This window comes from Butyrivibrio sp. MC2021, assembly GCF_000621605.1.
Taxonomy (GTDB): domain Bacteria; phylum Bacillota; class Clostridia; order Lachnospirales; family Lachnospiraceae; genus Butyrivibrio.
Genome location: NZ_JHXX01000015.1, coordinates 1 through 56,555 on the forward strand (window position 1 = coordinate 1; position 56,555 = coordinate 56,555).

62 protein-coding genes, 1 tRNA gene, 1 pseudogene and 1 other annotated feature (1 of these 65 running past the window's edge) are annotated in these 56,555 nt (G+C 43.7%); of the genes and pseudogenes, 11 read left to right on the forward strand and 53 right to left on the reverse strand.

Going from position 1 to position 56,555, the window contains the following annotated elements; translation table 11 throughout:
* The 4 genes and pseudogenes from T359_RS0114990 to T359_RS0115005 form a co-directional block, all read right to left on the reverse strand.
* Window positions 1-200 (reverse strand): annotated as a pseudogene (locus tag T359_RS0114990) (IS5/IS1182 family transposase); the annotation flags it as partial.
* A 712-nt stretch (window positions 201-912) separates the two neighbouring features.
* Window positions 913-1,149, reverse strand: coding sequence for a GlsB/YeaQ/YmgE family stress response membrane protein (locus tag T359_RS0114995; RefSeq protein WP_026518176.1), 237 nt, complete (start codon window positions 1,147-1,149; stop codon window positions 913-915).
* A 27-nt stretch (window positions 1,150-1,176) separates the two neighbouring features.
* On the reverse strand, window positions 1,177-1,359 hold the full coding sequence (locus tag T359_RS0115000; RefSeq protein WP_026518177.1) for a DUF6440 family protein: 183 nt from the start codon (window positions 1,357-1,359) through the stop codon (window positions 1,177-1,179).
* Window positions 1,360-1,377: 18 nt separating this feature from the next.
* Window positions 1,378-1,542 carry a hypothetical protein gene (locus tag T359_RS0115005; protein WP_242826472.1) on the reverse strand — a complete coding sequence of 55 codons (165 nt, stop codon included), beginning with the start codon at window positions 1,540-1,542 and terminating at the stop codon, window positions 1,378-1,380.
* A gap of 285 nt (window positions 1,543-1,827) precedes the next feature.
* Between T359_RS0115005 and T359_RS20630 the strand changes: the two genes are divergently transcribed.
* Window positions 1,828-2,112: a DUF6465 family protein gene (locus tag T359_RS20630; RefSeq protein WP_051545494.1), complete on the forward strand. Its 285-nt coding sequence runs from the start codon at window positions 1,828-1,830 to the stop codon at window positions 2,110-2,112.
* Window positions 2,113-2,180: 68 nt separating this feature from the next.
* Here the strand turns inward: T359_RS20630 and T359_RS21805 are convergent, their stop codons facing one another.
* From T359_RS21805 to T359_RS0115030, 4 genes are all read right to left on the reverse strand, one after another.
* On the reverse strand, window positions 2,181-3,554 hold the full coding sequence (locus T359_RS21805) for a sensor domain-containing diguanylate cyclase (protein WP_026518179.1): 1,374 nt from the start codon (window positions 3,552-3,554) through the stop codon (window positions 2,181-2,183).
* 39 nt (window positions 3,555-3,593) lie between these two features.
* The gene (locus tag T359_RS0115020; RefSeq protein WP_026518180.1) at window positions 3,594-5,510 is read right to left on the reverse strand and encodes an EAL domain-containing protein; all 1,917 of its coding nucleotides are present in this window, start codon (window positions 5,508-5,510) and stop codon (window positions 3,594-3,596) included.
* Window positions 5,511-5,826: 316 nt separating this feature from the next.
* Window positions 5,827-6,819, reverse strand: a complete 993-nt coding sequence (locus T359_RS0115025; RefSeq protein ID WP_155840140.1) for a hypothetical protein — start codon at window positions 6,817-6,819, stop codon at window positions 5,827-5,829.
* 189 nt (window positions 6,820-7,008) lie between these two features.
* A tRNA-Leu gene (locus T359_RS0115030) sits at window positions 7,009-7,090 on the reverse strand.
* Between the two features lie 145 nt (window positions 7,091-7,235).
* Here T359_RS0115030 and T359_RS0115035 point away from each other — a divergent pair.
* From T359_RS0115035 to T359_RS0115045, 3 genes are read left to right on the forward strand one after another with little or no spacing between them, the layout of a single operon-like run.
* Complete coding sequence (locus T359_RS0115035; RefSeq protein WP_035784656.1) at window positions 7,236-7,772, forward strand: DUF7010 family protein; 537 nt, start codon at window positions 7,236-7,238, stop codon at window positions 7,770-7,772.
* Window positions 7,769-8,212, forward strand: a complete 444-nt coding sequence (locus T359_RS0115040) for a LytTR family DNA-binding domain-containing protein (RefSeq protein ID WP_026518183.1) — start codon at window positions 7,769-7,771, stop codon at window positions 8,210-8,212. The genes T359_RS0115035 and T359_RS0115040 overlap by 4 nt, the downstream gene beginning before the upstream one ends.
* A 1-nt stretch (window position 8,213) precedes the next feature.
* Window positions 8,214-8,648 (forward strand): hypothetical protein, encoded by a 435-nt coding sequence (locus tag T359_RS0115045; protein WP_026518184.1) that lies wholly within the window; start codon window positions 8,214-8,216, stop codon window positions 8,646-8,648.
* A 22-nt stretch (window positions 8,649-8,670) separates the two neighbouring features.
* Here the strand turns inward: T359_RS0115045 and T359_RS0115050 are convergent, their stop codons facing one another.
* The 17 genes from T359_RS0115050 to T359_RS0115130 all read right to left on the reverse strand — a co-directional run bounded on the left by T359_RS0115050 (window position 8,671) and on the right by T359_RS0115130 (window position 21,838).
* Window positions 8,671-8,859 (reverse strand): glycerate kinase, encoded by a 189-nt coding sequence (locus T359_RS0115050; RefSeq protein WP_026518185.1) that lies wholly within the window; start codon window positions 8,857-8,859, stop codon window positions 8,671-8,673.
* Window positions 8,860-8,913: 54 nt separating this feature from the next.
* Window positions 8,914-9,462, reverse strand: coding sequence for a hypothetical protein (locus T359_RS0115055; RefSeq protein WP_035784657.1), 549 nt, complete (start codon window positions 9,460-9,462; stop codon window positions 8,914-8,916).
* Between the two features lie 49 nt (window positions 9,463-9,511).
* Window positions 9,512-9,778, reverse strand: coding sequence for an RtcB family protein (locus T359_RS0115060; protein WP_026518187.1), 267 nt, complete (start codon window positions 9,776-9,778; stop codon window positions 9,512-9,514).
* Between the two features lie 295 nt (window positions 9,779-10,073).
* Window positions 10,074-10,295 carry a hypothetical protein gene (locus tag T359_RS20640; protein ID WP_026518188.1) on the reverse strand — a complete coding sequence of 74 codons (222 nt, stop codon included), beginning with the start codon at window positions 10,293-10,295 and terminating at the stop codon, window positions 10,074-10,076.
* A 170-nt stretch (window positions 10,296-10,465) separates the two neighbouring features.
* On the reverse strand, window positions 10,466-10,915 hold the full coding sequence (locus T359_RS0115070) for an Hsp20/alpha crystallin family protein (protein ID WP_026518189.1): 450 nt from the start codon (window positions 10,913-10,915) through the stop codon (window positions 10,466-10,468).
* Between the two features lie 301 nt (window positions 10,916-11,216).
* Window positions 11,217-11,945: an AlkZ-related protein gene (locus T359_RS0115075; protein WP_026518190.1), complete on the reverse strand. Its 729-nt coding sequence runs from the start codon at window positions 11,943-11,945 to the stop codon at window positions 11,217-11,219.
* Window positions 11,946-12,068: 123 nt separating this feature from the next.
* The gene (locus T359_RS0115080; RefSeq protein ID WP_035784658.1) at window positions 12,069-12,278 is read right to left on the reverse strand and encodes a hypothetical protein; all 210 of its coding nucleotides are present in this window, start codon (window positions 12,276-12,278) and stop codon (window positions 12,069-12,071) included.
* Between the two features lie 128 nt (window positions 12,279-12,406).
* Window positions 12,407-12,646 carry a hypothetical protein gene (locus T359_RS0115085; protein ID WP_026518192.1) on the reverse strand — a complete coding sequence of 80 codons (240 nt, stop codon included), beginning with the start codon at window positions 12,644-12,646 and terminating at the stop codon, window positions 12,407-12,409.
* Between the two features lie 39 nt (window positions 12,647-12,685).
* On the reverse strand, window positions 12,686-13,165 hold the full coding sequence (locus T359_RS0115090) for a hypothetical protein (RefSeq protein ID WP_026518193.1): 480 nt from the start codon (window positions 13,163-13,165) through the stop codon (window positions 12,686-12,688).
* A gap of 118 nt (window positions 13,166-13,283) precedes the next feature.
* Window positions 13,284-13,829, reverse strand: coding sequence for a QueT transporter family protein (locus T359_RS0115095; protein WP_026518194.1), 546 nt, complete (start codon window positions 13,827-13,829; stop codon window positions 13,284-13,286).
* A gap of 145 nt (window positions 13,830-13,974) precedes the next feature.
* On the reverse strand, window positions 13,975-15,978 hold the full coding sequence (locus T359_RS0115100) for a methionine--tRNA ligase (RefSeq protein ID WP_026518195.1): 2,004 nt from the start codon (window positions 15,976-15,978) through the stop codon (window positions 13,975-13,977).
* Window positions 15,979-16,357: 379 nt separating this feature from the next.
* A complete protein-coding gene (gene larA / locus T359_RS0115105; protein ID WP_026518196.1) occupies window positions 16,358-17,629 on the reverse strand; it encodes a nickel-dependent lactate racemase in 1,272 nt (423 codons plus the stop codon).
* A 10-nt stretch (window positions 17,630-17,639) separates the two neighbouring features.
* The gene (locus T359_RS0115110; protein WP_026518197.1) at window positions 17,640-18,410 is read right to left on the reverse strand and encodes an energy-coupling factor transporter transmembrane component T family protein; all 771 of its coding nucleotides are present in this window, start codon (window positions 18,408-18,410) and stop codon (window positions 17,640-17,642) included.
* Complete coding sequence (locus tag T359_RS0115115; protein ID WP_026518198.1) at window positions 18,407-19,225, reverse strand: energy-coupling factor ABC transporter ATP-binding protein; 819 nt, start codon at window positions 19,223-19,225, stop codon at window positions 18,407-18,409. The genes T359_RS0115110 and T359_RS0115115 overlap by 4 nt, the downstream gene beginning before the upstream one ends.
* Window positions 19,222-20,061 carry an energy-coupling factor ABC transporter ATP-binding protein gene (locus T359_RS0115120; RefSeq protein WP_026518199.1) on the reverse strand — a complete coding sequence of 280 codons (840 nt, stop codon included), beginning with the start codon at window positions 20,059-20,061 and terminating at the stop codon, window positions 19,222-19,224. Before T359_RS0115120 ends, T359_RS0115115 begins: the two co-directional genes overlap by 4 nt.
* Entirely contained in the window at window positions 20,058-20,618 is a 561-nt protein-coding gene (locus tag T359_RS0115125; protein ID WP_026518200.1) for a hypothetical protein, read from the reverse strand. Before T359_RS0115125 ends, T359_RS0115120 begins: the two co-directional genes overlap by 4 nt.
* Window positions 20,619-20,717: 99 nt before the next feature.
* Window positions 20,718-20,963 (reverse strand) — a binding site (T-box leader).
* 23 nt (window positions 20,964-20,986) lie between these two features.
* The gene (locus T359_RS0115130; RefSeq protein ID WP_026518201.1) at window positions 20,987-21,838 is read right to left on the reverse strand and encodes an MBL fold metallo-hydrolase; all 852 of its coding nucleotides are present in this window, start codon (window positions 21,836-21,838) and stop codon (window positions 20,987-20,989) included.
* Between the two features lie 149 nt (window positions 21,839-21,987).
* Here T359_RS0115130 and T359_RS0115135 point away from each other — a divergent pair, with 149 nt between their 5' ends.
* Window positions 21,988-23,052: a response regulator transcription factor gene (locus T359_RS0115135; RefSeq protein ID WP_026518202.1), complete on the forward strand. Its 1,065-nt coding sequence runs from the start codon at window positions 21,988-21,990 to the stop codon at window positions 23,050-23,052.
* Here the strand turns inward: T359_RS0115135 and T359_RS0115140 are convergent.
* From T359_RS0115140 to T359_RS0115170, 7 genes are all read right to left on the reverse strand, one after another.
* On the reverse strand, window positions 23,028-23,855 hold the full coding sequence (locus tag T359_RS0115140; RefSeq protein ID WP_197027104.1) for a helix-turn-helix domain-containing protein: 828 nt from the start codon (window positions 23,853-23,855) through the stop codon (window positions 23,028-23,030). The two genes, T359_RS0115135 and T359_RS0115140, sit on opposite strands and share 25 nt — an antisense overlap.
* A 68-nt stretch (window positions 23,856-23,923) precedes the next feature.
* Window positions 23,924-25,261, reverse strand: a complete 1,338-nt coding sequence (gene glnA, locus T359_RS0115145) for a type I glutamate--ammonia ligase (protein ID WP_026518204.1) — start codon at window positions 25,259-25,261, stop codon at window positions 23,924-23,926.
* Window positions 25,262-25,273: 12 nt separating this feature from the next.
* On the reverse strand, window positions 25,274-25,975 hold the full coding sequence (locus tag T359_RS0115150) for an ABC transporter ATP-binding protein (protein WP_026518205.1): 702 nt from the start codon (window positions 25,973-25,975) through the stop codon (window positions 25,274-25,276).
* A gap of 16 nt (window positions 25,976-25,991) precedes the next feature.
* Window positions 25,992-26,729, reverse strand: a complete 738-nt coding sequence (locus tag T359_RS0115155) for an ABC transporter ATP-binding protein (protein ID WP_035784659.1) — start codon at window positions 26,727-26,729, stop codon at window positions 25,992-25,994.
* Window positions 26,730-26,757: 28 nt separating this feature from the next.
* Window positions 26,758-27,759, reverse strand: a complete 1,002-nt coding sequence (locus tag T359_RS0115160) for an ABC transporter permease subunit (RefSeq protein ID WP_026518207.1) — start codon at window positions 27,757-27,759, stop codon at window positions 26,758-26,760.
* Window positions 27,756-28,655, reverse strand: a complete 900-nt coding sequence (locus T359_RS20645; RefSeq protein ID WP_081795610.1) for an ABC transporter permease subunit — start codon at window positions 28,653-28,655, stop codon at window positions 27,756-27,758. Before T359_RS20645 ends, T359_RS0115160 begins: the two co-directional genes overlap by 4 nt.
* Window positions 28,656-28,685: 30 nt before the next feature.
* Window positions 28,686-29,957 (reverse strand): transporter substrate-binding protein, encoded by a 1,272-nt coding sequence (locus tag T359_RS0115170; RefSeq protein ID WP_197027105.1) that lies wholly within the window; start codon window positions 29,955-29,957, stop codon window positions 28,686-28,688.
* Between the two features lie 322 nt (window positions 29,958-30,279).
* Here T359_RS0115170 and T359_RS0115175 point away from each other — a divergent pair, with 322 nt between their 5' ends.
* Both T359_RS0115175 and T359_RS0115180 read left to right on the forward strand, forming a co-directional pair.
* Window positions 30,280-31,212 (forward strand): carbon-nitrogen hydrolase family protein, encoded by a 933-nt coding sequence (locus tag T359_RS0115175; RefSeq protein ID WP_026518209.1) that lies wholly within the window; start codon window positions 30,280-30,282, stop codon window positions 31,210-31,212.
* 123 nt (window positions 31,213-31,335) lie between these two features.
* Window positions 31,336-32,562 (forward strand): 6-phosphofructokinase, encoded by a 1,227-nt coding sequence (locus T359_RS0115180; protein WP_330370195.1) that lies wholly within the window; start codon window positions 31,336-31,338, stop codon window positions 32,560-32,562.
* A gap of 187 nt (window positions 32,563-32,749) precedes the next feature.
* On the opposite strand, the gene T359_RS22235 is transcribed toward T359_RS0115180, so the two are convergent.
* The 5 genes from T359_RS22235 to T359_RS23375 form a co-directional block, all read right to left on the reverse strand.
* Entirely contained in the window at window positions 32,750-32,944 is a 195-nt protein-coding gene (locus tag T359_RS22235; RefSeq protein WP_330370196.1) for a 3-hydroxyacyl-CoA dehydrogenase NAD-binding domain-containing protein, read from the reverse strand.
* Window positions 32,932-33,705, reverse strand: coding sequence for an ABC transporter ATP-binding protein (locus T359_RS0115190; RefSeq protein ID WP_197027106.1), 774 nt, complete (start codon window positions 33,703-33,705; stop codon window positions 32,932-32,934). The genes T359_RS22235 and T359_RS0115190 overlap by 13 nt, the downstream gene beginning before the upstream one ends.
* Window positions 33,706-33,714: 9 nt before the next feature.
* Complete coding sequence (locus T359_RS0115195; protein ID WP_026518212.1) at window positions 33,715-36,045, reverse strand: ABC transporter permease; 2,331 nt, start codon at window positions 36,043-36,045, stop codon at window positions 33,715-33,717.
* Window positions 36,046-36,053: 8 nt separating this feature from the next.
* Complete coding sequence (locus T359_RS20650) at window positions 36,054-37,391, reverse strand: MFS transporter (RefSeq protein WP_081795612.1); 1,338 nt, start codon at window positions 37,389-37,391, stop codon at window positions 36,054-36,056.
* 197 nt (window positions 37,392-37,588) lie between these two features.
* A complete protein-coding gene (locus T359_RS23375; protein ID WP_256374491.1) occupies window positions 37,589-37,753 on the reverse strand; it encodes a hypothetical protein in 165 nt (54 codons plus the stop codon).
* Between the two features lie 105 nt (window positions 37,754-37,858).
* Between T359_RS23375 and T359_RS0115210 the strand changes: the two genes are divergently transcribed.
* Genes T359_RS0115210 through T359_RS0115220 form a run of 3 tightly spaced genes read left to right on the forward strand, consistent with a single transcriptional unit; the run spans window position 37,859 to window position 39,733 of the window.
* Window positions 37,859-38,233 carry a GntR family transcriptional regulator gene (locus T359_RS0115210; RefSeq protein WP_026518213.1) on the forward strand — a complete coding sequence of 125 codons (375 nt, stop codon included), beginning with the start codon at window positions 37,859-37,861 and terminating at the stop codon, window positions 38,231-38,233.
* Window positions 38,233-39,078 carry an ABC transporter ATP-binding protein gene (locus T359_RS0115215; protein WP_026518214.1) on the forward strand — a complete coding sequence of 282 codons (846 nt, stop codon included), beginning with the start codon at window positions 38,233-38,235 and terminating at the stop codon, window positions 39,076-39,078. The genes T359_RS0115210 and T359_RS0115215 overlap by 1 nt, the downstream gene beginning before the upstream one ends.
* Window position 39,079: 1 nt before the next feature.
* Window positions 39,080-39,733 (forward strand): ABC-2 transporter permease, encoded by a 654-nt coding sequence (locus T359_RS0115220; RefSeq protein ID WP_026518215.1) that lies wholly within the window; start codon window positions 39,080-39,082, stop codon window positions 39,731-39,733.
* A gap of 8 nt (window positions 39,734-39,741) precedes the next feature.
* On the opposite strand, the gene T359_RS22545 is transcribed toward T359_RS0115220, so the two are convergent.
* The 5 genes from T359_RS22545 to nudC form a co-directional block, all read right to left on the reverse strand.
* Window positions 39,742-39,900, reverse strand: a complete 159-nt coding sequence (locus T359_RS22545; RefSeq protein ID WP_155840142.1) for a hypothetical protein — start codon at window positions 39,898-39,900, stop codon at window positions 39,742-39,744.
* Window positions 39,900-41,093, reverse strand: a complete 1,194-nt coding sequence (locus T359_RS20655; protein ID WP_051545499.1) for a hypothetical protein — start codon at window positions 41,091-41,093, stop codon at window positions 39,900-39,902. The genes T359_RS22545 and T359_RS20655 overlap by 1 nt, the downstream gene beginning before the upstream one ends.
* Window positions 41,094-41,107: 14 nt before the next feature.
* Window positions 41,108-41,302, reverse strand: coding sequence for a hypothetical protein (locus T359_RS0115235; RefSeq protein WP_026518216.1), 195 nt, complete (start codon window positions 41,300-41,302; stop codon window positions 41,108-41,110).
* Window positions 41,292-43,517 (reverse strand): EAL domain-containing protein, encoded by a 2,226-nt coding sequence (locus tag T359_RS21810; RefSeq protein WP_051545502.1) that lies wholly within the window; start codon window positions 43,515-43,517, stop codon window positions 41,292-41,294. Before T359_RS21810 ends, T359_RS0115235 begins: the two co-directional genes overlap by 11 nt.
* A 67-nt stretch (window positions 43,518-43,584) precedes the next feature.
* The gene (gene nudC, locus T359_RS0115245; protein WP_026518217.1) at window positions 43,585-44,412 is read right to left on the reverse strand and encodes an NAD(+) diphosphatase; all 828 of its coding nucleotides are present in this window, start codon (window positions 44,410-44,412) and stop codon (window positions 43,585-43,587) included.
* Window positions 44,413-44,498: 86 nt separating this feature from the next.
* Here nudC and T359_RS21815 point away from each other — a divergent pair, with 86 nt between their 5' ends.
* The gene (locus tag T359_RS21815) at window positions 44,499-45,506 is read left to right on the forward strand and encodes a tyrosine-type recombinase/integrase (RefSeq protein ID WP_026518218.1); all 1,008 of its coding nucleotides are present in this window, start codon (window positions 44,499-44,501) and stop codon (window positions 45,504-45,506) included.
* Here T359_RS21815 and T359_RS20670 read toward each other — a convergent pair.
* The 11 genes in view from T359_RS20670 to T359_RS0115305 are tightly spaced (at most 34 nt apart) and all read right to left on the reverse strand, a layout consistent with a single transcriptional unit that may run on beyond the window.
* On the reverse strand, window positions 45,503-46,528 hold the full coding sequence (locus tag T359_RS20670; protein WP_035784661.1) for a pyridoxal phosphate-dependent aminotransferase: 1,026 nt from the start codon (window positions 46,526-46,528) through the stop codon (window positions 45,503-45,505). The genes T359_RS21815 and T359_RS20670 overlap by 4 nt on opposite strands.
* A 12-nt stretch (window positions 46,529-46,540) precedes the next feature.
* A complete protein-coding gene (gene cbiB / locus T359_RS0115260; RefSeq protein ID WP_026518219.1) occupies window positions 46,541-47,536 on the reverse strand; it encodes an adenosylcobinamide-phosphate synthase CbiB in 996 nt (331 codons plus the stop codon).
* Between the two features lie 10 nt (window positions 47,537-47,546).
* The gene (cobS, locus tag T359_RS0115265) at window positions 47,547-48,332 is read right to left on the reverse strand and encodes an adenosylcobinamide-GDP ribazoletransferase (RefSeq protein ID WP_035784662.1); all 786 of its coding nucleotides are present in this window, start codon (window positions 48,330-48,332) and stop codon (window positions 47,547-47,549) included.
* Window positions 48,319-48,831 (reverse strand): bifunctional adenosylcobinamide kinase/adenosylcobinamide-phosphate guanylyltransferase, encoded by a 513-nt coding sequence (locus T359_RS20675; protein WP_035784663.1) that lies wholly within the window; start codon window positions 48,829-48,831, stop codon window positions 48,319-48,321. Before T359_RS20675 ends, cobS begins: the two co-directional genes overlap by 14 nt.
* Window positions 48,832-49,911: a nicotinate-nucleotide--dimethylbenzimidazole phosphoribosyltransferase gene (gene cobT, locus T359_RS0115275; protein ID WP_026518221.1), complete on the reverse strand. Its 1,080-nt coding sequence runs from the start codon at window positions 49,909-49,911 to the stop codon at window positions 48,832-48,834.
* Window positions 49,904-51,265, reverse strand: coding sequence for a cobyrinate a,c-diamide synthase (locus T359_RS0115280; protein ID WP_035784665.1), 1,362 nt, complete (start codon window positions 51,263-51,265; stop codon window positions 49,904-49,906). The genes cobT and T359_RS0115280 overlap by 8 nt, the downstream gene beginning before the upstream one ends.
* Complete coding sequence (gene cobK / locus T359_RS0115285; RefSeq protein ID WP_026518223.1) at window positions 51,252-53,258, reverse strand: precorrin-6A reductase; 2,007 nt, start codon at window positions 53,256-53,258, stop codon at window positions 51,252-51,254. The genes T359_RS0115280 and cobK overlap by 14 nt, the downstream gene beginning before the upstream one ends.
* Window positions 53,248-53,988 carry a precorrin-3B C(17)-methyltransferase gene (gene cobJ / locus T359_RS0115290; protein WP_035784666.1) on the reverse strand — a complete coding sequence of 247 codons (741 nt, stop codon included), beginning with the start codon at window positions 53,986-53,988 and terminating at the stop codon, window positions 53,248-53,250. Before cobJ ends, cobK begins: the two co-directional genes overlap by 11 nt.
* A 12-nt stretch (window positions 53,989-54,000) precedes the next feature.
* A complete protein-coding gene (locus T359_RS0115295; RefSeq protein ID WP_051545503.1) occupies window positions 54,001-54,930 on the reverse strand; it encodes a cobalt-precorrin 5A hydrolase in 930 nt (309 codons plus the stop codon).
* Window positions 54,931-54,964: 34 nt separating this feature from the next.
* Window positions 54,965-55,717 (reverse strand): ABC transporter ATP-binding protein, encoded by a 753-nt coding sequence (locus T359_RS20680; RefSeq protein ID WP_035784668.1) that lies wholly within the window; start codon window positions 55,715-55,717, stop codon window positions 54,965-54,967.
* A protein-coding gene (locus T359_RS0115305) for a FecCD family ABC transporter permease (RefSeq protein ID WP_026518226.1) crosses the window boundary here: on the reverse strand, window positions 55,704-56,555 show its 3' portion. 171 nt of this gene lie beyond the right edge of the window; only the last 852 of its 1,023 coding nucleotides appear in the window; the start codon falls outside the window, past its right edge; its stop codon occupies window positions 55,704-55,706. The genes T359_RS20680 and T359_RS0115305 overlap by 14 nt, the downstream gene beginning before the upstream one ends.

Consider the following 56,555-nt stretch of genomic DNA (forward strand, 5'->3'; position numbering starts at 1 on the left):
AAAGGGATTTTAATGAGAGTGACAGGATCCATGCTGGGTCTTCCCATGTCTGAAGAATACTTATTTTCAACAAGATCATATATGAATGACCAGTCGATGGCTTTATCAATAAGCCTGAGCATGTGGTCCTGTGGAACCAGATCGTCCATGCTCACAAACTGCATCTGTTCGCGTTTTCTTTCGGTATTAGAAGTCATCATAAAGGCAATCCCCATCCCCAACTTTGATACTTCTATTATACCAGAAAAAGCGCCTCAAGCCCAGATAAATACTGAGTTTCCGGCACTTTTATAAAGAAAAATCCACGGCAGATGCCGTGGACTTTGTCTACAGTCTGGAGCGATCTTTGAAAAAATCGCTCTTTAATCCTTTACTGTTTAGACCAGCTACTTGTTCCATCTTAAAACATATAATCTTTCATCAAAATAGAACAGATTCACTCATACTCAAAATAATTAACAGAATCATTTTGAGTCATATTAATCCTGCGCTCCCGCGAAATTATACCAGAGCCTTGGTATAATTTCGCGGGAGCGCAGGATAAAAGGGTTATATGATACCGGATATAAAACATCTGTTAACTGCATATTATTATTCTATTATCTTCACGCTTCATAAGAAGCAGGCAAAGCCTTATCTTGTCAAAGCTTAATGCAAATCCCCCATAGGACTTATCCCATGGGGGAACGGCAATTATTTAAGTAGATCGTAAATAACTGCTGCAATAATACCGCACAAAATATTGATAAGAATATTAAGTATTATCTCCATAGCAATACCTCTCTCATATGAAACCAATTAATAGTGTCATATAGTATAAAATTGCCTAATTATTTAAGAGAGATTCTACTATTTTCAATGCAGAAAAAAGCGATCCATGGACATCCACAGACCGCTTTAGCCGAGTACTATTTATGTAAAGAGCTTTCTTCCAGCCCAGATACAGATGCAAGCACCTACTGTCGAAACAATAAGGCTGCCAATCATTCCTGTGGCAGTAAATCCAAGAACCTTAAATACCAGGCCTCCTACAAATCCACCGCCGATTCCAAGTAGAATATTCTTGATCATTCCTGAATCTTCACTCATTAGCTTGCTGGCAAGAAGTCCAGCGATTGCACCAAGTATAAGTCCCCAGATAAGTCCCATAGCATTTCCCTCCATTCTTAATAAGTGTTATCTATTCTCAACTGGACTGATTACCGGCTTACCATCCCTGTCCAGCATGGGTGTAAGTCCTCCAGCATATCCACTTGCATGGAATATGTAGTTAACGCCCGTGTCCTGGTCTACCCAGATCTCTGTTACATTAACTGTTCCCTGTGAATAAACTTTTTTAAATCTTTTGTCCCCTGTCATGTCTTTGTCCTTTCATATTTAGGCTCTATCCAAAAGGCTAAAGAGCCCAACTACCAACAATACAGGCAATGCAATAGCAACAAGGCCCTTAAATACCAGCCCCACAAGAATAAGTGGAAGGAACACCAGTGTAAACATAACTTTGATGATGCTCCAGCTTGCTCTGAATGCAAAGCCAATCATTTTTCCAAAGATCCAAAAGAAAAATATAATAAAAAGCAGCGACAACATGATCCTCACCTTCCTTTCCAAAACAAAAACCATTGTCATCTGTTGCTTGTTGATAAATTCATTATATGGCCCTCACCTCAGTGATTACATATTCATTTCAGCAAAAAGAAACACATTATTTTGCTATTTATGAAAAGATAATCCTTTAATTGTAGCTCTTTCAATCATCCAAAATAACGACTATAATTAAACTCAAAGATATTCGTACACTTTTTTTATGAGGAGGTTTACTAAGAAATGGCAGCTAAGAAAACTGCAGCACCAAAGACAACTGCAACCAAAAAGGCCACAGCTCCTAAGGCTTCTACTAAAAAATCCATTAAGGATCCTACTGTAAAAGTCGTTTTCCAGTATCAGGACGTTGAATTCACTGAAGCTTCCTGCGTAAAGAAAGCTCAGGCTGGATTCAAAAAAGCATTTAAAGATGTTGAACTGAAAACTCTCGACATCTATATCAAGCCTGAAGAGAGAAAAGTTTACTATGTTGGCAATGGCAAATTCGAAGGATTTGTAGACTTATAATAGCTGTTTAAAGAGCCCGATTCATCATGAACCGGGCTCTTGTCACGTCTCTAACTTATGATTATATTCTATCCATTATCTTTCCGAGTTTTTAAATATTTTTTGTTTTCATACATCCTTCTGTCTGCAGCTTCAAATACTTCAGCCACACTGGTCTCTTTATTATATTTTGCCATACCACAGGCAATGATAAGTCCGCCGTTTAAAAGAGCCTCTTCGTTATGTTGTGTAATTAACTCAACCAACTCCTCGCTTCGAGCATAATCCTCATCCTGGGAAATAACCACGAATTCATCACCACCAACTCTGTAGACAGGACTGCGTTTAAAGGTTCGACAGATTATTTCGCAAGCATCACATATACATTTATCCCCTGCTTCATGTCCTTCTGTATCATTAATCCTCTTCAGATCATTTACATCCAGTACCACAATGGCGAACTCAGGCTGACGATGTTCCTGAATTCTCCCATTCATCAGATTCTCTCTTTCCTTATAAGCATTTTTATTTTTAATACCGGTAAGAGCATCTACTTCAGCCATATTTTGTACAAGCGCAAGCTTTTCAGTATATTCTCGCTTAATACGCATTGCATCTGTAACATCCTGACACAGTCCTAATAGGCACTCCCTGCCTGTATCATCAGTAAATTTAAGCTTTGTAGTCTGGAACTGCCTGGGATTACCTGCGGCATCTGGGACATCCTCATAGAAAATGTATGGTCTATCCATTGAAAGAGCTTTTTTATCATCCTCAATGAAATGAAGCGCGGTATCTTCGTCAAAGATTTCTAAATCAGTCAGACCCACAACTCCCTCTGGAGTATCTTTATGAGCATAATTAGCAAATGACTGATTACATGCAAGATATTTCCCGGTATCCACATCTTTTGAAAATGTCATGGCAGGCATATTGGTTAAAAGATCTGAAACGGATTTCTTCAGGCTCAATATCTTTCTGCTTGCATCAGCCTCTTTTCTAAGACGCTCATTCTCCTGTTGCAGCCTTGCATATTCTCCAGATATCTCCTCATTCTCATTTAATTCGTCACCAACAAAAGCTCCTTGATCTGTGTACCAGATGAATGCAAGTCTTGTTCCATCTTCCTTATAGATATGTTTGCCGTAGGAATGGATTATTCTATACTCACCATTCCTTTTTATTCTATAGATTACATCATAGACCCCACCCTCAGTTACAAATCGGTAAACTGCATTATTTATAGAAGATATGTCATCCGGGTGTGCATCATGATACATATCGTTATCCATCAGATCATAGATTTCTTTTTTATCCATGCCTTTGTATCCGGACAGTTCAAAGAAGCCCTCCGAAAGGACTATCGTAACGACTTTGTTGTCAACAACCTGATATATCCCAAATGGAATTGGGCTGTTTTCTAAGAGGTTTTGTTCTTCATCGCTATATCTGTATTTTTCCAAGAGAAATACCTCCCCACAAAAGAAGTTATCGCATTTCTTTCATCTGCTTTCCATATACTTTATAAAATCCGCAGGCGGTAATGGCTTTGAGAAATAATACCCCTGCTCATAATCACAGCCCATCTCTGCCATCTTATCTTTCATCTCTTCCGTTTCAATTCCTTCAACAACTATTTCCATGTTTGAATGCTGGAACAGCTTGATCAGGTCAGGAAGGAAATCCGCCTTTCCTGCGAAGAAGGATCTTGTAAATGTCATATCCACCTTTACTACGTGTATAGGCAGTGTCATAAGGCTTGATATATTGGAAGCCCCAGTACCAAAATCATCCAACGAAAGTTCAGCTCCCATAGCCTGAAGCCCGGCTATCTGCATCTGAATCATATCGTAATCATCTATAAGAGATTCAGTAATCTCAAAGTCAAACATACTCATTGGGATATTGTGCTTGGCTGCAATACCTGCCAGCTCCTCTGTCAAGCTGTGGCTCATACACTGTATAGGCGATAGATTAACGTTTATGAATTCAATTCCAAGCTCTTTCGGATCGATCCTCTCTAGGAAATTGCATATCTTTTCAAATATCTGCCTGCCGATTTCCATGATATCGCCGTTCTTCTCCGCAACATGTATGAAATCAAGCGGTGGAATGAATCCCATCTTTGGATCATTAAGCCTGGCCAAAGCCTCTGCTCCCATAACCTTGTCTTCTTTGATTGAATAAATAGGCTGAAAATAAACCTCAAATATGTTATCAGCGATAGCGTCCTTTACTGCTCTCTCTATTGATTTCTGGTTTTCAACGCCTTTGATCATCTCATCAGAGAAGACATAATTGCCACGCCTGTTCTCATTGTAGGAATTGGCTAATGCATATCTTGCAAGATCTCCGGCAATCAATTCTCCTCCATCAATTATAGAATCCGGTATCAGCATTGCTGAAATCTTCATCTGTACTACGCCGTAATACGATCTTTGAAGAGCCTCATATTTTTCTTTCCACTCTTCCATTATTTTCTCCGGTTTCTCATGAAGATGTCCCTTGAAAAGAAGAATAAAGTTACCATTTCTGGTATAAAAAGTGCTGCAATTAGGATAGTTATTTACAAGCCATGCAGCAATAGCCTTCAGACCGTCATTTACCTGTGCAATTCCATAAACAGATTTTGACTCCTCATAGCTATGGATTGCCATTGTCATGAGACTAAAAGGAACTTTTCTTTCCCAATAGTCAAGACCAATCAGGTCAAGAGCAGCCTTGTTCAGAAGCCTTGTCCTATTGTCCCTATACAGATCTGGATTTTCGGAAGTCAGATAAATTATGAGGATAGAAAGAATACTAAAATAGCTGGTAACAAGCATGTGATAGAACTGCTTTCTGATGATTATTCCAAACAAGAGAAGCAGATTAAAGGAAAGAAGGCCCGCCTTCATTCTTCTTGAAAGCTTTGCCCAGCTGGAAACTACGACAATGAGGGAAACAATAATGTAAAAATATGTACTGAAATAGATAGTCTTATACAGAGCACAGTTGTGATAACCGTCCTCTGCAATCGTATAGATTGCAGATGTCCACGGCGTAGAAAGGATCAAAAGTACTGCCACTGAGGCAGGCAGCGCAGTTACAATACTGAAGATCCAATTGCCTTTGTGACTATGAGATGACTCTGCTGTATAGGCAAACAGAGCCCAACCTCTGACAATAAAGCCAAGGAAATATGCATGATTGATGGCATACATCACCCAGAGTGGATACTCATACCATATCTCATTCATTTCACAAGATATGATATCAGCGGATGTCATTATCAGGTTTGCAAACATAACAAACCAGAAGCAAGAACTCTGCCTTATCGGAAGATTTCTTCTTACTCCATAGAAAACAAGCAGTACAATCTGAATAGGAATTGCAGCTATAGCAAAGTCATAGTTGAAAGGGCTGATCCAGTTAAACATTAGGTTTCTCCATTAGCTTCAGTCAAACAGCTTACATACTTCTCCCATTTTATTGTAATATAAACGCAATACTGATAACAAATTAAACCTTTATAAACACATTACACAACAAGCAGATAATACTGCCTTAACCCCGGTACCAGGTACAAAAAACTTTTCGTGAACAATGTGTGATTGAAATGTGAACACGGGAAAAGAGAAATAATAACCGGAACTGACAGAAGTCGTCCCGGAGGAGAGCAGGTCGAATGGCCTGCTCTTCTATGTTTGCGCGCCAGACAGTGGTACCAGGTACCAGAAGGGATGTAATCTTAATCTACCTGCTTTCTTTTTCCAATTCAGAAAGCCAGCCCTTCAAGGATTCGTAATCTACAGGATAGCCATTTATCCAGGCCTCATCTTCTGAAACGAAAAGCTCATATAGATCACCGCCCCATTGATCATATGCATATACCGCGAAAATGGCGTTTTCGTAATATTTTCCTTCTGCATGTTCTCCAATGATTCTGGCATTAGCGAATCCTGAATACAGCTGATTAAGCTCACTCTCAGTATATTGATGATCTATAATATTGTCCAAGGTTCCGCCCCAAAATGTCATTTTTGCAATCTGATTACAGTAGCTGAAATATTCAGGGCCCGGCGTTCTCTTATTAAAATCATATTCGCTCAGATCATATTTTATCTCAAGCGCTCTCATAATTTCATAAAGATTGTTCTGTCCCTGAAGACAGGTCTCATTTGGCAGGTTTAAATTAAAAAGCTCATCTACTTTAAAGACAAATATTTTATTTCCGTCTTTATCATAGCATTCCATCTTATAAAAGTTCTTCCAGCCGCTATTCTTGCTGATCAGTCCCAGTTTTGGCAGACATTTCTTTAATTCCTCTACTTCTGACTCTTCCAACGTAATATTTAGCTCATCAGTGTAATAGCCATCTTTAAGATCACGAATGACTATAGAGTTGATCTTTTTATAATTGGCCTTGTTGCTTAATACCTTATATTCCTTGCCTCTTCCTGTACCATAACGGTCTATTCTTCCCGTTTCTTCGTTGATCTGAATATTCTCCGTGACATAGTCGGTCTCACCTTTTGAATGAATGCCGCATCCTGCGAGCATAATCGAAAGCGAAATAATGCATAACTGCGTAAATAGCTTTTTTATCATGGTAAATACTCCCTCTTTAACACAAAAATTCAGTTTAATTCTATTATTCGAGGGATAAAAAATATATGGCTGAGTATGCATATTATAGGGGATATCTTTTCTTTTTAGATAAATTAAAAAATCTTCTGTGATAAACAAATTCTCTTTTCCTTTTTTAATATAAAACGATGTGCTTTTATTTGCACACCGTCTTATTCATCTCGGTCACGCAAACATAAGTGGGCAGGGTGAGACTCGAACTCACGGTGTTTCTTTGTCAGGTTTTTACAGGCCCCTGCCTTCGCCACTAGGCATATCTACCCATATAAATTCCAGCCATAGGCCAAGTACACGAGGTGGGATTCGAACCCACATGCCTTGCAGCGTCTGATCCTAAGTCAGGTGCGTCTACCAATTTCGCCATTCGTGCATATTTAGGCAAAATATCTTCTTATACCAATAATAATGTCAACATAGTACCCCTTTTTGTACCGCTTGGTGTTAGAATTATTGATAGGCTCCGGCTCTGGCCTTATGATGTGTCCATAAAGCAGATCACAGGAGGATTTCATATTATGGACGCATTGAAAAAAGACGCAATAATGACTCAGAAAAAGGGACTCCCTTTTATCATGGCTTCAGTAGTGATATGGATGCTCATTTTTCTTTTGCAGCTTGGGGACAGAGGGATAAAGGCAACAAATATGCTGACTTTTATGTGTTCATGCCTGCTGATGCCTCTGGCATTCTTTTTTTCCAAGATTGTAAAAGCAGATATATTCCAAAAGACAGATAACCCCATAAATAAAATGGGCTTCTTATGTACAATGAACCAGATGCTGTATATTCTCATTGTTATGTGGGCCTTTAGCCAGAAACCGGATGCAATGATGATGCTGTATGCCATGGTATTTGGTGCTCACCTTCTTCCTTTTGGATGGTTGTACAACAGCCGCGGATATACTGTCGCATCGATTACAGAGACCATAGGCGCTCTTGTCTTGGCAATGATTTTCGGAAATGCCACAGCTGCTGCCTTTATGGTCGTTATGGAAGCCTTGCTTACCATACGTCTTTTTATTGAATTACGAAAGGAATCACAGACCAGTTGAAAGCAGATATTGTAAAAGACCGCACAGATGAATCAGTTAAAGTTGAGATCCATTGCAGGGAAGTGACCACCGAGGTCTCAAAACTAAAGAGTCACATCGACAACTATAGGGCCGGCATAACCGCGTCAGATCGGGAGGCCACTGTCATTGTGGCTTTGGAAGATATCTTTTACATTGAAACAGTGGATAAAAAGACATTCATCTACACAAAAGAAAAGGTACTCAGCACAGAAAAAAGGCTCTATGAGCTGGAAGCTCTGCTGGAGGACAGAAACTTTTTCAGATGTTCAAAGTCGGTCATCATCAATTTAAGCAAAGTCGTGAAATTAAAGCCTGAGATAACGAGAAATATCCTTGCCACTCTTGAAAATGGCGAGGTTGTAGTAATATCAAGGCGCTACGCGGGAGAATTAAAGAGCATTTTGGGAATAGGTGGTTGAAATGAGAAATATAAAAGAATTGCTGATCTTCTTACGAAACGGATTGTCCCTTGTCTTTTCCTGGCTTGTGATATGCACAGTTGCCGCATCATTGACAGTGGGAACAGGAACTATATCTGCGGTTTATCTTCTTAAACTTTTTTTACTTGGGTTCTGGGCTGTACTCTCTTTTGTTGTATGCTTCAAAACCGAATGGTCACAGAAAAAGGGCTTCATTTTCTCTCTGACTCTGTTCTATATAATGTTTATTCCCGTTGAAATTGCTATGTTCTACTATATGGGAATCTTTAGTACTGCAGGCAGCATCAGCACTTGGCTCATATTCGCATGCATTGTGCTTGGAGCCTACTTAGTGTCTGTTATTATAGACTTTTTTATCATGAAGAAAAAAGCTATTCTTTATACAGAAAAAGTCAGAGAGTTCAATTCAAAATAAAATAGTACTTACATCAAAAGTCTCAGAATATACCAGCTTTACCGGAAGTCGGGGCTTGGTATACTTGGCTCCCTTGCCCGCCATCAGCCATTGGTATAACCTTTGTTTCTATCTGTGGACTGAATCGTTTTATTCCTTCTGCTGCGGCATGTCCTGCTTCCAGCGAAGACAGACTACCTTTAAAAGAATCAAAAGCTATTACAATCTTCATGAACAATCTTCTCTTTAATTATGTTTAACCAACATCATCCTGCTCAATATTGCTTTATCCTTTTCTCATCAGAGCACAATATACTTTCTGCAGATACATATCTTTCATAGGTCTATCCTCAACATGCAGTTCATAGTTAAAGGATCCTTTCCTAAGAAAAATCGTTGCTATCTTTGTGGCATTTCTGTGATTATCAGCAGTTGCATTGGAATATATATCCCACACTGTATTATCTCCGGCGCTGGGAACATAACCAAGTAGCTCATACATAAATCGCGAAAGCATAAGATCTTCTTCGCACTCAAGCTGCTTGCAATGCGGAGCCATACAGTCATCCTGCATGCAAACGCTGTCTCTTTCTGCGTCAATCTTAAGCATCTTCTTAACAGGTGGATGTTCCTTTTCGTAGATTACTTCATACATTATCTGCTTAACTTCCGCCATTCTGCCATCGTTGTGATCCTTCCAGTCATCCAAAAGCATCTTGTCTGCTCTTAAAGAAAACTCTTTAAACCAATGGCGAAGTTCCTCATCAGGCGCATCGGGGTTAAATGCCATAGAAGCCCAAAAGTCAGCCCTAACAAGATCATCCATATTTGACAATATTCATTCCTCCCAACTCTGTGTGGCCACATATAAATCATTATAACTTTTATTTAATGCCTTGGGTGAGATATAATGCTCTTTCCATTAGGAAATACGCCGGAATTACTGCATCCTTTACTGTCATGGTAAGTCCGATAGGCCCCACTTTTCCCGGATGAACATCCGGCATTACTACAATATTGCTGCCTTTTGCAGCCTCAGTGTCACAGATCATCTTGACCTGCGCGATGGCGTACTGATCCACGTTTCCGTCAGTCTCATCTCCAATGCACATGATCATGGCATCTGAGTATTTTCCTTTTACTTGTATCAAAATAAAACCTCCATTATTTCAGAGGCCCATAATATTGTCTTGCCAAAAAAGAGTACTCTGATAGAATTATCAGCTAAAAAGATGGCGTGTTGTTACTGTAAATACACTATCATATATATCGGACATTATATGTCCGCGTCAACAAATTTTTGAAGATATTTCAACATTGTAATTTTTCATCAGTTTTCTTGAGAAATCAAAATAGAATTCCGATAAGATCTCTCCTTGATGTAGGCTCTTCGCTCTTCTGCTGTTGACTCTGCAATTTCCGGTGGCGTTCTCATGGCTTTCTCCTTCAGTGTATCTGCCTGTCCTGGCGATATTTTTCCATGTACTCTCTGTTTATCTCCCGGATCTCCTTCTTGCCGTCAATGTAGTCCTGATAAATATCCCAGGGGCTACCGCCGCCAAGCCAGCAGGATGAGCAGTTCTCGCACCCGCCTCCGCAGTCAAGGGATGCCTTCACTATCTGCTCTCGTTCTTCTTTTGTGGTGTCCTTGATCAGTATCGATTTCATAGGCAACCTCCTGTATATGTATATTTTAATTTGATGTAGCCTTTATAGCAATCTTTGCAGTATCGATATCTATCTTTGAAAGATCTAAGGCGTTGCGTTAGCTGAAACTAAAAAACCCTCCGCCGTTCGAAATGATGAACAGCGGAGGGGAAAATGAGTGTATTATGTTGTTAGCCTTCGATGGCTATGAGATTCTTTTCAGGAACTTTTTTCATTGCCTTTTTGGAAATCGTAAGTGTTAATACTCCATGTCTGTAAGTAGCTTCAACGTCCTCTTTCCGGACATTCTCGCCGATATAGAAGCTTCTTGTCATGGATCCGGCGTATCTCTCCTGTCTGATGAGTTTGCCCTTCTTGTCATTCTCATCCTTATCCAGGCCCTTGGCAGCATTGATGGTAAGATATCCATCATTAAGCTCTACAGTGACCTCTTCTTTCTTGAATCCGGGCAGGTCGATGACTACTTCGTAGTTGTCATCCTTTTCCCTGACATCGGTCTTCATCATCCTGTCGGCTCTTCTGCCATAGAGCTTCTTCTCCAGGTTCTCGAACTCCCTCATCTCCGGGAATCCAAACAGGTCATCCATAATTTTTTCTTCAAAAATACTAGGTGCTAACATAATTTTTTCCTCCTTTGCACATAGACAATTTATTTGAATATGAGCATTGGGACGGAGGGTTCAGATCATTGGAAACCTAAAGTCCTAACGGTCTTCTCTGTTCCTTTGTTCTATCTTTGGTATAACACCATAATTAGCACTCGTCAATAGCGAGTGCTAATTTGATTAAAAAAGGCCTATTAATAAGCACCAATTTTGTTTAGCCCCAGGTCTGAGCCACAAAATTGATTATCCCGCTTCATAGCCTCCTCAAGGCTGCAGGCTCCCGGAACTATTGAAAAGAACGCATCTATTTGGAATCTCACTTTACGCCTATTAGTTTTTTCACCTGAGCAGAAGTTGCGATGGGATAACGCTCAGTTAAATGCCCGGAAATTGCCTTCACAGACTCCGCAGGGGCCTCACTGTATCTCGAAGTGACGTGGTCATATCCCCACAGTGCCTCCGGCTTGGCATAAACAGCTATGGGCCAGCCGTAGAGCTCACCTCTTTTGTTCTTACGCTGCCTGAAATCCTTGACGCAAAGGTAGGTCTTCATCTGAAGGTCAGTAATGGTCCCGTCAAAGCCCTTCTCACCGCCTTTTCCAAAGCCGGCCTTCTGTTTAAGGTCATTTGAATAGAGTTCATCCTCTATCTCGAAGCAGTCCATGATCTTCTTCTGGCGTCTGGAAGCCTTCTCATCATCCCAGAGGGCATCGAAATCATAGCCGTCTCTCCTGCAATTGGCAAAATATGGCAGCCACTCTTTGGAAATAAAGCCTGCCTTTTTATCAAAGAACTTGCCATAGGCAACCTCTCCGCTTCTGGCAATGAGCTCGCGCCACTCCCAGGGGTCCACCTCCGGGTCTCCGCACCACCAGTATCCCGGCACGGTGCGCTCCTCCAGAGAAAATCCCGGGATATCATTTTTGAAAAGAGGGAGAAATCCCACCTCATTTATGAAATTAATTGCATCCCGGACTGTATGCAGGCATTCCGGGTCATCCCAGTCAACGCCATACATTATCCAGGTTCCGTTTTCATTAGCCATTCTTTTTTCCTCTGACAGATTCCAAAATGCTTACCTTAACAGTATGGCATTATTTCAAAAGAAAAGCCAGGGACCGGTCATTCTAGGCGGCAGCCCCTGGCTCAAATCTCAAATATTTAATTTTTAAACGGTCTTTAGCATGCTCATAAGCCCTAAAAAAACAAAAAGCGGAATCGCTAAAATAAAAATGCCTTTAAGCATCAGGCCAACAATCATAAGCGGGAGGAACAGAACGTAAAACATTACTTTCATGGTTCCCCATGCAGTTCTGATCGCTACATTTAGCAGATTACCAAAGAATATAAAAAATAAAACACAAAATAATATTGTCATGATTTGTACCTCCTTTAATCATTATTTGTATCTGATGAGAAGATTATAAGGATTGAAGGCGGCAGCATAAATACAATATTATGTGAATTAAGGTGCTATATTTTGCCGATTGGAAAAAATTAGATTGTTTAAAACCAAATGATTTTCTTCTCTTTAGGAATTTCTGTAGTGTCCTTCAATTTGCTGATAAAACATTTAGCATATCCCATATGTGCCTTGCACCAGGAATAATCAGCCTGAAGCTCATAATCACTGAAGATATCATCCTTAATGTCGTACAAAAGTGATATTGGCTCAGTGCAGTCTTCCACAAATACCTCGCAGGATATCTGATCCTCGCATTTTTCAATACTTCTTAACTCTACCAAAACTTTTCCCCTCCCTCAAAAAAATTAATTAGTACACATTCATATATTTTCCATGAATATCATGGGATGTGCCGTACAGAACGGTGTTTCCTTCATATAAAGTCCCAGTGTTTCATCGTTGTCATCCATAAGGACCACCGACTTTGGATCAATATTCGGAAACAGCTCTTTTACCTTGTCCTTGACTATCTGCGGCTTTCTGCCGGCGTCAAGAGTGTAAAAACAATGTGATGCAGGAATTCCGTAAAGTCTTTCTACCATATCGGATTTCCATTCTTCGTGGCCATGGGGCTCTCTTGAAATGCAGTAGATCCTGTCGATGTCATGGCCCTGAATATAATCGTAGAGCGGCTTAAGCCGCTTACAGTCCGCATAGATGTTCACATCCCTGAACTCAGGGGTGTAATCAAGTTCATGATGTGCATGATGCTCCCCATAATTATAACTCGTAAGTGTTCCATCTATATCAAAAAAGACCACCGTCTCCGGTTTATGGAGTATTTCCCAGATTTTTCCCATTTTTCAACCTTTCCTTTTTATATCTGATATCAATTATCCCATGGGAAAATTATTTTCTCAAGCAAAAAGCCGGTAACGGTTCAATATGAACTGTTACCGGCCTTAACTACCTTCTGTATTAGTTAGCGCTTGTTCTGAAAATAACTTCCTTCTTGGGCTCCAATGCAAAAAGAAGAATCATTCCAAGAATAAAGCAGGAAATAACCTCTCCTATTCCAACTGTAAGCATGAAATATGGGAGTGTTCCTTCAAGATGATAAACGTGGATAAGAACCTGAGGAACTATGAGCACATTTGCGATGATGGGAGGAAGGGGGCAAAGCCACTTTCTCACTTTGCTTGTGCTGTAAAATCCAACATCTGCAGGCTTTTTAAGTCCATGAGCAATGATGTAAGTGAAGATTGCTCCGATAAGTGTAGCCAGTGAGCCGAAAACAGTATCAAGAAGCATACATCCTGTTAATGTGTTACTGATTATGCATCCAATAAACAGGCCCGGAATAGCTGCGGGAGTGAAATAAGGCAGAATTGTAAGTGCCTCGGAAAAACGAACCTGGATTGCATAGTTTGCAAGTCCAAACGCATTTGCAAGTAGTGTAAGAACTACATAAAGAGCTGCTATTACAGCAGACTGAGTGATGAAAAGTACCTTTGTGTTACGCATATAAAATTCTCCTTTAGTTTTGTTTTATGTCAGGAAGGTCTCGAACTGACAATTTTAGTGCAACGTTGCAGATAATATCACAAAGCAATCGCTTTGTCCAGAAAAACACCCAAAAGATCCGCAGATCTTTTGGGCGCTGTCATAATTACTCCTGCTCCATCTCAGCAAGCTGAACTTCGTGCTTCTTGAAGAAGTCTACTCTTGGAAGAAGCTCCTTGAGCTCATGCTTGGAGAGTTCTCCAACGTAAGCTGTAAGAGGCTCTAAGATCTTGTCCCAGTTCCAGAGGGACTTGTCGATATTCATGTACTCTCTGAACATCTCGCAGCCGTTAGGTGCGATAGGATGAACCAGAATAGCGATGATCTTGCAGGCATAGAAGCAGTCTGCAACGATCTGCTTTCTAAGCTCGGGATCGTTGTTGTTATCAGCCTTCTTGACGTTATTTACCCAGTGCTTGTTAACCTCTCTGATGTAGTCGTCAAGGGTGTATGAAATACGATGGAAATCGTGGTTGTACATGTGGCGCTCGTACTCAGCAACAGTCTTCTTTGACAGCTCGATGATGGAAGGTGTGATCTCGTTCTCAGGAATCTTGCCGCCGTAATTGTTCTGTACTGCGTAGAAGCATGAGCGGATAAGTCTGTTAAATACGTTGGTAAGGAGGTTTCCTTCCTTAAGTACCATATCGATACCCTGCTGCTCTTCCTTAGGCATGTATACCTGAGGCTTGAAACCAACGCTCTTGGATGAAAGGCCAAGGCTCATGAAGTGCATGCGGAGCTGCTCAGCTGTGTAGTAGTTAAGGAGCTCGTCAGCCATAGGAGGCTTGATCTCTGAGCTGGAGCTTGCCTTTGTATCCATGAAAAGAACGTGTCTGTTGGGGATAATGTGGGGAAGGTTGATCTCCGCCATATCCGGATGCTCGCTCTTTTTATACTTAAGTCCAGTAAACATGCCCATTTCAGCAATGGCATAGAAGTAGATGTTATCTTCTCCGATGAACTGATAAACCTGTGCATCATCATCGTCCCACCACTTCTTCCATTCATCTTCGGGCAGTCCCTTGCTCTCAAGGTATGCTCTTGTGAAAGAGATAGGTGCCCAGAGTGATTCAGGCCATACCCAGAAGGTGAGGTCCTTCTGATCTTCCTTGTCGGGAACCTTTACGCCCCAGTCAACATTTCCTGAAAGTCTGAATGGGACCAGGGTCTTTCCTGATGTATAGTGTACATTTTTCTCCTCAAGGATCTTCTTTGCTGCATCTCTGTCATCGAGGTTGTCAAAAATGAACTGAACGAAGGACTTCTTTTCCTCATCTATAAGCTCGTGCTTGGGGAAAAGACGCTCAAGCTCAGCCTGATCTTCCATGTTCTTACGAGGGATGTAAATGCTGGGCTTCTTGAGAAACTCGTCAATGGCATCAAGGGCATAGCGGCGTGTATTGGAGCCGCGGCGAAGTGCATCATTTCTCTCCTTCATAAGGTCAATGAGATCCTCAAGGCAGAAATACCAGTTTGTAACAGCCTTAAGTGTAGGCTTTTTGCCTGAAAGAGCACTTACAGGGTTGATGAGCTCTGAAGGCATGTACTGATGTCCAAGGGAGCACTCGTCTGCATAGGCCTTGTCTGAGCAGCAGCCGGGAATAGGACACTTACCCAGAACCTGACGTCCGTTAAGGAAGGTCTGCTTCTCCTCATCATAGAACTGAAGAGTTGAAAGCTTCTCGATATATCCGTTTTCATATAATTTATTGAAAACCTCGGCAGAAACCTTGGAATGCATCTTGCCGGCCTCACCAAGAGCTGAAGCACCGAAGAGGTTAAGGCTGATTCCGTAGTCATCAAGGGTCTTTTTCTGCTTCTCGTGGTTACCGCGAACATACTCTTCCATTGTTCCCTCATAACCCTCTTCCTTGAGCTTTCTGTAGGCCTCCATGATAGGTGAGCCGTAGCAGTCAGTTCCGGATACGAAAATTACGTTCTCTTCACCGATACGGTCTCTTAAGAAGCGGGCAAAAATGTCAGCGTGTACGAACATTCCGCCTACATGTCCGAAGTGAAGAGTCTTGTTGCCGTAAGGCATTCCACCTGTTATTACCGCACGCTTGGGAAATACAGGCTTGTCATCTCTCATTAATTTCTTGTTCATTTTTAATAATTCCTCCAAAGTAATTCAGCAGTCCTCAGGACTTTATGGAAATAAAAAATCCCTGTGACTACCGTAAAAGTAATCACAGGGACGAATAATCGTGTTGCCACCCTTGTTCCCTGAGCCGTCACCGACTCAAGCTCGATAAGTACGCATCAATAAATGATTAAATACTCCTGTTCTGTAACGGGAACGCCCGTCATAGCATCACCTGAATATCAGGATCCGTATGCAGCTCCGAGGCCTGCTTCATCAAACCAAAGTCACTTCCTCTCAGCGTCGAATCAGGGATTCTGCGGAAGCTCTCTGTGGACTTCGAAAATGATTACTCTTCTCTTCATAGCCTTTTAACCTATAAGAGAATAATGTAATTTTTCGATTATGTCAACATGGGTACGACAGAACCGCCGTAAGGGATGATATAAACCGTCTTATCGGTATAATCAACACCCTTCACAAACTCATGAGCATCAGTAAAAGCCTGCATTCCCATGGGGCCGGTGGTATCGTTGTCAATTGTGGTGAGGATCCTGCACTCACCCTTTTTAAGGTTCTCCACGGTCAGATAAAAAATGAATCCGCCTATGGTAAAGTCTGCTCTGAGGGCCTCATCCAGTCTTCCCTCCTTGAGAGGCTGAAGCCATGCGGTGTAATCAGGAGCGCCGCACCCTTCCGGGCATTTGGCCAGCCAGAGCATCTGTCCGCCTTCCTTCATGGCTCTCATGCCGTTGAGCATACCCTTGCAGCCCTGATACAGGTTCATATCCTTTGGTGCTCCCCCGCTGGATACAATGACGATGTCCGCCTCATGGTCGATCCACTTTTCATAACATTTTTTCTGGAAAAGACAGCTCTCCTTCCAGGCTTCGTACAGATCTCCGCCAAAGAGACCGCTGTATCTGCCGCTGGTGGCCACCACAATGTTGATTCCATAGGTAACCTCCACCAAAGCTGCAGCTTCATTCATATCTTCATTGATGGGATTGTTTTCCAAAAGAGCACAGCCAACTCTGGGGTCTGAGTGAGCAATCTTGGGATCCAAGGCCCTCTGATGGTTCTGGCGAATGGTCTCTCTTGAAGCCACTCCCGGCAGAATGTTCTTTCTGCCGCCTCCAAAGCCCGCCATCATGTGATGAACCGTTCCTCCCACAACAATGACCTTGCGGCCCACAACAAGGGGATTGACTCTGACATCAGTACCTCTGGAGGTCTGGCCCACCAGGACATTTTCTCCATCGCAGTCGTGGTCCACAACTGTGACATTCTGATACATGTAGGAGCCCGCTATTATCTCTTTTTCCTGCTCTGATGACTTTCTGTGGGTTCCCAGGGCAATTAGAACACAGATATTCTCGAAGGGAACCTCCATGGTATCGTGAAGATAACGACCAAGGAGCGTCAAAATGTCCCCCTGATGCATCCAGCTCCTGGTGATATCCGACACAACGATGGTAATCTCATCCTTTGCGGTTATCTTCTCCCGAAGGGGCACAGAAGCAATTGCTCCCTCTTCCACGCAGAATCTGAAAGCCTCGCCCACATCCTCTATTTCCGGCATGGGATCGGGATTCAAAACCTCTACGGATTTGGCTCCCTTTACCTCAATCTCCAGAGTCTCGGTTCCGTATTTCATCTTAGCTGTATAATCCATAATTATTTCCTTACCAAATAGTATTAAAGATCACTGTGGCAACAATGATAGCTACAAGCACCACTATAGTCACCAAATCCCTTGCAGCAAAAGGGTATTCCTTGTAGCCGCTCTTATAACCCCTCAGCTCGAAGCCGCGCATCTCCGCTGACATGGCGGAAACATCGACCTTTTTAAGGCTTGATACAAGAAGGGGAACGCACAAAGGGGCGATAAGCCCTATCTTCCTGATGATATTTTTGGTGTCAAAATCAACTCCCCTGGCCTTCTGAGCATCCTGAATGTCATGGAATTCCGTGGCAAAAATAGGCACAAATCTGAAAGCCGTGGTAACGATAAAAGCGTATCTGTAGGGCAGATGCAGTCTTTTTACCAGAGCGTTGCACAGATCGTTCATTCTTGTGATGGCAAAAAGCAGCATAAGAGGCAGCATTGCGGCTATGACTCTGAGGGACAGAAGCAATGCGCTCTTAAGACCACCAGTGGTAAAAAGCACAACTCCGCCTATAACCAGCAGGGGACTTCCGTCTCTTACAAAAAAGAGCTGGATCACAAACATGATAAGTCCCAGGAACAAAAGATTCCTTGTGAGGAAAAGTGCTCTCTTAAAAAGTCCGGCAGTTGCGGAAATAAGCAGCATCAGAAGGATAAATCCAATCTCCGCAAAAACATTGTTGCAAAGGATCGCTGCGATGCCGTACATAAAAGCCGCAGCCAGCTTGGTCACCGGATTGAGCTTATGAAGAAAGCTGTCTCCCGGAACATAATTCAAAAGATTCATACCTGACCTCCCCTCTGAGATTTTTTACGAAGGGCATCAAGCATCTCTTCTACATTAAATACGTCCTTAAACTCATCTCCGAAACGAAGGGCCAGCTCCGGTATCTGAGCGGGCAGAACTCTGGCCTTTTTAAGGACATCGACATTCTTCATCATCTCTGAAGTAGGCCCCTGGCCCATGATCTGACCGTGATTGAGCACTATAACATTCCGGGCGTAGGACTGCACAAGCTCCATGTCATGGCTTACCATAAGAACAGTTATGCCCTTTTCCCGGTTAAGTCCGGTAACGTAGTCCATGATGCGGATACACTCCAGATAATCAAGGCCTGTGGTAGGCTCATCCAGGATAAGAAGTTCAGGTTCACAGGCAAGAACACTGGCCAGAGCTATTCTCTGGCGCTCACCGCGGCTTCTGGAAAAGGGAAACCACTCAGGATCCAGGTCAAAGGTCTCAAGGACCTGCTCAGCGCGCTCTTTTATCCTGTCTTCGGGCCATCCCTGAACTTTCATGGAAAAAGCGATCTCATCCTTAACAGTGTTTTCACATATCTGTCTGTCAGGGTTCTGGAAAAGAAATCCGCAGTCCCTGGCGAGAGTACTTGAAGGTGTCTTCAGGGTGTCTTTTCCGTTGAGATATACGTGTCCTTCTGTGGGAAGCAAAAGGCCGTTAATAAGCCTGCTAATGGTGCTCTTTCCCGCACCGTTGGCCCCTATCAACGCCACAAAGTCCCCCTTGGGAATGTGAAAGCTAAGGTCCTTCAGAATAGGTCTCTTCTCGGAGTATCCGAAATTTACATTCTCAAAGCGTATCATTCAAGGATCCTCCTGACCATTTTTTCTGCATCATCCACAGTAAGTGTCACTTCCCCGTCGTATATTTTTTCCTTTATAAGCTGTGAGGACAGCTCTGTAACCCTGGGCACGTTGATACCAAGTTGCTTGAAGGTATCTATGGAAGTAACCATCTCACGCGGGGTTCCGTAAAAGGCAATCTTGCCCTTATCAAGAACCATCATATGTTTAACATACTCGCAAAGGAGCATGATCTTTTGCTCAACAATAATAACGGTGATACCCTTCTCCTTGTTAAGAGCAGTGAGGATCTTGAAAATCTCTCTGCTGCTTTCGGGATCAAGCTCTCCCGTGGGCTCATCAAGGACTATGACCTCCGGCTCCAGAGCCAGCATGGAGGCTATTGCCACCTTCTGCTTCTGACCTCCGGAAAGGCTGGAAATCTCACGGTCCCTGAGTTCTTCTATTCCCAGTTCCCGCAGTACTCTGTCTACTCGCTCCCCGATTTCTTCATGGGGTACGCCGAAATTCTCAAGGCCGAAAAGTATCTCGTCCTCTACAACCGAAGCCACCATCTGGGAATCGATATCCTGAAATACCTGTCCCACCTTTCGGGCAAACTCCTCCGCAGGGTGTTCTGCGGTATCCTTGCCATCAATGGTCACTGCTCCGTAAAAATCCCCCTTTATCTTCTGGGGGATAATTCCATTTAAAGCAAAGGTAAAAGTAGTTTTACCGGCACCAGAGGTGCCGGTAATTCCTACAAAGTCGCCATCTGCAATCTCAATGCTCACGTCATCGAGAGCCAGGTTCTTACTATTCTGATAAACAAATCCTAAATTCTTAACTGAAATCATTCTTCCTCTTTGTTCCCCATAACTTTATTAACAGGAATGCTAAGCACTGTAACGATAACCATGTTAAGAAGCGCTGTAACAACGGTTACGATAGCCATGCTTACAAACTGTGCACCGGGCATGGGCTTAGCATAGGTAAGTGCTGCAAGACCGATAAATGCAAAGCCTGAAACAAGTGTTGCCAAAAATGTGCAAACAACAGGCTTAACATACTTAGGAAGCACAAGCCCTGTAAGAAGGCACATAGCGATTGCTCCGATGGTCTCAGAGCCAAGACCAAGCCATGGCATTGAAGTTCCGATCTGTGAAATTGCTCCGGAAATAAGTCCAATGGCTGCTGCCTCTTTAAGGTTGGGCTTGATAATGAAGATAGCCAGACAATATGTTGCGATAAGGAAATTGGGGTGCATGTTGCCAAGGGCGATAACTCCCGCAAACATTCTCAGAACGATGCCCACTGCCATCATAACTCCCACGAGAATAAGGTTTCTTGTGTTGGCAAGACCCTTCTTCTCCTCAACAACTACTTCTCTTTTTACTGTGCTCTGTACATCCATTTTGATTCCTCCTTGCCGTCATAACGGCTGAAAATGTTTGTTGTACAGGGAACGATATTTTTTTATCAAAAAAAATTCCTGTCCCTGTATGAAGTTTCATACAAGGACAGGACTATTATCTGTTATCCTGCGGTGCCACCTTGTTTACCGGAAAACCGGTCTCTCATGAGAAAGCAATCACTTCCTCTACTCTGTAACGGGAGTCCCCGTCGAATACTACTCCGGATATCCGTTTCGCTCCGCCCTCAAAAGCCCATTCCTTCATCCATCCGCTGCGCCCTCTCACCGCCGGGCACTCTCTGTGAGTTTCATAAATGAAGTACTTCTCTTCTTCATCGGTTTAGCAAATTGTAGCACTAAAGTATACGTTAGTCAACTATATATCTTTTCTTAATTTCCTCTCCTGAATGAACGTATTCAAGCTGATCCCCCATAATCCTCTTCATTTCATCAAAAGCCGGAACTCCCGTGCAATGGCAGGTATAAAATTTTGCCTTATAGGACTTTAGTTCCTCTGCTATAGCTCTTATTTCTTCAAGCTCGTTCTCCCGGTAATCACGTTTCATCATAAGATGGAAACCGCTTACGACAACGTCCGGAAGTCCCCCGTATTTCTCTTTATAAGCATCAAGAATGCTCAGGATTCCATTATGAGCGCAGCCTGACATAAGTACAACAAGATTTTTGTCCTTTACCACAAGAAAATGCTCATGGATGAAGTCATCCGGGATAAAACCTTCCTCGGTTTTGATAAGAAGACGCTTATTTGTGAAGGGCAGCATATGGGTCCTGCTTTTGATGGTAAAAAGCTCAAGCTCATCATCAATGACATGATCACCGGAAAGGAGCTTTACCTGAGGGAGCTTAAGAATATCCCTGTCGATACCAATGTATCTGTAGCGGTCTCCCACTGCCAGCCTGCCGTCATCTGCATACTGCTGTCCTCCGGCGGATTCCTGCATAAATATGTCCGCCTTGTCATTTATCCGGGAAAAGGCCATAATTCCCCCCGAATGATCATAATGACCGTGGCTCAGCACAACGGTATCAACAGCCTTCAGATCCACTCCAAGGGCCCGGGCATTCTTAATAGAATTGTCGGTCTGACCCAGATCCAGCAATACTTTGTGCTTTGAAGTCTCGATATAAAAGGAAAGTCCGTGCTCAAAGGCACATGATGGATTTCCTTCGGTATTTTCAATAAGATTTATGATTTTCATAAATACATTATAATGCAAATGCTCCCAATTCCCGGAAAAAATTTAGATTTTAGTCCTTTTTGTTCCATTTTTTACAGTGATATTTGCATAGATATACATATAATGGATTTCAATAAACAAAAATCCTCCGGGAAAGGAGATACAAAGACATGATTAAATGTGTATTGCTTTCGCCAGATAAACAGTTTATAAGCCAATTCAGGTCCTTTGAGATATTCCATTTTCCGTCTCCTGCCACGCTCTCCTTCTGCGCAGGCAGCGAAGCTGAACTTATATCGCATCTCTACAGCGACCTGGCTGACGTGATTTTCCTGGAGCTCTATCCGCCCTTTAGCATGTGTTTTTCACTTATCGTAACTCTGCGGCAGACCTGTCCCGATGCACGGATCGTGGTCATCAGCGACAACAAAGACTTTGATATCGCCATCGATGCCATGCGAAACGGCGCCTCGGATTTTCTGGTAAAACCACTTTCACAGAACTGTCTTTCTGAGCTTATGACAAGACTTAAGCTTACATCTTCACCTGCTTCCTGCCTTAATCCCCAGCTTATCATGCCAATCGAATATAATCAGGCTTTCGGTTACCTGAAAAATTCCAGTGATGAATTCATAAGCTTTTTTGAAAAGCTTTTTATCCGTGCTGAAATGTCACGTAAAATAAAGCTTTATGAGATGCAAAAAGGATTTATGGAATTCTTCCAGGCTCTGGTGGATGACTGCGAAAAGATTTTTCCTTATATAAGAAAATATATATCTCATAAGGATTTTTCCTGGATTTCTGACAATGCATATGTAAGCTCTGATGCTTTAGGAGCAGATCTGTCTCTTTTAGCCGCCAAGCTCCTTAACCTTGTAAAGATGTTTGTATCCCCTTCAAAGAACAACCTTATAAAAAATGTTACAAACTACGTTCTGGAAAATGTCGAAAACGCCATCTCTCTTGAGAGCATTGCGGAATCATTTTACGTTAACAAAACATACTTAAGCCACCTGTTTAAGGTACAGCATGGCATGTCTTTCGTGCAGTTCTTTACGGAAGTCCGCATGCAAAGAAGCCGTGTTCTTTTATTGGAGGATAAAAAGATATATGAATGCGCTTTGGCGCTTAATTACGAAGATACAGAGTATTTCAGCAAGACCTTCAAGAAGCATTTCGGCTGCAGGCCTTCCGAATATGATGTAAGAAGTCAGAGCACAGTCAGCTTTTCATAAAAACTTGACTCCATTAAAAGAGCCTTTAACTCCGAAGGCCTCATTCCGCACATTTCCTTAAATTCCTTGACCATATGGGCACAATCATAATAGTTGAGCTGATAAGCAATTTCAGTGGGATTAAGACCCGCCTCAAAACCCTGAATCGCACTTTGAAATCTTATGATCCTGGCAAATTTCTTGGGGGAGATTCCCATGCTTTCCTTAAATGTCCTGTTTATATATCTCTCCGAATATCCGGTTTCTTCAGCAAGGGTCTTCAGAAGCACCGTGCCACCTGTGCTGATATTTTTGTCCACTATATACTCCACCAGACGGTCCGCCCCTTCTTTAGCTCTTCCCTCATTAAATCCCGGGATGTAGTGCTTTAGAAAAACATTTATCCTGTCTTCGAACTTATCCTTCCCGAAAATCTCCGATTGCCTGAAATCCTTGTAAATAACCTCCGGAAGCTCAATTATATTTCCAAAGAGCTGAGCCATTTTAGGCGTAATCATAGGAGGCACGAAACCGGGCATAAATCTTACGCCAAAGTAGCAGTAGCCGGCCCTGATAGGAATGCTCTCGGGCTTTAGCCTGCTGCCAATGATCTCAGCGCCCATATGCTTTTTATCCTTGCTGCAATAAAACATCAGATCAATGCAGCAATCCGGAATGTACAAAGGAATGCTCTCGACATTTTCCAGAATCTCCATCTGGAAAAAATGTGATATGCCATACATGTAGATGGCTTTTTTCAGATATCTGTCCGTGGTCATTACCATAAAGGGCTGCCTCGGGATAAGTAATTTGATCTTTTCCATAGATTTTTTCATAAAAAGCACAAAAAAAGGGTCAATGGAAACAGCTAATGTCTCCATTGACCTGTAAATCAGCAATTCTGAATATATTTATCTATCTCCCAACGGGAAATATCCTCGCTATACTCTGCCCACTCTCTCAGCTTAAGCTCACGGTAGTTGTTATAGATATGCTCTCCCAGAGTGTCCTTAATGAGCTCATCACTGTCGAGGGCCTCCAGCGCTTCCTTGAGGTTGGTGGGAAGTGACCTGATTCCCTGTGCTTCAAGTTCCTCCTGTGTCATATTAAAGAGATTATAGTTAACGCTGTCAGGCGGAGTCAAGCCCTTTTTAATGCCATCCAGCCCTGCTGCCAGGCAACACGCAAGAAGCAGATACGGATTGGCGGCAGGATCGGGTGAACGAAGCTCGATACGGGTTTCCGAGCCACGGGCTGCGGGAATCCTTATAAGGGGGCTTCTGTTTTTGCAGGACCACGCAATCTGTACCGGTGCTTCATAGCCCGGCAGCAATCTCTTATAGGAGTTTATGATAGGATTAGCTATTGCTGTAATGGCGTCAATATGTTCCATCAGACCGGCGATAAAGGAATAGGCTTCTTTGCTCAGGCCGTTTTTCAAAGGATCCTTAGGGTCGTAAAAAATATTTTTGCCATCCCTGGTAAGGGACATATTCGTATGCATACCGGATCCGTTCTCGCCTTTCAGGGGCTTTGGCATAAATACTGCGCAGGTTGCCATTTTCTTGGCAATGGATTTTACCGCCAGTTTAAAGGTCATGATATTGTCCGCAGTCTTAAGGGCATCATCATATTTAAAATCGATCTCATGCTGGCCGTGGGCAACCTCATGATGGGAAGTCTCAAGCTCAAAGCCCATTTTCTTAAGGGCCAGGCATATTTCTCGCCTGACATTTCCTCCCAGATCCGCAGGGCCCAGGTCAAAGTAACCGGAAGTGTCATGGGTGAGAGTTGTGGGCCTTCCGTTGTCATCCACATGGAAGATAAAAAACTCACACTCCGGCCCTACATTAAAGGAATAGCCCATCTCTTCCGCCTCATCCAGTACGTTTTTGAGACAGTGCCTGGGGTCCCCGGCAAAGGGATTTCCCTCGGGGTCATATACATCGCAGATAAGTCTAGCCACAGAGTCAACTCCCGGCCTCCAGGGCAGGATCTCAAAGGTATCAAGATCCGGCCTAAGATACATATCAGACTCCTCGATTCTGGCAAAACCCTCGATGGATGAGCCGTCAAACATAATCTTGTTATCCAGGGCCTTTTCAAGCTTGTCAGAGGTTATCGCCACATTTTTCAGGCATCCCAGAACATCTGTGAACTGAAGTCGAATAAAACCTATATCGTTTTCCTCGATTATTTTCATAATCTGCTCTTTTGTGTACTTTGCCATATCCTCGCCTCCTTACACTGATAGATATTTCTTGATCTTGTCATAGTCCAGTATCTCATCCCTTGTGAGGGAATCCTGGATCATTCCTTTGTCCATGGCATAGCATCTCTGTGATACCTGCTGAATAAGGCCTATATGCTGCTCCACCAGAAGAACCGTCACTCCCAGTTCCTTATTTATTCGAAGGATAATATCTCCTATCTGCTCAACTATATTGGGCTGAACGCCTTCAGAGGGCTCATCCAAAAGCATTATTTTCATATTTCCCGTAAGAACACGTCCTATCGAAAGCATGGCCTGCTCACCGCCGGACATGGTTCCTGCCTCCTGGGTCCTGCGCTCCTTCAGCCTGGGGAAATACTCATAGATCAGATCGTAATCGGGCTTTTTCCCCTTGACCTTATTTATGTTTTCACCCATCATCAGGTTTTCTTCCACAGTCAGCCTCGGGAATACCATATGTCCCTGAGGCACGTATCCAACGCCTTTCCAGGCTCTCTCATAGGATTTGCTCTTTGTTACATCTTTGTCTTCAAGATATATTTTTCCGTCGGAGGTCTTGATAAGCCCTGTAAGAGTCTTCATAAGTGTGCTCTTTCCGACACCGTTTCTTCCAATTACCGAAACTACTTCACCCTGCTTAATGCCTATATCAACGCCATGTAAGATCATTACTTTCTCATAGCCGGAGACCAATCCCTGTGTTCTAAGCATGTTCCTCACCTCAATTCTATGAATTTCCAAGATATATTCTTATTACTTCCGGATTATTTACCACCTCATCTATAGGGCCTTCCACGAACTTTTTGCCATAGTACATAACAGTTACGTCATTGGCGATCTTTTTTACAAAGTTCATATCATGTTCAATAAAGAGAATGGAAAGTCCCTGATTGTTCAGCTCTGTGACCAGCTCTGCGGTAAAATCCGTCTCCTCAGGGCCCAGGCCCGCTGCGGGCTCGTCCAGGAGCAGAAGGTCCGGATTCGAAGCAAGCGCCATGGCAATTTCCAGCCACTGCTGTTGTCCGTGGGACATGTTTTTTACCAGGGGATTTCCCAGATCCTTGATATGCACAAGCTCTATCAGTCTGTCTATCTCCGTCTCCAGGTCCTTCTTGGGAACATAGTTCTCAGCGGCGATCCTGATATTTTCCCTGAGGGTCATCTCCTCATATACGCCGGGCACCTGCATCTTGATACTCATGCCCTTTCTGGCCCTCTTGGAGGCCTTAAGGCTGGTGATGTCTTCCCCCTTAAAAAGGATTCGTCCGGAGGAAGCCATGTAGACACCCATAACCATCTTGAACACTGTGGTCTTTCCTGCTCCGTTTGGTCCGATAAGGCACCTTAGCTCGCCCTCCTTCATGGTCATGGAGAAATCTTCAACAGCCTGAATTCCGCCGAACTGCTTCGATACCTTATCCAGCACCAGAATATCTTTCTGAGGATTTATTATTTTCTTTTCCATACGCGTTACCTCTCCGTTCAGATATTTGTTATGCCTTTGCTACTCTTTTCTTAAAAAAGAAATCCACCCTCTTAAACAGTTCTTCCAGTAAGCCATCCGGCATAAACATAACGATCAGCACAAGACCGATGCCAAGGATAACATCTGAGAAGACATTGCCGGATGCAGCGAGCTTTTGTGTGATAAATGAGTAAATAACCGTCATCACCAACGCACCTGTGATGTTCTTTCTACCTGCAAGAGCAACCATAACAACCGCTATTGTTGAATTGCCCACCGACAATGTGGAGGGAACCACATATCCGCTCCAGGCTGAGAAAAGAACGCCTCCAAGGCCTGCGATGGCACCTGAAACTCCGAAGGTCAGAGTCTGCAGCTTGGCTGTTTTAAATCCAAAAAGCTCACTTCTTGTTTTGCTCTCTCGAATTCCGAACAGTGCATAGCCGATGTTGGAATGTGTCATATATCTGAAGGCAAAATAGATAGCGAATACCACAGCTGCCACGAAGAAATACAGGGCGACATTTGTTAAGGTAAAATTGCCTATTCTGAGCTTTGGTATGCTGTTAAGGCCGTTATATCCGCCGATCCAGACACCAAGGATCTTGTACTCGGGGCCTGAGGTCTGAACAATGAAGGTCTCCAGGATAATGGAAACACACAGGGTGATGATTCCTGTAAAGATCTCATCAACACCTCCGTAAAAAATGAAGTAGCCAAGCAGCGTAGCGGCAAGTCCCGCGATCAGCGTTCCGGCCAGGGCGGCCACTATGGTAAGGTTCTTATCCGAGCATAGACTGACAATGGCGTAAGTATAAGCACCTATACCGTAAAAGGCCGCCTGTCCGAAGGAGAAAATACCTGTATATCCCCAAATGAGGACAATACTGAATGATAAAAAGCATGTAATATAAAAGCCGGTGAACTGATCCACCTTATAAGCTGAATTAAAAACCGGAAACAGCACTGTAAAAAGCAACATTGCGATAGCAACTAAATTTTCTGTACAAAGTTCTCTTATTTTCTTCATGCAAGTGCTCCTCCTCTCTTGTTTCTCCTGGTCTTGATATCCATCTGAACAGAGTTATACAATCCTGAAAATCCTTTTGGAAGAATTCTGATGAAAAGGATCGCAATAAGGAGAATGCCGATCTTTCCGTAGAAAGTATTAAGTCTCATATCAAGGATTCCTTCTACAAATCCAAGGCCTCCTCCTGCGAATACGGTTCCGATAAGAGGATCTGCGCCACCTACCAGCACTGTCACAAAGCTCTGAACCAGGAAGCTGTCTCCATAGTTTGGAGTAAGTGCCATGGCAGGAAGATATAAGCCTCCGCAAAGGCCTGCAAGAGCAGCTCCCAGCATGAATGTCCCCGCATTCATCCTGTCTGCGTTTACTCCAAGGCTGTTGGCGATTTCCCTGTTTTGCATGGTAGCTCTTGAGTGAAGACCGAAACGTGTAAATTTGAAAACAACAAATGTAGCAATAATAAGTACCAGAGCAATTGCAATAAGCATGAGCTTGTAATAGGAATAGGATTTACCTGCCACGGTGAAGGAGCCGAAGGGAATTGCTATTCCCTTCATGCTCGATCCGAAGATAATGAACGTCAGCTGCGAGATAGCTATGCTGAGTCCCCAGGTAACTACGATGGAATCAAGGGGCCTGTCATACAGATGTCTGACAACCAGCCTGTCCAGAATAAGTCCCACAACACCTGAGAAAAGAGCGCCGCAGGCTATTGCTATTCCCAGGGGCAATCCCAGTAAATTAACCGTCAGGTCAGTTACATATGCCCCGATCATGATCAGCTCACCCTGTGCCATGTTGGTGATTCCCATCATTCCATATATGATTGCCATACCAAGCGCTGCCAAAACCAGAAAAGAAACGCTGTCAATAAATTGATAAAAATAAGCAAACATACCAGTCACCTCATTTCTATAGAGTAGATATTACTTTCCGAGTCCGTCCTCAAGAGGAGAGAACTGCTTCTGAGGATCACTGACTCTTATATCGATTCCAAGATCCTTAAGGTATGTAGGTTCAATATCTGAATCTGTTTCACGAAGTTCGAGAACATTGTCATCATTTACTTCCATAATTGATACAGTGAGCTTAGCCTGATGTGTTGCGCCATCTACGGAAACCTTTCCTGAGGGTGCGTCAACCACGATCTCATCTGTATCAAATGCATCTATAACTGCTTCTGTATCTGTGGTTCCTGCCTTTTCACAGGCTGCTGCCCAAAGAAGAATCGCTGTATATGCACCTTCTGCCTGATTTGTGATATAGGCTTCATCGGGATACTTAGCCCTGAATGCTTCCACAAAGTTCTTGGCTGTGTCTGTGTAATTGCCCATCTCCTCAAAGAAGTTAGCTGCAGAGATCATTCCTGAAAGTCCGTCAACCTTTGTGTGCTCGTAGGAGTAACAGATGTTGCAGGTTGAAGCAAGGCCGATATCGCTGATTCCTGCGGATACCCACTGGTCAAAGAAAGAACACTGAGCTGCACCTACCAATAATGTATATACACAGTCAGCTCCGGAATCCTGAATCTTACTGATGGAGCTGGAGAACTGAGATGTTCCGAGGGGTGAGAACTCTGTTCCAACCACTTCAACACCAAGTTCGTCGCAATACTCCTGAACCCACTGTGCTGAAATCTGACCGTAGTTATAATCGGCAGCAAGGATATAAAGCTTACTTGCGCGGTTGTTATCTACCAGGTACTTCATCATAGGAAGGATTGACTGCTCAGGACCTGTTCCTGTACAGATGCAATATCTGCTGGCAACACCTCCTTCATAGAAGGTTGGATATATAAGAAGTGACTTATTTTCTTCAAAAACGTTTCTGCAGGCTTCTCTGTTAGCTGAAGTTCCGTCCTGGAATACTACAGCACAGTTCTTTTCAAGAATGAGCTGTTTAGCCAGCTCCTGATATCTCTGGGTGTTGCTCTGTCCATCTACGAATATGGGCTCGATCTTCTTTCCCAGCACTCCACCCTTTGCATTAAGATCGTCGATTGCCAGCTGGAAGGCCTCAACATTTGCTGTAAGTGCATTATCACCGGAGGTATCTGACATGATACCTATCTTTACTGTGTCTCCCGAAGATGCCGATGAGGTTTCACCGGCCACGGCTCCGCATCCGGCCATGGACATTGTCATCATTGCTGCTACCAATGTAGCTCCTACTTTTTTCATGAACCCGATCTTTCTCATAATATTTTCTCCTTTCATATGAAAAACTCCTCAGAAATGAAAAAGAGCAAGGTGCTTGTCTGTAAGCGCCCTTGCTCTCTGTCATCTCGTGTATACGTCGTAATATAATGGCATTCCCGCGGACTGTAAACCGGTATAAGATTTGCTCTTACCCGGAAAAAATTTAGGTGAAAAACAAACCTAAAATTTTTCCGGGTTATAACGAATTTTTCTCAGTTGAAGCCTGTTCTCTTTATGCTATAGTGGTCTCAACGAAAGGCACAAAGAGGTGTTAAGACACATCTACTTTGTGCCTTATTCTTTTTTAAGGAGGAGTAATAATATGAAAGACATCATTACTATTTCAACAGTCACTTTCAACGCAATCTGGGGCGAAAAAGAAAAGAACTTAGAAAAAATCATTGGTTATATTGAAGCTGCAGCAGCTAAGGGATCCAACCTGGTTCTTTTACCTGAGATGGCTCTTACAGGATATGATGATGAGCCTGAAAAAGAAAAGAAGGACAAGATGCAGTCCATCCTTGCAGAAACAATTCCGGGACCTTCTACAGATAAGGTTGCTGAGGTAACCAAAAAGCTTGGTATCTACTGCGCTTTCGGTATGCCTGAGCGCGATCCTGATGACCCGGCTACAATATATAATGCACTGGCAATTTTCGGGCCCGATGGTCTTATCGGTTCCTATAGAAAGATACACCTTCCTTTCCCTGAGCCCCACTGGGCAACAAGAGGTGGCGGAAAGCCCTTCTTACTGGATACTCCATGGGGCAAGATTGGTCTCTCTATCTGCTATGACACCTATTGCTTCCCTGAAGTAATGAGATATGAAGGTGCCATGGGAGCAAGAATCCACTGTAACGCCACTGCCCTTGCAAAGTGCCACGGCAAGGCCCTTGGCAGCACTACCGTAAATGCGGCAGTATTACAGAACGGCATGTATGTGGTATCCTCTAACCTTGGCGGTATTGATCTCTACAATGATTTCTGGGGTGGAAGCAGCATCATCGGACCAAGCCGCAACCTGTGGGAGACTCACTACTACGCAGGCCTTCCTTTCGAAGATCCCGCAGCCAATGAATGTGAGATGTACACCGCCACCATCGACCTGTCTCTGGCAACAGGCGCTATCTTCAAGTCAAATCCTCTTATCGACGGTGCTACTGATTTCAGACCTGACAAGTATATCGAGCTTTACAAGGAGGTTCTGGACAATCCTGAATTCGGAGCTGATTCAGGCAAGACCAATCAGTTTTAACAGTTAATCGTTTTAGTTCAATAATAACCATTTTTACGCCATTGTAAGCGCTTACAATGGCGTTTTTTGTCGTGTATCATGAAATTACCAGGCAAAAAACAAATGGAATGGAGGTACATTATCATGAAAAATGCGATAGTTGGACAGTCCGGCGGCCCCACAGCGGTTATCAATTCGAGCCTTGCAGGGGTTTTTGAAGCAGCGAAAAGCCGAGGCGCCGAGCATGTTTACGGCATGTGTAACGGAATTCAGGGATTTCTTGAGGACAGATATGTGGATCTGTCTGAGATATTCATCAAGGCAATGGATATAGAGCTTTTAAAGCGAACACCTTCCAGCTACCTTGGAAGCTGCAGATACAAGCTGCCCGAGCTTGACGCTGCAGGTTCAAATGAAGTATTCGACAATATTTTCAAAAAACTTGATGACCTTAATATAGGTTATTTCTTCTACATCGGCGGTAATGACAGCATGGATACCATCAATAAACTTGCTGCCTACGGCGATAAGATCGGAAGCGATATCCGCTTCATCGGTGTTCCCAAAACAATTGATAACGACCTCACAGTAACAGATCACACTCCCGGCTACGGCTCTGCTGCCAAGTACATCGGCGTTGTGATGAAAGAGATCATAAGAGATGCCACGGTTTACGGCACAAAATATGTGACTGTAGTGGAAATCATGGGAAGAAACGCAGGCTGGCTCACTGCCGCTGCTGCCCTGGCTGCCACCGGGGACTGCGAAGGCGTTGACATGATCTGCCTTCCTGAGATTCCCTTTAATGTGGACCGCTTCGTTGAAAAGGTCCGCAAAATGCAGGAGAAAAAAAGCAGCATAGTCATCGCTGTTTCTGAAGGCGTTAAGCTTGAAGACGGCCGCTATGTCTGCGAACTCTCAGATGATGTCCGTGACGTGGACGCATTCGGCCATAAGAGCCTTACAGGAACCGCCAGATTCCTTGCCAACACCATCGCTAGAAACCTTGAGACCAAGACCCGCTGCATCGAGCTCTCCACCCTTCAGAGATGCGCAGGCCACCTCACCAGCCGCACCGATATCACAGAGGCCTATCAGGTGGGCGGAGCCGCTGTAAAAGCAGCCTTTGAGGGCCACACCGGAGAAATGGTGGCACTTAAGAGAATCTCCAACGCGCCTTACCAGTGCACCACTGAGCTCCATCCCATTTCTGAAATAGCTAACCTTGAGAAAAAAGTACCTCTTGAGTGGATTTCCGAGGATCACACCCAGATGAAGCAGGAATTCATCGACTATGCTTATCCTCTTATCCAGGCAGAGCTTACTCCCATGTTTGTTGGAGGCCTTCCACAGCATATTTCTCTGGGCTAAAACGACGCAAAAATGCCGAGCACTGAGAGTATCTTCTCCCGGTGCCCGGCATTTTGAAAAAAAGCTGTGAACCACATATTTACACGTTTTTGCGATTCACAGCTTAGTTATTAATAAAACTTTTATCAAAATTTCGTCTTTGTACTATGCAGATGCTTTTACCTTTTTCACCTACTTCATAAATGCTTTATACAGCTTTCATCCGGATACTTCTTGATATTTCAGAAATAGCATTATTTAAAACTTCACTATTATTGTCGATAAGGACGATATCGTAACCATATTTTGAGAATCGTTCAGCTACGCCCTTACCCATTACTCCTGCACCTATTATTCCAATCTTTTTCCCCATCGTATTCTCCCTGATTATTACACCTCTAATTTTGTTATTATTTCATTTACCTGCTCCTGTCTTTTAAGCAGTGATTGTGAGCTTTGGTCCCACTGACCAAGTTCTACCTTTTGGTAAATCTGACCGTCTAGAAGAAACCACACCTGACTTGCTTTGGCCGCCACCTTTGAGTCATGGGTAACAAGCATAATTGTGCTACCGGACTTGTTCATTCCGACAAATAGTTCCATTACTTCATCTGATGTCCTTGAGTTCAAAGCGCCTGTAGGTTCATCCGCAAAAATTACCTTTGGATCGTTCATCATACTTCTACAGATACTGACTCTTTGAGCCTGTCCTCCAGACAATGTACTAATGTCACGTCTTGCCAACTCTTTAATTCCTGCTTTTTCCATGAGGGAATTGCACTTTCTCTGCATAACAGACTTGTCTTCCTTATTCAATACAGAAGCGGCAAGCATTATGTTTTCCTCTACAGTCAGCGTTTTTAGGAGTCGTGGCTGTTGAAAAACATATCCAAATTTGTGAAGCCTTACATCTGCAAGCCCATCCTCATCTAACTTGCTGATATCCATTCCATCAATTTCAATATTCCCCGATGTTGGTTTATCCATACCGCTAATATTGTATAAAAGTGTTGATATTCTTGATCCCGAAGGTCCCATAATAGCGATAAAATCACCCTCTTCAACATCAAAAGAAATATCTTCCAAAACTTGAGTCTTTATGTTCTTTTCAGTTTCAAAAGTTTTATTTAAACTATTCACAGATAAAATTTTCATTTTTCCCATCTTTTTCCCTTATGTGTTCATAAAACGTATCTTATTTATCATTTTTCCTGATACAAAAGTTGTACTGACTGCAACCACCAAAATAACTAAAGGAATAGCAAAATATGTCAAAATTGGATTAATGACAAAAACAATCTTAGATGCTCCCATTCCAGACATAATGCTTCCAATAATCGGCTGTCCCGCTGCTCTAACAAATATTTCACCAAGTATTATCCCCATCAGTATTCCAAATATTATTCTTGTCATATACTGAAGGCGAATGTCACTACTGTTTAATCCAATTCCCTTCATGGTGGAAATGTCATCCTTATACTTGATTACCAGAAGTTTCATAAAAATACTTATTGTAAATAGCGTTATAAGCAAAACTACAATCATTGTTATCCATGAAAGCTGTATAAATTTTGCTATAGAATCACCCATAGTCTGAGAGATGTAATCAATCAAGTTGGTAATTTTCCCATTGGATATACTTCCATCAATCTCCCTTATTTTGTTGGCAATATTTTTCTTTTCTTTCAAATTTATATTCACAACACTCCTATATACTGGAGCATCGACTGTCTGGTAGGTTATCTTTGCGCTCTTTCCACCATTTGTAATGTCCTGATATATTCCACTGACAATGTAGTCATACTCTTTTGAGTTAACTTCTATTACAATTTTGTCCCCAATTGTTTTTTGAGTTTCATTGGCCAGAAGATGTGAAATCCCTATCTCTTGTTCGTTTTTAGGCAGGTGTCCTTCATTACAAGAAACTCCAAACTCAGAATAGTCACCTCTCTCAAAATTCAGATACACTGCTTCCCCTTCTGTATTATCTGAATAAGCTAAAAACGTTTCGTACAACCCATAGCTTTGAATATCAGAATCAGCTTCTAAGATGCTGATTAACCTTTCAATATCACCATTTGCTTTTTTAGCATCCTGAAAATCAACTCTCAAATCGCACTTTGCAATTCCCATATATGTTGAAAATTCCTCTGACTTCATGGTTGTTACAATCTGAACGGGTAGTAGCACAAGTAATAATAAAGCAGTAAAAATACCGCATATTATGATATAGGGTTTCTTATAACCAAGCATGTACTTTATACCCAAGATCACGCTTGTAAGCATCCTTCCATTCGCCTTCATAGATGGATGTCTGATAGTCCTGTCACTGCCTATTCGCCCATTTTGTTGCAAAGCCTCAACAGCATTTACATTTCTTATGCTGTTTACAGCTCTTTTGCAGAACATCAGAACTATTATTGCTATTGCCAAACAGGCTACACTCTGTAACAGATAGTTGACAAGCGACTTCTCTGCGATTCCCATGTATAAAGCAAGATTATTTTGAACTACTCCAACAATTGAAAATGACATTCCAAAACCTATAACACATCCAATAAAAGCTATGATCATATATTTCCTCATATATATATCTGAAATATATTTTGAAGAAATGCCTAACCCTTTCATTATGGCTATTTCCATATATTCCTGATCTATACTTGTTATCATTGCAAATCTTACACACAAGACCGAAATACAAACCAGAAAGATTGCCGCAAGTATAAGTACAGAAGCTGTCACTATATCTGTCAGCATATTAAGAAGGCGAATAGCTGAGTATGTTATGAGTGGTCCATTTGATGGAAGGCCCGATTTTAAGTAATCAACTTCCAGCTGACTTACCATTTTCAAGTTTTTTACCTGAAACTCGATGATGTATTCAACATCATTGATATTTGAGTTCAGCTTATCCCAGTCGTTCTGACTCACTAAAAATCTCTTTGATGAGATGTATGAAGAATTCATCTGAGAATCCCTGATAAAATCAGCTATTACAAATCTGTAATCACCGTTATCAGTCGAAACTGTTATACTATCGCCTTCTTTTAATCCATAAACCATCTGATAATATACAGGGACACCTATATATCCATTTTCTATTTCTGCTATTTCATTGTTAGAATTGAGCAAAAAATCAAATTCCTTGTTTTGGACTACAAAAGCATTGTCAATAACACTTCCCAGCTGAGTTACACCATCTTGCCTAATTGTCAGTGCATCTCCCCGAACATTTAACATCTCCACTATTTCATATTTTGAGATCAAATCCGATTCATCTGCATATCTAAGAATTCTGTTTTCATCAATATCTCCACTGTGCATCTGAATTAAATGAGAAGTCGAGGAAGCTTCATAAAACTGCCTTATTGTCTGGTTCAAAGAATATACTAGTTCGACAGCATTGGCGCATAAAGCCGAAGCCACCGCTATAAACAAAGCCAGAAAAAGACTTATTGTCCGCGCTTTTAACAGTTCCTGTTTGATCTGTTTACTAATCATATTTTCCTTTAGGCTCCCAATTCTTTTTGATCGACAGTTGAAATGTCTTCTATGTTTTCTATAAAAATGTTTTCTATTTTTTTCATTGATTTGTTACAGTAAATCACTACACTTAAGATGATCATTGAAAAGCCACATATGATTAGCATGAACGCTATTCCTCTTTCCATTCCAGTTCCAACTACGCGTCCCACTGTAGTTGCAAGTAACCCATCAGGTCTTAACAGAGGATTAAAAACATAATCAGCAAGTGCACCTGAAATTCCATAAGCCACAATATATCCAATCTGTGTAACAAATGAAATCAGTCCCCACTCCCTTCCCTGGGTATCCTGATCAAGGTTACTTCTCAAAAGGACGTCAATACAGGTGTTGGTAAGTGGTATCATTGCAAAGAATAAAAATCCAAATACTGCTATCAACACCAGATTGGTCAAACAGCCTACCACTCCTATCATTATTCCCATAATGGCAAAGCCTGTTGCAAGGAGTCTTACATAACCATTTTTAATTCCCTTTATTCCAAGTACCAGACTGGTAACCAGCATTCCAATAGCGCTTACCGAAGTTATTACCCCAAGTGTTGATGAATCCGTAATCTCCAAAAGCATTGGAGTAAGAAGGGTTTCTATTACTCCAACGTAGAAAGTTATAAGTGTAGCAAGTAGCATAAGAACAACTACACCATGATTCTTTGTAAGACTCTTCCAACCGTCTGCAAAGTCTTTGAAAAAACTGAGCTTGGAATCCTTATTAAGATGCTGACTCTTTTCCATCTGCTTTCCAGCTATCACAACAGTGAATAAAGTTATAAAAAATGTGCAGATGTCTATGAGAAGAATAGTATTAATCCCTCCCAGCTTGATGATCAGTCCGGCTATTATCGGAGAAATCAAGAACTTGGCTGCACTGGCAAGCTGAATTAATCCACCTGCTTTTGAAAACTGATCCTTTGTCAAAAGATCTGTGACTGCTGATTTATATGCAGGATCCATCAAGGAAGCAAAAATAGAGCTTGAAAATACACATATACAAATCAGTGCAACGCTGTCATTTTTAGTAATAACCATTACAAGTAAAACAAGCAGACAAATAGCAGAAAAAGAATCACCTATAAGCATTAGTTTTTTTCTGCTAAATCTATCAGCCAGCACCCCTGAAAATGGTGTAAGTAATACCATTGGCAGAAACGCACACAATGTTACTATTGAGCAAGCGAGTGCACTTTTTGACTGTTCAAATACATACACGTTAAGTCCAAAAGACGTTAACCCACTTCCAATACTTGATATGAGCTGTCCCAGCCATATACATAAGAAAGCTTTAAATCCCCTATTATCACTCATTTCGTCACAACTCCTCTCCAACTCTTGTTAATTATTCACAGATTTCACATATTGAATCCCTCCTAAACAATTTCTCTTGCCATATCCTCATCCTGGGTCATCATGCGGCACCATTTGACCAGCTCAGTATTCAGTTTCTCATACAGGTAAGCAATTTCCTGCTCCATTCCCCTAGACTCCCCAAGTAAAAAGATATGTCAAAAGACCTTTCTGTATATATAACGTTTGGAAAAGAAAAAGTGTTGGAAAAATTTTAATTTTATTAGCACGCCATTTTCATCAAATGTATATTTCTTGGTCCACTTAGTAATAGTGCGTCCCCTGACCATCTTACCTTCTGAGTCAAAATAGTAAGTTGACATCCATTTTGTTCTAAAACCCTTTTCCGAAAAAAATAATAATAAACAGCATATAACAGTTGACAAACAGTTTTATACTGTTATATACTGTTTATGGAGGATGAAGATATGCATATCATTTTAAATAATACCTCGATGGTTCCCATTTACGAACAGCTGGTGAATCAGGTGAAGAACAATATTATTAGCGGCGAGCTGCCGGAGAACGAGGCTCTTCCCTCGGTCAGAGCCCTGTCGGCAGAGCTTAGGATAAGCGCCCTTACTGTCAAGAAGGCCTATGACAAACTGGAGGAAGAAGGCTTTGTTGTCACAGTTCACGGCAAAGGCACCTATGTTGCCGCCACGGACAAGTCACTTGCCATGGAAGCCCGCAGGAAGAGCGTTGAGGACGACTTTGCTGCCGCTGTTTCCAAGGCCACTGCCGTAGGCTTCACCAAAGAGGATATTCTGGAGATCGTTCAGATCATTTTGGAGGAATACTGATGGTTAAAGTTGATAATCTTGTTAAGAACTATGGCGATTTTCATCTGGAAGTTTCTCTGGAGATTCCAGATGGAACAGTCACCGGCATCGTTGGCAAGAACGGCGCCGGCAAGAGCACTACGATCAAGTCGATCCTTGGTCTTATCAGCCCCGACCAGGGAAGCATTACCATAAATGGCAAAGAGGCCTCACAACTCACCGGAACAGATAAGGCATCAATCGGTGTTGCCCTCTCCGATTCAGGCTTTAGCCAGTATCTGAGAGTTGAGGATGTAACATGTATTTTGAAGAAGCTCTATCCCACCTTCGACGAGACTTTTTTCAGAGATAACTGCAAGGCCCAGGGCCTTCCTTTCAACAAAAAGATCTCTGAGTTTTCCACAGGTATGAAGGCCAAGCTCCGTGTACTGGTGGCCATGAGCCACAGGGCGAGCCTTCTTATCATGGACGAACCCACAGCAGGTCTGGATGTTGAGGCACGAAATGATATTCTCGATCTTCTCAGGGGCTATCTCCTTGAGGATGAGAAGCGCTCAATCCTTATCACATCCCACATCTCCTCTGACCTGGAGGGAATCTGCGATGATATTTACCTGATCCACAACGGCAAGGTTATCCTCCATGAGGAAACAGACGCGGTTTTAAGTAATTACGCGCTGCTTAAGATGGATGAGCAGGCCTACAGCAGGCTGGATAAGAGCTATATTCTTAAAGAAAAAAAGGACAGCTTCGGCTATTCCTGCTTCACTAACGAGAAACAGTTCTATGCCGAGAACTATCCGGATATTGTGATTGAAAATGGAAACATTGACGATCTGATCTTGATGATGACAGGAGGTAACTGATATGCGCGGACTTATAGAAAAAGACATCAGACTCACTCTGATAAGAAAGCAGACTATTGTGGTATTTATCGCCATGGCGCTTTTTATGGGCGTTTCCATGAACGGGTCCTTTGTAGTAGCCTATCTGACAATGCTGGCCATGATGATCGCCATAGGAACCCTGAGCTACGATGAACTTGATAATGGTTATGCATTTTTGATGACCCTGCCAATAGATAAAAAGACCTATGTAAAAGAAAAATATCTCTTCACCCTTGGCGTTTCAGTTATCGCCTGGTGCATTGGCGCAGTGCTGTTCTGCATCGTAAGGGTGGTCCAGGGCAACGGTGGAACAGCCTTTGCAGAACTTCCGGAGCTCATGGCTATTATTCCTGCCATGTACATGTCAGGCTGCATCCTGATTCCCCTTCAGCTCAAGTACGGCGCAGAAAAAAGCCGAATCGCTCTTTTCATCATATTCGGCCTTATCGCAGTAATAATATTCGGCTCCACCACACTGCTCAGCAGTATGAATATTCCCGTTGAAGGCATCAGTGCTTCCCTGGACAGCATTTCCACCGCTGTTGTGATTCCTGTACTGTGCGCTTTGTGCATTGCAGCTGCATTTGTTTCATATCTTATCAGCACTAAAATCATGAATAAGAAGGAATTCTGAATATATGTTTATTTCTTTCCCTTCTCTTTAAGCAGAGTATCCCTGATAGCCATTGCAATAACCTCATCCGGAGCCTTCTTAAGAGCTGTAGCTTTCGGGTTTTCTTTAATCTTTATGGCTTCTTTTTTGCCGGTTGCAGGCAGGCTGTCATGTGAACCTGATGTCATCAGCTTTCCTCCGTCAAAAGGGCCTTCATCACACATCTGATATCATCTGCATGATGCCCATAAAATACGATATGATGATTTCCGCAGGGCTTTCTCAAAATATCTGAAACATCTTCCTTGAATTTTACAAGGATCTGAGTACGGCACAGGTCCGGCTCATCAAGGTTTTTGATAATTGTACCGTCACTGACAAAAAAGCGCTTTAAATCAGCTGAGAGCCTGAATATTGTCACATCTTCCTCTTTCAAAAAGCCCTTTATGGCAACTCCTGTTCCGGACTCAAAATGTGAATCAAGCCTCAGGTCTTTTGTCATATGGAGCGGAATCGTGCAGTGGGCTAAAACAGCGGTGTTATCTGCAGGAGAGATCCTTGAAGGGTTCGCCTGGAATGAAGCCTGACCTGTAAGAAGCCTTACGATATGCATGGAAATAAGTGCAGCTATATCGCCTTCGCAGGCTGCAGTCACCCCTTCATCATTAAGTAAAGCAAGACCCACACAGCCTGTCGTTGCCAGGGGTTCCAACAGGTCAAAACACCTGATGGTAAAACCGGATAGGCCATATCTGTCTGCTATTGTTTTTAATGCTCCATAAGTACGAAGAGCCTTGGTTTTCTCTGAATCATCAAAGGGTCCTGAAAGCAAATCCTTGTTTACCATGAGGGTTTTCTGGAATTCCTGCTTCACTTCCTCCAGAGAAATATCCTTGAAGGAAATTCCCAGTTTTTTTGCCACATCGTCATATGAAGGCACCGAGGCAATCAGCCAGTCAGAGGGCTTTCCCAATACTCCGAATACTGTCTCAGAGAGTTTCTTTTTCAGCTGATTGGTCAAAGCCAGTGTCCTGATGCGTCCTGCTATGTAGTCCACATCTCCGTGGAGAATTTCGCCATTACCGCCCATTCCTGTTACATAGGTCATAATCTCCAGGGATGCGGCCAATGAATTGTTTGATCCGTTGGTAAGAAGGTAAAATGGCTCCTTTAACTTATCAAAGTTCTGTAAAAACAGGTTCTCGCTGCCTCCGGACTGAACAAAAATGAGCTTCAGATCGCAGTCGTAGTCAGCAATATCACTCATTACCAGTCTATCGCCCAGTTTTCTTTCAATATCCTCGATAAATCCGCCGGTTATAGGATTAAGCTGATCGTTATAATTTAGTCCCGATCTTAATCCCGATACTTTTATATTCATGTTTAAATCTCCCTTTATTTCATCAGCTCATCCAGAACAGCCGAATAGATATTTTCATCGGTTATGCCCTCTTCATTCCTTAGTCTGTAGCCAATTTTGATTTTTTTAGTGATGTCGTTTCCCTCCAGCTTTTTAATTGCTTCAAGCTTTGTTCTGAGCTCCTCCACCATAGCCTTCAGGGTCTCAGGCTCAGTTAAATCAGTTACCATGGCAAAATCTGATCCGATACACTTCGCCATAATCATCAACAATGCGGTGATGGTTCTCATTGCGCAGGATAATGAGCGCGTAGTTTATACCTTTAGTAGCATAGTTATGGGCGTAACTCCTTGTTACTTCCGCCAGTGCCGAGACGTTCATAAGGCCGGTGACAGGATCCAGGCGACGTTCATTATAGAGTTTATCAAGATAGCTAAGCTCCTCATCCACGTCTGTAACATGTCCCATAAGGCCGATAATCTGGCCATTTTCATAAACAGGTCTCTTATCACTTACAATGTTATGAACTATGCCGTTTATGATGCATTGTCCCGGAGCCCTTACTATATTTTTCCCTTTATTCAGAACCTCCAGTTCTCCTTCTTCAAAGGCCTTTTGATCGATAAGCCATCCCATTTCCTCATCATTTTTTCCAAGGATATCTTCAAGCTTAACGTTAAAGAAATCCAGAAATGCCCTGCTGCATCCCAGGAATCTGCGATTCTTGTCCTTCCAGAAAAACTTAACAGAGGAAGCTGCCACTATGCTTTCCCACATCTTGGACTGAATAACGGCATTTTCATTTGTAAGCCCATAATCTTCAGGATTATGAACCCTATTATTACTTGTAAGGAAGGGCTGGGCATCATCAGCTGTCGCCTTGCCGCATACAAGGTACTCTTTTCCCGACGATCCGGGAATCATCATGATACTCATCTCTTTCCATCTGTAGTTGCCATCCGGCTGCTTGATCCTGAAGATGTTTTCAATATATCCTTTATCAGAGGCTTCTACTCGACTTTTCAAGGTCGAGATATCAGTAAAATCATAGAATTTTTGCTTGTCAGCATCCGCGATAAAATCGGCCACCATTCTGTCCAGATGCTCCTGCAGCATATTTTCTATATTGTCAGGCACATTAATATATTTACGCTTTCCAAGCAAAGGGAAAATAGTATGCCTCTCTATATTGATGATCATAACTGTCTCGAAAAGATGGTTTAATTCCCTGAGCTTGTTGCCAACGGCATTCTGTGTTCTAAAGTCATTGTCTATGGAAATATTTCTGATGGAGCCCTTTATAAGATGCTTTCCATCAATTTCAGCCAGTTCTTCTCCCTGGAAGCACAGAATATTTCCATCATAGGTATAGTAAAAAGTCTCCTGGTTCTTGGTTGTTTCGATAGTATCAGCATATTCGCGATATTTTTTCAAAAGCGGTGACTTGGTTTTATATATCAGACGGTCAATCCCCTCCAAAGAGTATTCTCCTGTAAGGACCTGCCTTTTATAAGCTTTATTCATAAAAAGAGTTCGAAACTCTTTTCCGTCATCCTCAACGATCTCCAAGGGTTCCTCTGTAGCTCTGGCGCAAAAACTTCCGGTCTGATAGTAATGGCGCCACTTTCTGGGCTCTATTTTTATACCCATTTCTTCTATATGAGCAAAAAATTCCTCCAAAGGCATAGCTTTGCCATAATAATATCCCTGAAGCTTGCCACAGCCTATGGAATAAAGAAATTCCACCTGCTCCGGGGTTTCAACGCCCTCTGCCAGAGTCATGATCCCGATGTTTTTGGACATGGTTATGGCAGCTGTCATGATAGCCTTGGATTTATCAGTAAAAGATTTCAAAAATTCCATATCCATCTTCAGGGTATCAAATTGGTAATCTTTGAGAAGATTTAATGAAGAATACCCGCTTCCAAAGTCATCCATCCAGACTTCAAAGCCTGCATTTCTGAAGCTTTCAATGACTCTCTCCATAAGATCAGAATCAGAGACGATCATACTCTCAGTTATTTCAACATGGATATAATCTCTTGGGATATTATATTTTTCCACAGCATCTTCCACTACTTTCAGCATATCCGTAGCTTCAAAATCAAGCTTGGAAAAATTCACAGAAACCGGAACGGCTTCCAGACCATTATTAATACGCTCAGAGATATCCGAGCAGACCTTTTCTACGATATATGAGTCCAACTTGTAAATCTGATTTGTATCTTCCAGGGGACCTATAAGCTTATCCGGAGAAAGAAATCCATGGACAGGGTCAATCCATCTGGCCAGGGACTCAGCACCGCAAAGCTGTCCTGTAAGCGTGCGAATAACAGGCTGGTAATATACCTTAACCCAGCCTTTTTCAATAGCAACATCTATGTTCTCTGCCACATATTCTGCTATTCCAATATGATTTGCAGCCCTTGAAACCGCCTCATCCATGTGTGATATCTCCACAACACATTATCGTTATTTTGATTATATCACAATTATATTACATCTACTTCTGTTATTCGGAAAAGGATTGTTTTCCCTGTTTGAACATCTTCATCATCTCATTGGTAAGGCTGAGATTATTGGGCTGAAGCTCGATATCTTCACGTTTTACCCACTCTGCATACTTAAGCTCGCCTTCATCCATGTGGATGGTATCATCCCCGTCAACGTCGCAGTAAAAGCCGGTGAGAATATCCAATGCCATGCCCCAGGGCTGGGACTTATAATAGCGGATATTCTTGACCTTGAGGCCTGTCTCCTCCATGACCTCCCTGGCCACGGTCTCCTCAAGGGTCTCTCCGATCTCGGTAAAGCCCGCCACCAGCGCATTGTGGCCGTATCCTGTCCTGTATTTGGTAAGTAGGAGCCTGTCCCCGTTGGTAACGCCAACGATGACCGCGGGATTGATCCTTGGATAGATGATGTTCCCGCATTTCGGGCACTTAAGAGCTCTCTCCGTGGTGCTATGCTCCAGCTTCTGTGCGCATTTTCCGCAGTAGATATTGTCAGAATACCATTTCCAGAGGTGGTAAGCCGTAAATATGGCAAAAACCTCTTTTCCCGAAAATCTGTCCCTGGCATCTCTTATGGAATAGAAATCGTAGCCCTCCAGGGGCTTCTCGATGTTATCCAGGGAGAGGAAGAATCTTTTATCATCCAGGGAAAAAATGTAGACCTGTCGCCCTGAAGTTATGTCTTTTCCCAGAGGAAAAAGCCTTACCGGGTCAGTTCCCACGAGGATCTTGCCCTCCTTGTTAAAAGCAAGAAGATAGTCCTCTGCTTCTATTTCGCAGTGTACGTATGCATTATTTAATCTGCTTGGGTAAATATCCTGAATCATAGTGCCCTCCTGATTGATAAGGTCATTATAATATGTTATATTTCATCTGTCCGATAAGATAAAATCCATATTTTCGGGGGAAAAATATGATAATTAATAATAACACCATCGAGTACAAAGAAAAACTGGAGCTTCAGTACAATCAGCGTATGAACGCGCTGTTGACTGAGCTCCCTTCATTTTGCACAGAATACGAGATCTATCTCAGGGAAAGAAACTCCCTGAAGACTCGAATGGAGTATATTTTCGACATCTACAATTTCTTTAAATATCTGGTAAAGGTGGATGCAGAGGTTAAGACTGTAAGTGATGTCACCGCAGAAACCCTTGAAAAGCTCACAGGGGCTGACTTCGACAAGTATCTGGAATGGCTCTCCAATTACAAATTTGATGAGAAAAACGAGAATGAGAAGCCTAAGACCAACAGCCAGGCCTCAAAAAAGAGAAAGATCATGTCCATCAAATCACTGTACTCTTTTCTCTTTGTTAAGGGCTATATTTCCTATAATTCCTCACTGGAAGCCACAGTTCCCAAGGTGACCAAAAAGCCCAGGGAAGCGGTTCAGATCCTTACTGAGGCCCAGTGCAAGAGCTTTCTCAATATTATTGAAGCCAATCACAAAAGAGCCAAAAGAAAATTGGCGGAAACTCCGGAAAATAAGCAAAATCCCAAGGATAAGATGAGGCCCCACCTGGTTATCAGGGATAAGGCAATTGCCCTTCTCATGCTGGATACAGGCCTGAGAGTGTCAGAGCTCTGCGCCATCAACTGCGGAGATATCTCCTTCAATCCCGGTTATTTGGATGTTGTAAGAATGGGTGAAGGGGATGGAAAGACCGTTTCCAGAATCAAGCTCTCCGAGGAAGTCCTGGACATTTTGAAGCACTATCTCTATGACGCCAGAGACAATATAGGCGCCAACGAAGACAATTTCGATGCCCTGTTCCTGAGCTCCATCCACAGGCGCATCACTCCCAGATCCGTAGAACTTATGGTAAAAAAATACGCAACCGAGGCCCTTGGAAAAGATCACACGGTTCATCCAAGAGTCCTTCGCGCAACCTTTGAAAACAGGAACACAGTAGCTGATTAAACAATTATAACATCACTTCCGCTCACCGCGATCCTGTAATAACCCGTAGAAAGTCCTGCAAAATCGGAGCAGTCTCTGATCAGGATCTTTTTATCAAGAAATCTATTATAAAGGTCATCCTCTGCCCTGAGTAGTACATAGCAGGTGTCTGAAGGGTAGACCTTTATTTTTTGTTTCTCAAGGAGAGCTGTAAGTTCATGACGACAATTGGTTGTGCGAAGTATTGAGTTTTCCACAAAATCTGTCTCAAGGATGTAATCCGCGCAGGCACAGCCAGCCTTAAGGGCAAAAGCCGACATGTTCCACTCAGGAAGAAAAGTACGCAACTTCTCAATATTCTCCGGTGCAGACATGGCATAGCCTATTCTTACTCCCGGTATGGAAAAAAGCTTGGTGTAGGCATTTACAATAAAGAGACCGGGCATCTCCGAAATATAGGCAGCTGCACTCACTGCCCCCTCTGTCAGATGAAGAAAACACTCATCCATAAGCACGTAGGTGCCGTTTTTTTTGCATTTTTCAAGAATATGGTCCAAAACCTTGGGCGATATGGCTCTTCCCGTGGGATTGTTGGGATTAGCCAGGATCACCAGGTCTGTAGTCTCAGTAATTTCCTCGGCAAAATCGGCGGTTAATTCAAATCCATTCTGCTCTTTTAACCGGTACTCTCTGATATTCACCCCTGATACGGCATTAAGGCTGTGTCTGTAGCCGTAGAATCCCGGAATAGGAATAAGGACTTCCTTAGGCTCTATCATCCTGATAATAGCAAAAATAAGCTCAGAAGCGCCGTTTCCTCCAAGAATATTGTCCTCTGTGAGATAATCTGCCCCAAGAAGCTTGTTCTCGGCTGCTGCCACGGATTTCCTAAAGTCCCTTTGCAGTATGTCGGGATATCTGGAAGCCTCCTCCACTGCTGACCTGAGGGCATCCAAAATCTTCGCCGGACAGGGATTGGGATTTAAGTTTACCGAAAGGTCGTATTCTATTTTTTTATCGTAGATATCTCCGCCGTGTGCCACGTTAACTCCTATTTATACAGAACGAATAATAAGCCAAAGGATCACCCAAATCATCAGCAAAGCTGCTGCGCACAGGTACTCCGTAAGGTACATAAGAAAGCAGGCCCTTTTAATGTCCGCAGTCTCTATCTCCCTGATGGGATCGCCTATAAAGGGCTTTTTAACTATTTTGCCAAAATAGCTGGCATTCCCCGCAAGCCTTACAGACAGGGCTCCGGCGCAGACGCTCTCGGTCTGGGCGGAATTGGGGCTCTTGTGGTTATATCTGTCTCTCTTGAATATCTTTATAGCTCCCCTGAAGGAATATTTTTTTCCTCCGAAAAAAGAAGCCAGTATCATGAAAAATGCGCTGAGCCTGGCAGGGATGTAATTGACCACATCATCCAGCTTTGCCGCTGTTTTTCCGAAATATTCATAACGATCGTTATGGTAGCCAACCATAGAATCCATGGTATTTACAGCCTTATAAGCAAGCCCCAATATAGGGCCTCCGATAAAGGTGTAGATAAGGGGCGCGATGACGCCGTCGGAGGTGTTCTCCGCCACAGTCTCCACCACAGCCCTGGTTACCCCGGCTCTATCAAGGCAGTTCGTGTCCCTTCCGACTATCATGGATACTGCCTTTCTGGCATCCTCGATAGTACCCTTTTCCAGGGCGTCGTAGACCTTCATGCTCTCCACCCTAAGGCTCTTGGCAGCCAGGATATAACAGGTAAGGACCGCTTCCACCGCTATTCCCAGGTATGGGTGAATCAAATATGCTCCAATGCTGACAATTGCCGTAACCACCGCAGTTATGGTTATTACCAGAACGCAGAGGGCAACTCCTCTTCTTTTTTCCCTCTGAAAATCCCTTGTTCCTGTAGAAACATCCCCCAGGAGCTTCTTATCCAGAAAGCTTATGAGATTCCCGATAAATCTTATGGGATGGGGAATGTTGTAGGGGTCTCCAATTATCTGATCCAGGAAAAAACCTATGAAAAATGCTATTAAATGATATTTTCCCAAAACTGTCTCCTTAAAGCATCACACCGCTGAGGATTGCAAGAACCACTAAAATCACCGCTTCTCCTGCCACCACATAAAAGCCTGCGGTATCTCCGGTGACGCCGCCAAACTCTTTTTTGCACTTGCCCTTGTACCAGAAGCTGAAAACAGCCAGGGCTATTATGGCTGCGATGCCGAAATTGATGTTCTTATAAACCATATAGGCTCCGGATGCGGCGGCAAACACAGTAAGAATGCATATGTCCAGCGCTCCGGACTTTTTGGTCTCCATGGACAACATGCCGTCCTCCTTGGCATGGGGAAAAGCGATACTGGTGATGCCGCAGAAAGCCCTGACCAGGCAGAAGCTTGCATAATAAACGTCAAGAACCGCCGTCATCCTGCTGTCAAAGGCCCTTCTTATCATCAGATATGATGCGCCAAGCCAGGTAAGAAGCAGCATCCCCCCGCCGATCACCGCAAAGGCACCGATATGGGGGTCCTTCATGATCTGAAGCTTCTTTTCCTTGTCCTGATAGGAATGAAGGGCGTCCTGAACATCCATAAAGCCGTCCAGATGAAATCCCCCGGTGATTATCAGGGGAATCAGGGTCATGGCGATGGTGACAACAAACTCAGGAAACTCCATATTGTCCATGATCAGCATAACCAGGGAGGATATGTAGCCGATGATGATTCCCACCAGGGGCAAAAAAGCTATGGCGTGCTTATAATTCTTTTCATCCCACTCAAATGTGGGCATAGGGATCTTGGAATACAGAGAAAATGAGATTGCCATGCTCTTAAATAAGTTCATATACTTCGTCCACCTTATTTCTAAGTCTTTGATTTACCAGGTCCACAATGCGGACATATTTTCTAGTATCTTCGTCGTAGCCCTCTCCGTCAAGAGGAAAAGTATTGGCTACAAGCACCATATTTCCAGCTTTTTCGGATAAAGACATCACGGAATCGGTGATGTAATCGGCAAGTTCCTCCGCGGATCTCTCAAGATTCCGCTCCTCATGCATCTCGTTGCCCACAAGGTTGGACATGCACTCCAAAAGACAGGTGGAAGCTTCAAGGTCCTTAAGTGTGTCTGACAGTTCATGAATCTTTGTAGTACACTCGATGGTCTCAAAGCCCTTGCCCTCTCTCATTTTCCTGTGCTTCTCCACCCGCTTTTTTCCCTCTTCTCCGAATGGGATCATGGTGGCGATATAATACTTTTTGCCTGCTCCTGCCAGCTCCATCACCAGGTCCTCGGCCCGTTTGGACTTGCCACTGTCGGGAGTTCCCAAAACCAGACAGATCATTTATTTAAACCTCTTGTATTCATCAATGCTGTAATCGGCGAATTTAGCGCCGTTCTCGTAATAGTCCAGGGTCATATCAAGAAGAGGGAAAAGCATCAACGCTCCCGTGCCCTCTCCCAGGGCCATGTTTCCTTTTATATAGGGGAAAAGACCAAGTCTCTTAAGAACAATCTTATTTCCCTTTTCTCTGCCTCTGTGGGAAGGGATCAGGTAGTCTCTTACTCCCGGCACCAGAATATCCGCAATAAGAGCCGCTGTGGAGCTGATAACGCCGTCTATCACCATGGGCACATGGCAGATGGCTCCGCCAATAAATGCCCCCACAAGGCCCGCTATATCCAGGCCTCCTACGGATCTCAGGATTTCAAAGGCTCTCTCTTTTTCATCCCGGATTTGGTCAAAAGAGTATTTTTCCAGGCCTTCTCTTATTACCTGCCTTTTTCTGCTAAGACCCTCATCGGAAAGGCCTGCGCCCCTTCCTGTGAGTTCGTCGCTGTCTATCCCAAGGATAGCGGACAAAACAGCCGTGGTTGTGGTGGTATTGCCGATTCCCATCTCCCCTGTGGCTATGATGCCAAAGCCGCTGTCAGAGAGCTCTTTTACCAGATTTATCCCTGTTTCTATGGCCTGAAGGGCCTCTTCTGCGGTCATGGCGGGCTCTTTCAGAAAATCCTTTGTACCATGGGAAATCTTGCAGGCTCTGACTCCCTCTACAACCTCATCGGAGTCTATGCCTATATCCACCGGTATAATGTCCACTTTGGCATGCCTTCCCAGGGTGCAGGCGCTGCTGATACCGCTTCCCAGGGCCTTTGCCACGGAAAGGGTGATCTCCTTACCGCTCTGGGATACGCCCTCCTCCACAATTCCGTTATCTGCGCAGAAAATAAGAGTGGCTCTCTTGTGTGTATCAGGAACTTCCTTCCTCTGAATGGCACCGATACGGCAAATTAGCTCCTCAAAATCCCCCAGGCCGTCAATGGGCTTGGAGACTGTATCCCAGCTATGCTTTATATAACTGAAAGCTGCGCTGTCGGGCCTTTCTATTGTCAATTCACAAAGTGACTTAAAATCAAGCATTCAAAAACCTCTTAATAAATTCAGGGCATGAGGGATAGTACAGGTGCGCAAATCCCGCAAATACCTTATTTTCCGATCTGTAGCCCCTCCAGGACTTCCCTGAGGGCTTGGTCAACAGACACTCTTCTCCGTTGTCTGTTGTGTCATAGTAATGAAACTCGTGGCCCTTTATCTCCTGATCTTCTCCCAGGTAAAACCCATCTTTTGCGCCGGTCATGGTCACATATCCAAAGTGAGAAAGGCGGTCCGTCATATGGCTCTGCCCAGGCAGAGCCCCCGCCATGTCATAAGTGTTTCCATCGGGATCCGAGAGCTTTTCCTGAAGATACAGAAATCCGCCACATTCCGCCAGAATAGGCATTCCTGCCTTTGCTGCCCTTAGAATATCCTCTCTCATGGATCTGTTCTCAGAAAGGGCCTTAGCGTGAAGCTCCGGGTAGCCTCCTCCTATAATAAGGTGGGTCACCTCCGGGAGCTTTTTGTCATGAATAGGGGAAAAAGGCACAAGCTCAGCCCCCATCAGTTTTAACATATCGAGGTTATCCTCATAGTAGAAACAAAAAGCCTCATCCCTTGCTATCCCAATCCTATAGGTTCCATGGGGCTTTTTATCCTCCTTAGGAATATCAAAATCCTTAAGGAGCATTATTTGTTTGGCGGAATTGGCTATTTCAAGGAGCTTATCAAGGTCCAGGTGCTCCTGAAGTCTATCCGCAACCTTATCAATCATATCACAAAGCTCAGGGATCTCCTCCGGAATTACAAGGCCCAGATGTCTGCTCTCAAGGCTTATCTCAGGCATCTTCGGCAGCCAGCCGATAACCGGAAGCTTTGTCTCTTCCTCTATTTTCTCCCGAAGGCTCGCTGCGATCATGGGAGAAACATTGTTAAGGATGACTCCCTGTATAGCCCCATCCCTGTCGTAGTCTGCAAAGCCCTTGATCAGGGGAACCACAGAAAGGCTCATGCCCTTGCAGTTCACCACAAGGACCGCGGGAGTCCCTGTACTTGCACAGACATCATAGGAAGAGCCCTCAAAGGAATCCGGCTTTTGTCCGTCAAAAAAGCCCATGACGCCTTCCATTACACCGAAATCCCTGCCTTCTGCGCCTCTGCAGAGAGCCTCCTTCATGCCCATACTTCCCATGAGAAACAGATCAAGATTCCTGGAAGGAATCCCCAGCACATTCCTGTGAAACATGGGGTCTATGTAATCAGGGCCGCACTTAAAAGAGGCGGGATTAAGCCCCTGCCTGTCCAGGATACGAAGAAGAGCGCAGGTTATCAGGGTCTTGCCGCTGCCACTTCCCGGGGCGCATATCATGATTCTTGGAAAATCCTTAAGCTTTATCATCCACAGCCCCTCTCTGAAGCGTGATTATATACACAGGATTCAGGGCATCCGCCAGATGGTATCTGCCCACCTTTCTGTATCTGCTGGCAAAAATCTGTACAATGTCAGGTTCTATATCAGGATATGCCTTGGTGCAGTCCATAACCTCCGCAAAGGTCTCCGCAGTCACAGCATTTATCACTATCCTTGCATCCTTATTCTTAGCAAAAACAGTATCCAGGATATCCTTCATATTTCCGCCGCTCCCACCGATAAATACGTGGCTGGGGGCAGGAAGATCAAGGGCCTCCGGAGCTTTTCCGTGAATGATCTCCATATTTACAGCCTTGAACTTATCCTTGTTCTGCTGTAAAAGAGCTAAGGCCTCATCATCCTTTTCAATGGCATAAACCTGGATATCCGGGGCCAGAAGCGCTGCCTCCAGTGAAATGGAGCCGGTTCCTGCGCCGATATCGTAAAAGACCGCATTCCTGCCAAGAGCCAGCTTTCTCATGGAAAGTGCCCTTATTTCCTCTTTGGTCATGGGAGTCTTGCCGCGAATTATCTCATCATCGGAAAGTCCCCTAACAAAGGGCACGGAAGCTGCCCTGTTATTACTGATATAGATCAGACTCTTACCTCTTATAAGGTCTATTGCCCCTGAATCTGCAGTGATATCCAAAATCTGCTCCTCGGAAGTTCCAAGATCGCAGCCAACCTTAACAGAATCAGCAATTTCCAAGGCTTCCCGGCAGATCTCCCCGGCGTGTTCCGGGGTGGAGGGAAGGATTATCAGCTCCCTGCTGTTTTCCATATGCCAGGTTACATTACAGTTTCTGCCATGGGCGCTGACAACAGAAATATTCTCCAGTGACAGTCCAAGTCTTTCTGCAAAAATAGTGACAGAAGAAATCCCGGGGATTTTCTTTACCTGATAGCCCAATTTGCTGAAATATTCAAAGGCGCCTTTTGCCCCGCTGCAAAGACTGATATCCCCTGAAAAAAGTACCAGGGGATGATTAATTTCACTATTTTTCTCCAGATATTTATTAATTTCCTCACCCTTATATTCGGGAATTTTAGGAATATTTATACCCTCAAGATTCTTAAGCACCGCCTGGGCTCCAAAGATAACATCTGCTATCTCGAGCTCTTTAATCAATTCCCTGGTAAAATATTTTTCTCCTCCGGGGCCCATCCCCGCCAGAGTAATTTCTTTTTTTATTTTTATTTCTTTTCCTGTATTTTCTGAAAGGATTTTCAAAATATCCTTAAGGCTGTAACCCTCGGAGGCTTCACTTTTATTCTCGGGATTTTTAAGGACAACGGCCTTAACTCCGCATTCCATGGCAGCCTGAAGTTTATCGTCAAGTCCGCCGGTTCTGCCGCTCTCCTTGGTCAGGATGGCCGTGGCATGAAGCTCTTTTATGGTGGCGACGTTCATCTGCCTGGAAAAAGGCCCCTGCATGGCGATTATCTGCTTACCTGACAAACCTGCCATCTCACACTTGACAATGCTGTCGGTGTTTGGCAGAACCCTCACAAAAAGCCTTGTTTTATCAGAAAAACTGTCCGCAATCTCCTGCAGATCCTTGCTTCCCGTAAGAAGAAGGATATTTCCCTCTGTGTCAGAGAGCTCTTTTATCGCTTCCTTAAGAGTATCCACATAGATAATGCCCTCTTGACCGGAAAGTTCCTTTCCTGTATCCCTTTTTAGGCGTAAATACTGCACTCCGGTAGCTTCACAGGCTCCTCGAAGCTCCGCAGAAACCGCTGTAGCAAAGGGATGTGTGGCGTCGACCACAATGGTAAATGCCCCTTCTGTGATGACTTTTTCTATCTCAGAGGCGCTTTTTCTTCCCACAAGAAGGTTATCCTCGCCCTTTTCCCGAAGGATCTCGCCGCCATATTCAGTTGCCACACTGACTTCGTGGGGAATGTCATACTCCCTGAGGTAATCCGACAGTATCCTTCCCTCTGTAGTTCCGCCAAATAGTAGTACCTTACACTTCACTTTTATATCCTCTCGGGGTGACCATGATATCACCTAAATTTTCTGTGGCTGAATTGCCGATAAATACAGTGCAGAACATATCAGCCTCAGTGGTCTTAAGCTCTGAAAGAGTCATAACCTGGCTGCTTCCTCCTGCTCTTCCGATGTTTCTTACGATTCCGCAGACCCTCTCCGGTGGCAGAGTCTCCAGCAGCACATCGCAGGCATGGGCAAGATATCCGCTTCTTGACTTGCTCTCCGGGTTATAGATAACTATCGCCATATCCGCCATGGCCGCTGCCCGAAGTCTTTTTTCTATGAGTTCCATGGGTGTCAGCCTGTCGCTGAGGCTTATAAGGCAAAAATCGTGAATAAGGGGTGCCCCAAGTATGGCAGCTCCGGAAAGGGCCGCAGTAACACCGGGAACCACTTCGATATCCACCTCAGGAAAATCCTGTCCCATTTTGCAGGCAAGGCCCGACATACCGTAAACTCCCGCATCTCCGGAGCAGATAAGAGCAACATCACAGCCCTGATCAGCTCTCTCAAGAGCCATCTGTACTCTTTTTTCCTCCCCCATCATGGGAGTGCTGATATACTCTTTGTCCGGAAAGCGAGGCTTCACCAGATCGCAGTACACCGTATATCCACAGATAACATCGCACTCTGTCAGCACTCTTATGGCCCTCAGAGTCATGTCCTCCTTACAGCCAGGTCCTATTCCAACTACCCACAGTTTTTTCTTTTTCATACAAATTCCCTTTTAATTATTTATTATTACGTCCGTCATACCGATGGCCAGGGTCATTCCGTCCTTCGCAGTCTTTTTAAGCACTATTTTTTTGCAGCCGTAGGCCGCCACGGCCCTCTCACAGACGTTGTCGGCGCCGGTGGCTTCCAGCACCCGATCGGAATGTTCAAAATCACCTTCCTGCTCCATAAGAACTTCTGGAGAATAGGTGATAAAAGGTATCTTCAGCTGCTCGGAGAGCCTGATAAGTCCCTCTTCATCCTTCTTTTTATCTATTGAGACCAGAGCCTTCAGGGATCTTATATCTATGCCCTCCTCAGAGAGCTTCTCTGTAAGAAAACCATAGAGCTCATCAAAGCTCTTTCCCCTTCGGCATCCCATTCCTATCACCGTACATTTCGGAATCAGGGAAAAACCGTCAATCTGCTTATTTCTCGGGGATACCACAAATTCTGCCTCCTCTCCTGCAAGAATTCTTGCAGAAAATTCTTTGGCCCTTTTCATGTCGTTTATTCCAAGATTATTCTTTGTCGCAAAGACGTCCACGGCAAATTCGCCATTGACATCAGTAGCTGTGGTGATAACCGGTGTGGCGCCTATGATCTGCGACAGTTCCTTTGCTGCCTCCACTGCCCCTCCGATGTGCCCGGATAGAAGCGGAATTACAAAGCTTCCCTTCTCATCTATGGCCAGCACTCCGGGATCCGTGGTCTTATCCTTGCAAAAAGGCGCTATGGCCCTCACCGCAATACCTGTGGCACCGATAAAGACCAGCATATTTCCCTGGAGGAAATTCTCTCTGGTCCAGTCAGATAGACTGTCTGCCTTCTCTGACTCCATAGCTTCGCCTCCGGACAGTGCCTCAGCAAGCCGCAGCATCAGCTCCCTGCCGCCCTTGGTAAAGCATATAAATTTGTATTTTCCGACTTGATTTTTATCCATTTAATTATCCATATAAAAAATACTATTATTATTTTTAAAAAGATATCAGCTGCTTTTTTACTTTCTCGTACATAGCGTCGGAAAGGCCGTAAAGAGGCTGTATCACACCGCTTTTTATTATTTCTGAAGGCTTCTGACACAGGGTATTTCCGTCCTCTTTTACAAGAAGACATCTGTCTGATATTTCCAATGCCAGTTCCAGCTCATGGAGGGACATTATTATGGTGACGCCCTGCTCTGAAAGTCCCTTTATTACCTCCATAAGCTCCAGTCTGTGCTTAATATCCAGGTATGAGGTGGGTTCATCCATAATGAGATACTCCGGTTCCTGACAGATGGCTCTGGCTATCAGGGTCCTCTGCTTCTGCCCATCGCTCATGGCAAGGAAAGGTGTATCCATAAGCTCAGTAATTGACATCAGTTCACAGGCTTTTTTTGCTGCCGCATAGTCATTATCCTTGAAAAACCCGAAACCATCGCTGTAGGGAAGTCTTCCCGACAGCACCACGTCAAAGGCGCTCATGTGCTCAGGCTTAACCCTGTCTGTATTGACAATTGCCATCTTTTTGGAGAGTTTCTTAAGGGAGATGTTCTTAATCTCCTGTTCCTCCAGATAAACCGCACCGCCTATTGGTTTAAGCTCTCCGGAGATACTCCGAAGCAGCGTGGATTTTCCGCCACCGTTAGGACCTATAAGGGAAATGATCTCTCCCTTTCTTGTCTCCAGAGTTACGCCGTTTACTACTATTTTTTTATGATATCCGGCCTTCAGCTCACTGATCTTCATGTCTGCTATGCCTCCTGATTATCATAAATATTACTATTGGTGCTCCGAAAAGTGAGGTAACCGCCGATACATTCAGTTCCGTAGGGGCAAAAAGCATCCTTGCCAGAAGGTCGCTTATAAGACAGAATATGGCTCCCGCCAGGAATGAAGCGGGAATCAGCACTATAGGCTTGGAGGATTTCAGGGATTCCCTCATAAGGAAGGGCACCGCGATTCCTATAAAGGACACCGGTCCCGCAAAAGCAGTAACACAGGCAGCCAAAAGACTTGAGAGCAGTATTATCAGCACTCTGCAGAGCTTAACATTAACCCCCACGCTCCTGGCGTAGGATTCACCGAGCCTGAAGGCATCCAGGCTCTTGGACAGGATCATCACCGCCACCATAGCCAGAGATACCGTAACCACGCAGTACAGCGCTCCCTCGATATTCGCCCCGGAAAAGCTTCCCTGGGACCAGCTGTGGAGGTTAACAATATCCGAATCATCGGCAAAAGCGATGAGAAAATCCGTTATGGCGCTGCAGATGTAGCCTATCATTATTCCCGCAGCCAGCAGAGCCGCCATGTTTTTCACACTCCTTGATATAAGGATGATAAAACTCGTGGCTATAAGGGCTCCCACGTAGGCCACCATAATCAGCTTATATCCCTTGGCATAAACACGGCTTCCAGCCACAAATATCAGAAGCAGAGCCACCATCATCTTCGCCCCGGAGGATACGCCCAGAATATAGGGGCCTGCAATGGGGTTTGAAAAATAAGTCTGAAGCAGAAATCCGGACACGGCAAGAGCGCCTCCAAGGACAAAGGCCATAATGGTCCTGGGAAGCCTGATATT

Excerpts from the sequence above, each read along its gene's own strand:
- T359_RS0115215 (WP_026518214.1), top strand. The coding sequence starts at position 38,233 with ATGGTTAAAGTTGATAATCTTGTTAAGAACTATGGCGATTTTCATCTG.
- T359_RS0115235 (WP_026518216.1), bottom strand. The coding sequence starts at position 41,302 with ATGGTAACTGATTTAACTGAGCCTGAGACCCTGAAGGCTATGGTGGAG.
- T359_RS22545 (WP_155840142.1), bottom strand. The coding sequence starts at position 39,900 with ATGACATCAGGTTCACATGACAGCCTGCCTGCAACCGGCAAAAAAGAA.
- T359_RS21810 (WP_051545502.1), bottom strand. The coding sequence starts at position 43,517 with ATGGATGAGGCGGTTTCAAGGGCTGCAAATCATATTGGAATAGCAGAA.
- T359_RS0115035 (WP_035784656.1), top strand. The coding sequence starts at position 7,236 with ATGGACGCATTGAAAAAAGACGCAATAATGACTCAGAAAAAGGGACTC.
- T359_RS0115125 (WP_026518200.1), bottom strand. The coding sequence starts at position 20,618 with ATGGATGTACAGAGCACAGTAAAAAGAGAAGTAGTTGTTGAGGAGAAG.
- T359_RS0115130 (WP_026518201.1), bottom strand. The coding sequence starts at position 21,838 with ATGAAAATCATAAATCTTATTGAAAATACCGAAGGAAATCCATCATGT.
- T359_RS20680 (WP_035784668.1), bottom strand. The coding sequence starts at position 55,717 with ATGAAGATCAGTGAGCTGAAGGCCGGATATCATAAAAAAATAGTAGTA.
- cobT (WP_026518221.1), bottom strand. The coding sequence starts at position 49,911 with ATGCTTGATTTTAAGTCACTTTGTGAATTGACAATAGAAAGGCCCGAC.
- T359_RS0115050 (WP_026518185.1), bottom strand. The coding sequence starts at position 8,859 with ATGAAGATTGTAATAGCTTTTGATTCTTTTAAAGGTAGTCTGTCTTCG.
- T359_RS0115045 (WP_026518184.1), top strand. The coding sequence starts at position 8,214 with ATGAGAAATATAAAAGAATTGCTGATCTTCTTACGAAACGGATTGTCC.
- T359_RS0115150 (WP_026518205.1), bottom strand. The coding sequence starts at position 25,975 with ATGCTTAGAACACAGGGATTGGTCTCCGGCTATGAGAAAGTAATGATC.
- T359_RS0115210 (WP_026518213.1), top strand. The coding sequence starts at position 37,859 with ATGCATATCATTTTAAATAATACCTCGATGGTTCCCATTTACGAACAG.
- T359_RS0115135 (WP_026518202.1), top strand. The coding sequence starts at position 21,988 with ATGATTAAATGTGTATTGCTTTCGCCAGATAAACAGTTTATAAGCCAA.
- T359_RS0115190 (WP_197027106.1), bottom strand. The coding sequence starts at position 33,705 with ATGGGAAAAATGAAAATTTTATCTGTGAATAGTTTAAATAAAACTTTT.
- T359_RS0115180 (WP_330370195.1), top strand. The coding sequence starts at position 31,336 with ATGAAAAATGCGATAGTTGGACAGTCCGGCGGCCCCACAGCGGTTATC.
- T359_RS20655 (WP_051545499.1), bottom strand. The coding sequence starts at position 41,093 with ATGAATATAAAAGTATCGGGATTAAGATCGGGACTAAATTATAACGAT.
- T359_RS0115080 (WP_035784658.1), bottom strand. The coding sequence starts at position 12,278 with ATGACAATATTATTTTGTGTTTTATTTTTTATATTCTTTGGTAATCTG.
- T359_RS0115120 (WP_026518199.1), bottom strand. The coding sequence starts at position 20,061 with ATGATTTCAGTTAAGAATTTAGGATTTGTTTATCAGAATAGTAAGAAC.
- T359_RS0115075 (WP_026518190.1), bottom strand. The coding sequence starts at position 11,945 with ATGGCTAATGAAAACGGAACCTGGATAATGTATGGCGTTGACTGGGAT.
- T359_RS0115295 (WP_051545503.1), bottom strand. The coding sequence starts at position 54,930 with ATGGATAAAAATCAAGTCGGAAAATACAAATTTATATGCTTTACCAAG.
- T359_RS21815 (WP_026518218.1), top strand. The coding sequence starts at position 44,499 with ATGATAATTAATAATAACACCATCGAGTACAAAGAAAAACTGGAGCTT.
- glnA (WP_026518204.1), bottom strand. The coding sequence starts at position 25,261 with ATGGCAAAGTACACAAAAGAGCAGATTATGAAAATAATCGAGGAAAAC.
- T359_RS0115020 (WP_026518180.1), bottom strand. The coding sequence starts at position 5,510 with ATGTTTAACTGGATCAGCCCTTTCAACTATGACTTTGCTATAGCTGCA.
- T359_RS0114995 (WP_026518176.1), bottom strand. The coding sequence starts at position 1,149 with ATGGGACTTATCTGGGGACTTATACTTGGTGCAATCGCTGGACTTCTT.
- T359_RS0115000 (WP_026518177.1), bottom strand. The coding sequence starts at position 1,359 with ATGACAGGGGACAAAAGATTTAAAAAAGTTTATTCACAGGGAACAGTT.
- T359_RS0115070 (WP_026518189.1), bottom strand. The coding sequence starts at position 10,915 with ATGTTAGCACCTAGTATTTTTGAAGAAAAAATTATGGATGACCTGTTT.
- T359_RS0115280 (WP_035784665.1), bottom strand. The coding sequence starts at position 51,265 with ATGATAAAGCTTAAGGATTTTCCAAGAATCATGATATGCGCCCCGGGA.
- T359_RS0115160 (WP_026518207.1), bottom strand. The coding sequence starts at position 27,759 with ATGAAGAAAATAAGAGAACTTTGTACAGAAAATTTAGTTGCTATCGCA.
- T359_RS0115100 (WP_026518195.1), bottom strand. The coding sequence starts at position 15,978 with ATGAACAAGAAATTAATGAGAGATGACAAGCCTGTATTTCCCAAGCGT.
- cobJ (WP_035784666.1), bottom strand. The coding sequence starts at position 53,988 with ATGAAAAAGAAAAAACTGTGGGTAGTTGGAATAGGACCTGGCTGTAAG.
- T359_RS0115170 (WP_197027105.1), bottom strand. The coding sequence starts at position 29,957 with ATGAGAAAGATCGGGTTCATGAAAAAAGTAGGAGCTACATTGGTAGCA.
- T359_RS0115095 (WP_026518194.1), bottom strand. The coding sequence starts at position 13,829 with ATGCGTAACACAAAGGTACTTTTCATCACTCAGTCTGCTGTAATAGCA.
- T359_RS20650 (WP_081795612.1), bottom strand. The coding sequence starts at position 37,391 with ATGAGTGATAATAGGGGATTTAAAGCTTTCTTATGTATATGGCTGGGA.
- T359_RS0115005 (WP_242826472.1), bottom strand. The coding sequence starts at position 1,542 with ATGATTGGCTTTGCATTCAGAGCAAGCTGGAGCATCATCAAAGTTATG.
- T359_RS0115110 (WP_026518197.1), bottom strand. The coding sequence starts at position 18,410 with ATGAATCTTTTGAATTATGTTCCGGGAGACAGCTTTCTTCATAAGCTC.
- T359_RS0115195 (WP_026518212.1), bottom strand. The coding sequence starts at position 36,045 with ATGATTAGTAAACAGATCAAACAGGAACTGTTAAAAGCGCGGACAATA.
- T359_RS20645 (WP_081795610.1), bottom strand. The coding sequence starts at position 28,655 with ATGTTTGCTTATTTTTATCAATTTATTGACAGCGTTTCTTTTCTGGTT.
- T359_RS0115140 (WP_197027104.1), bottom strand. The coding sequence starts at position 23,855 with ATGGAAAAGATCAAATTACTTATCCCGAGGCAGCCCTTTATGGTAATG.
- T359_RS23375 (WP_256374491.1), bottom strand. The coding sequence starts at position 37,753 with ATGTCAACTTACTATTTTGACTCAGAAGGTAAGATGGTCAGGGGACGC.
- cobS (WP_035784662.1), bottom strand. The coding sequence starts at position 48,332 with ATGAACTTATTTAAGAGCATGGCAATCTCATTTTCTCTGTATTCCAAG.
- T359_RS0115155 (WP_035784659.1), bottom strand. The coding sequence starts at position 26,729 with ATGGAAAAGAAAATAATAAATCCTCAGAAAGATATTCTGGTGCTGGAT.
- nudC (WP_026518217.1), bottom strand. The coding sequence starts at position 44,412 with ATGATTCAGGATATTTACCCAAGCAGATTAAATAATGCATACGTACAC.
- larA (WP_026518196.1), bottom strand. The coding sequence starts at position 17,629 with ATGGATTATACAGCTAAGATGAAATACGGAACCGAGACTCTGGAGATT.
- T359_RS0115090 (WP_026518193.1), bottom strand. The coding sequence starts at position 13,165 with ATGGGAAAAATCTGGGAAATACTCCATAAACCGGAGACGGTGGTCTTT.
- T359_RS20675 (WP_035784663.1), bottom strand. The coding sequence starts at position 48,831 with ATGATCTGTCTGGTTTTGGGAACTCCCGACAGTGGCAAGTCCAAACGG.
- T359_RS20640 (WP_026518188.1), bottom strand. The coding sequence starts at position 10,295 with ATGAAATCGATACTGATCAAGGACACCACAAAAGAAGAACGAGAGCAG.
- T359_RS0115115 (WP_026518198.1), bottom strand. The coding sequence starts at position 19,225 with ATGATACGCTTTGAGAATGTAAATTTCGGATACTCCGAGAAGAGACCT.
- T359_RS20630 (WP_051545494.1), top strand. The coding sequence starts at position 1,828 with ATGGCAGCTAAGAAAACTGCAGCACCAAAGACAACTGCAACCAAAAAG.
- T359_RS0115220 (WP_026518215.1), top strand. The coding sequence starts at position 39,080 with ATGCGCGGACTTATAGAAAAAGACATCAGACTCACTCTGATAAGAAAG.
- T359_RS0115175 (WP_026518209.1), top strand. The coding sequence starts at position 30,280 with ATGAAAGACATCATTACTATTTCAACAGTCACTTTCAACGCAATCTGG.